Here is a 57671-nt window from a genome sequence, read left to right on the forward strand (position 1 = left end):
TCGACCAAGATCGATTTGCCAAACTCGTCGGATTCGTCCAACTCGGCTCTGGCCAACAGCTTGACGCCGGTCTTGCTAGGGCTGGCTTGCGGCTTGGGCATCCGAACCGCCAAAGCCTCGATCGCCACACCAGCGGCATCCGACGTCGATCCGAGGGCCGCAGCGATGGAACCACCGATTGCCGCGGGCTGCACAACATCGCCGATCACAGCATCGCCGATTACCGGTGAATCGACAAACGCGGCCACGTGGCCAACCCATTCGTCCAACAAACAGTCCGGCGACGACCGAACCCAGGCTGCCAAAGAATCGACGAGCCCGGATTTCAGCAGATTCGAATCGGCCAACCCCGATCCGATCGATTCCACTTGGGCCACCGGAGCGTCCGCTGCATCCAGATCGACCACTTCGACGTCATTCGATCCGTTTTCGATTGCGTCCCACATGATCGCATCAGCCATCAAGTCGCTGGGGCTTCGGACGCAGAACGGGCGAGACGAATAGGCGAATGACGTCCACACCTTTTGATCGCGAGGGGCCAAATCGTAAGCCATGTAGGGCTCGTCCTGGATCGTGGCGATCAACCCGGATCCACCCACCAACGGATTGATTGGCGAGACCTGGATCGACGGGGCCGCAGCGGCAATGCTAGTCGGATCAGGAGACCGCTTCGCCAACGTCGACGTCGACGTCGACGTCGACGTCGATTCCGACTCCGTCTCCTGCGGCTGCGACACAGCCACCTTGGCATCGACCACACTGGCATCGATGGGTTCTTCCAATGCGACCTTCGAAATGGCTACCGCAATTGCCTTCTCGTAGGAACGTTGCTCGGATTCCGCGTGCGCCACCAAACCTGAATACAGCGACTGCAGCTGGTCGATGCTGGCTAGCGAGCTTTGCCAATAGGGGCCGACCAACGCAAACGGCTCGGCAAACTGCTGCACGCGGACACCCGTCGCCGCGACCACGGTGGATGCTAGAGCCGACGTCGAAAACCCGGACTGGGCCTGGACGTTTCGTGCTGCTGCATGCTGGTCTGCCTGAACCATCTTGGCGGGCCGCGGTGCCACTTCACCCAACAACACGGTGCCAGCCGAATCATTCGCCGACGACCCGCCGGCCGCCCCCGCGATCTGATCAGGAACCAATCGCCACTGGATGGGGCCGGAATCATGCGTCCCCCAACCACCTGCAAAGGCCGGCACCTGTACCGGTGAATTCAACGCCTGCTGGGGTCTGACCGTCTGGGCCTGTTCCACCCATCCACACAATTCCTCGTCCTGCTGCAGCGGCTCTGTCGTGCGAGCCAGCGATGCAGATTCCACCAGCCGCTTGGCAGTTGCGGGCGAGTTGACTAGGGGCGACGTTGGCGCTTCGATCTCGACAGCAATCGGGACGAAGTCGCTTCCGCAGTCAAACTGACCGGCATGCGTTGGGGCGGCGAAAACAGTAGTGCCAGCAATGATCGTGGCGAGGGCAGCGCGACGAAGACGACGACAAATTTGAGGAAACATGGTCGGGTAACTCCTGATTATTCCAACGCATATCTTCCATGAAATGCGGTGATAGCCGAGCTCGATCGTGAGCGTTGCGAGACGGCATTGATTGGTGAAGGCGGGAATCCTCCGCGAACCAAACAGCGACGGTCAGACCCATTCCTTTGGGCAACTGTTTCGATTGCGGGGACACTTTGCGTATCGGCGAGTTTGACGGCCGCGTCCGCAATACCACCTTGGAAAACCTTGACGATCACCAGGAATGGTTGGGGTTATGTCGACTGCGAAAGTAATTCGATCCCCCCACAAACGCCTCGTGTTCGCACACCAACGATTCGCACGCCCCCAACCCTATTGGCGGCGGTTACTCGAAACGGATTTGGCCCGCATCGTCATCCGTTTCGTCGTCGTCCGAATCGTCGTCGTCACGACGTTGGCCGCCCATCACATCACTGTTCCCACCTTCGTGTGGAACGCTGATGTCTTCGTCCAACCACCGCCCTAGGTCGATCAGCTGGCAGCGTTCGCTACAGAATGGCGGCGTCGGAGACTCGTCGATCATGAACCGACGTCCGCAGGTACTGCAGGAAACGGATCCCGGATGACGGGCAGATCGAGCAGCCAGGTTGCGATCGTTGGATTGCATGGACATCACAGAGTCTGAATGGATGGTGGTTGGAGGTTGGCAGGTCACTATAACGAATTGCCCCCAAAAGGCTCGCAGCCCACAACGGAACCGAACCAAGAGTCACCGCTGGCTACCTCACTCGCCGCGTAGCGACCCCAGATTGGTGATCCCAGTTCGGTGATCCCAGATCGGCGACCGGGCGCCAGCCGTGCCACGCATTGTTCGAAAACTTTTCGTCAGTGAACACCCGACACACCAAGAATCAGCGCCCCGGTACGAATCACACTGCTGCGGAAATTTCGTTCACCGCCATGTTGATCGCGACGACGATCTGCGGTTGATCACAGGGCGGCAACGCCACGCAGTCAGATCGGCCCCGTTCGCCAAATCACTGACGGAACCTTGAAGTGCTGGGATGCGTCTAGGAAAGGAAGACTCACCAGCGACGAAGCCGGACAGCAACGTTCCCACGGAAACCTGCTGACCCCACGCCCATACAAAACGACAGATCGGTTTCAAAATAAGACAGCAAAGACTGGGGCATTTTGGGACTGCGAGTACCGGTGCCCCGCCGTCGAAGGACGGATTTGGGCACAAAACGTGCAAATGGCGACTAGAACGCCCCTAAAACGGTTTTAACGCTAGTCCGGGCATGCTATTTGCAACAGATGTTGTGACAGACCGAAACACGCTGCCACCCGAATATGCCAAGGCGATTTTCACCCCCTGCAAAGAGGGAAATCGCCTGAAACACGGGTCAGCACTGTTTTCGGTCAAATCAGGCCGCATCTCACAAAGGTGTCGGCTTGATGGCTGGATTGAACATTCTACAAGCGGTTGCGATCGCTATTCCGATAATCGAGGAGCAGGACGGATATGGTTTCCCTCTACTCACCTGAGCTTACTACCCCACGCAAGCCTAGAGCTGACGAAGTCAACCTTTCGATTCGTGGAGGCAAACGAGAACCGTCTCGGACCGCCTATGCGGACGATCAGGCGGATGCTCTCGGGTTGTACCTGGAAGAGATCGCTCGCACCTCGCTGTTATCGCCCCGGGACGAACTGTTCCTGGCGATGAAGATGGATGCGGCCCGACGGATCTTCCGACGCGAAATGCTGCGCATCGGTTATGTCGCCGACGTGGCGATTGCAGAACTGCAACAAGTTGCACAGGGCGAAAAGCGAGCCGATCGGGCGCTCGACTATTCGGTTGCCGACGACAAAGCCAAGCAGGCAATGATCAACCGATTGCCACAAAACCTGTCGACCATCGACGGCGTTCGCGCCGACATGCATGAACATTTCGCGTTGTCGTCGCGCCGATCGGTCTCTGCACGCAAACGGCGTCAATCGTTACGCATGTTCGTGCGACGTCGTGACCATTCGATCGCGTTGATCGAAGAGTTCGCGGTCCGGCTTCCCGTGATCGAGGACATGTACCACGACCTGAAGCGACGCGTGCTGCAGATCGAACGATTGGCCAAAGAAGCGGAATCGTCGAATTCGCCCGACATCAAACGTCAATACGTCCAGTCCCTGCGACCGACGCTTCATTCGCGTGCCGGACTGCAGCGGCGGATGAAACGGATCGACGAAGCTTACAATGGCTACCTGGACATCAAGAGCACGTTGGTCGAAGCCAACCTGCGGCTTGTCGTTTCGGTCGCCAAGAAATACCGCGGACGTGGTGTGTCGTTCCTGGACCTGATCCAAGAAGGCAACGCCGGTTTGATGCGAGCGGTTGAGAAGTTCGAATATCGACGTGGTTTCAAACTGTCGACCTACGCAACCTGGTGGATTCGCCAAGCGATCGGCCGTGGCGTCGCGGAACAGGGACGAGCTGTCCGCGTTCCCGCACAGGTCATCAGCGAACTGAACGAACTGTCGCGAGTGAAGACAAAGTTCTTCCAACAAACCGGACGACGCGCATCGAAAAACGAACTGGCTCAGCTGACCAACACGTCGACCGATCGTTTGGCCGTGCTAGAACGAGTCGCCGAGACACCGATCAGCCTGAACCAAAGTGTGCATGGCGGGACCCAACAGGAGTTCGGCAACTTGCTGCCCGACCGCAGCGACGAGTCCCCGCCGGAAAGCGCCGATGCGAACGACCTGAAGGACCGATGTTCACAGCTGCTGTCTGTATTGGGAGATCGCGAACGGCAAATTTTGTTGATGCGTTACGGATTCGGAACTCACTTCCCGCACACGCTGGCCGAAGTGGCCAATGTATTTCGGCTCAGCCGTGAACGGGTTCGGCAGATCGAACGTGCCGCGATCATCAAACTGAAAGGGTCCGAAGTGTCCGAGCACTTGGCAGAGTTCTTGAACTAGTTGGTCCAACGGTTGCCGGTCGCGATCATGGCGACAACCGCCCCGGCAGCCGCGCCGATCCATACGTCTTTACTGTCCACGCCCAGCCAGCACCGAATCGCTGCTTACCAGCAGGCGCTCAGAAGTGTCGCCCAGAGTACGGCAGATGACCGAGGCGTGCCGGGCCCCGGCGTGATTCGTTCTCGCAGACGCTGCGAGGGGCGAAGTGGGACCTAGAGTCCGAAGTCGGCGAACCCGCCGTCCTGCAATCGCACCATCAATTTGATCAGGTCAACAGGATTGCCAAGGTGCAGCGCCTTCATTGTTGAGTTACGCGAATTTTCGATCGTCTTTTCGGAGACATGAAAATTCTCGGCGATCGCTTTGATGCGTTCGCCACGCGCCACCCATACAGCAATCTCTTGATCGCGTTGCTTTAGAGTCTCGTAGATCGCCCAAGATCGTCCCAGCGGAAGCAGACGCTCGCGACGTTCACTGACGTTGACGCCAATCAAACGGCTGATCCCGATGATCGCATGCCGCGGGTGCCCAAGTCCAAGTAGCGATCCCTTGAAGGTTCGCAGACTAAGCGAATGGCCTTTGGTGTCGTGATAGGGGTGGATGAACATCACGTCATCGGCACCAGAGAGCACTAGCAGGTCCGAACTGCGGGCCGCGGTGACTAGATCTTCGTTCAGATACGCCGCTGTCGATCGACCGGTGGGGTCGGTCCCTGGGGCGAACAGATTGATGTAGCCACGGTTGCACACCAACATCGTGCCATCCGCAGCCTTGATGTAGACCGAATCGCTGTTGGTTTCCAACAGTGGAAGCAGCGGGGCGTTGGCCGTGATTGCTTTGCGAACCCGATTGGTCAGGTCCATGCAAGACGAATAGAACGCGACCGCATCGTCGTCTTGCGGTATCAGAGAATGGATGACTGCGGGCAAGTGATGCCCCCTGGATTCAGGGTGAATTGCATCGTTGGCCGCAAGCGTCCCTTTTTGCCTAACGACGTTCGAAAAATGTAGTGACTCGGCAAGCCGAAAGGGGCAGTTCCGAACTTGCCGAGCACTACAAAGGACTTCACTGGGGCACTAGCGAAGTCCTCCATAGGCAGCGGAATGAACCGCCACCTAATGGAAGTATCGCACAAACTTACGGCATACCGCAACCGAACTTGCGACTTTCCGAATCTTGTTTCGGCTGTTTCTGCCCCCCAACCCTTCCAACGGGCCACACACGGCGGTGGACGGCTCACCTGAGGGTCCTGCAACCCCGCTAACAGCCACTAAGGAGAATATCGATCCCATACAACAGTCAGGCCTGCGCACAAATCCCAATAACCCGCACACTCGCGCTGGTCCCACCTGACTTCTCTTATGTTCACCCATTTTGACTCACTGGGCGGACATCGTTGCCCGGATAGGTCGGCAGGATCGTGTTAACAACGACGACGGAGTCACTTGCTGGGTGATACGGGGGACCAAATCCTCCTCCACGAGACGACTTGCCGGGTGACGGAAATATTTGCTATCTCCAACAAACAGCCGGCGGCCCCGCTTTGCCGTCTGCTAGCCCAGCGGACTTCCAGACGGCGTTGATCGCTGCGTCGGCTGCGTACCGTCACGCGATCGAGAACCTGCCATGCTACGCCCCCAACCGCCGCTGAGACGTCTCCTGATGTCCACCGTCCTGGCATGTGGCGTCGTTTCCGAAGCGGCTAGCCAGACGCCTGAATACCGTCTGCCTCTCGGCCCCCCGATCAATCAAGGCCAAGCCGTCGTGCTGGATCCCGGGACTTCCACGGACCAACTGCCGCTGCGTTACGGCGTGTCAGGGCAAAGTCTGTTTGCACCATCGACGGACCCGTTGATTGTCCCCGGCCCCCCCAGCCCACCGTCCGAGTTTGGGCCGCTGATCGATTCATCCCTGCTAGGTCGCCCCGGTCTAGATCCCGAGCTACCCATCGAGCGTTTTCGCCGCAGTTTCTACCAGGGCAGTGAAGTCCTGGGCGGATACCTGTGGGACACCGGCGGTGGCCCTTCGGGGTTGAACCAGACTTTTGAAGAGGCTCGCGTCAGCTTTGGACTTCCGCTGGGATCGATGGATAACATCCTAGGGATGCAGCCCTTTTTTCGCGTGGATCACTTCGACGGTCCGGAAACAATCGATCTGCCGGGACAGGTCTACAACACCGGGGTGAACTTTCTGAATCAAAAGCAGTGGTCCGACGCTTTCTCCACCACGCTGATCCTGTCGCCATCGGCAAGAACCGATTTCGAGTCATCCGACAGTGCGTTTCGGCTGTTTGGATTGTTCCTGCTGAATTGGCAGGTACGCCGCGATCTGAAGGTGTCCGTTGGCGCCGTCTACTTTGATCGAGACGACTTTAATTGGTTGCCCGCGATCGGGCTTATCTACCGCCCGACGCCATGGTGGAAACTGGATCTAACGATGCCACGCCCGCGTCTGGCCCGCCGGCTTTGGCGAGACGGGCAAAACGGCGAAGGATGGGCCTACATCGGCGGCGGTATCGGCGGGAACACCTGGGCCGTCCAGCGATCCGACGGGACCCAAGATGAACTGACCGTCCGTGCCTTCGAATTGTTAGCCGGTTACGAGTCGATTGTTGTCGGCAACCGAGGGATCACGCTGGAAGCCGGTTACGCGATGGGACGCAGCATCGAATACGAACGCCAAGACATCGAGATCGACCTGGGCGACGGCGTGATCGTCCGAGCAAACTGGCGATTCTGACTCGGGTTACCCTCCCCGTCGTTCAGCCGCGCGCCCACCGGACCGCGCGTTGCAGCCGCACAAGCGCGCTGGGCGTTGCCCAAGTGGTTAAACGAACCAACCGCGCTGGGCGTTGCCCATGCGGTGCGCACGATCCAACGCGCACGCCCACCGTCGTTTAACCGCGTGCCCAGCGGGCCGCGCGTCTCAGCCGCACCAAGCGCGCTGGGCGTTGCCCAAGCGGTGCGGGCGATCCAACGCGTACACCCACCATCGTTTAACCGCGTGCCCAGCGGGCCGCGCGTCTCAGCCGCACAAACGCGCTGGGCGTTGCCCAAGCGGTTAAACGAACCAACGCGTACACCCACCATCGTTTAACCGCGTGCCCAGCGGGCCGCGCGTTGCAGCCGCACAGGCGCGCTGGGCGTTGCCCAAGCGGTTAAACGAACCAAGCGCGCTGGGCGTTGCCCAAGCGGTGCGGGCGATCCAACGCGTACACCCACCGTCGTTTAACCGCGTGCCCAGCGAGACTGTGAATAATTGGCCGGTTGTGGCTTGACGCCGTGTTTTTGAAGTGGTTTTTCAAAAATTTTGGATTGCCGGTCGTCGTCAAAGTTTCAGGTTGAAGCTTCGGTGGTTCTTTTGTCTTGGTGGATCGCTTTGAAGCTTCGTTGGACGCGATGCGTCCAACGATTGGAGACCGGAGGCCAACCTCAAGGCGTCGCAGTACAGGATTGCCTCATCAGTGTTTGTAAAAATCCTAGGTTGTTCAATCGATTGAAGTTGTTCACCAGCACGTGCCAAAGCGTTTGGGCCATTGCTTTCTTCTGGCCACGAACCCGGAACTGATGAAGACCGCGATTACGACATTCCGCGTTGGGAAATTCAGCTATCGATGGACGTCGTCTCAACATCTCCTGCGCCTCGGGTGTCCCCATCCTCTTTCGATACCTCGCCATCGCGTCGCTATCGCCCGGCTTGCTCGCATGGGGATCCTTGCCGTTAGCGACTTGTCTTTTGATGTCCTTCAGTGGACCGTAAACCTCCGTCCCCGCAGCGTCCATCGCTTCGATATCGCTCGCTTTGGTGAACCCGCCGTCGACCAAGTAGTGTGCCGGCGTCACCCCATAGGTGCGGCAGATCGACTCGTACATCGGAAGCATCTCACCTTGATCGCTGCCCTGATTGTCAACGCTCACGCCGACGACAATTCGAGAGTCGCCGTCGCTGGCGAATTGGACGTTATAGGCGGGGCGAAAACCGCCGTCTCCCATCTTCATCCGCGCCGCTTCGGGGTCCGTTGTGGAGGCTCGTGGGGTCGACTTGCTTTTGCGTGATCGTTTCTCTTTACGACGTCGCTCAAGTTCTTTGAGGTTCTCTTGAGCCGCCTTGATACGCTCGAGTCGTTCGTCGGCAGCACGCTTGCGGGCGGCCTGTTCGGCCCGAGTTGCCGCGGCAGCTTCCTCGTCGGATCGCTCGGCGAGTTCCTTTACATAGTCTTCGGCAACCTCTTGCATCTGTTGGAGCGTCGATTCGGACCGAAACGAACTGCTGCCGGCCGAGGCACGCACCCGCATGCCATCCTGCCCGATGGTATCCAACGTGATCAGTTTTTCGCTCAGCAGCACGGCGATCGAGTCGCTAAGCAACTTCTCGAGATACTCGGCGTTGCCGCTGCGAAAGTCGCTCAGGGTGTGATGATTAACCGTGACATCGCCGCAGATCCACAGGTAGTGGAAGTCGCGGGTGGTCAAATCGCTCAAACGGCGGGCGCTACTGATCCCTTCGAGCGTTGCGTAGAACCACAGGGCGAAGAGGATTCGCGGATCGATCGGGGTGCGACCACGACCATCTACTTTCGATTTAATCTTCTCGTAAAGCGGTCCGAGGTCGAGCGATTCGCAGTACTGCCATACCAAACGAACGCGGTGCTCGCGGGCCACCATCTGGTCAAGCGAATAGAACCGCATCTCAACTTGGCTGCGTTCGGGGCGGTGGGTGCGAGCGGAACCACGCTGCTGAGCATCGGTTGGAATTTTCATGCAAATAATTTAGCCCCATGCAGAAATCCAACAAGCCAAAACTCAATTATTCACAGCCTCAGCGGGCCGCGCGTTGCAGCCGCACCGGCGCGCTGGGCGTTGCCCAAGCGGTTAAACGAACGAAACGCGCTGGGCGTTGCCCGAGCGGTGCGGGCGATCCAACGCGCACGCCCACCGTCGTTTAACCGCGTGCCCAGCGGGCCGCGCGTTGCAGCCGCACAGGCGCGCTGGGCGTTGCCCAAGCGGTGCGCGTGATCCAACGCGCACGCCCACCGTTGTTTAACCGCGTGCCCAGCGGGCCGCGCGTCTCAGCCGCACCGGCGCGCTGGGCGTTGCCCAAGCGGTTAAACGAACGAAACGCGCTGGGCGTTGCCCAAGCGGTGCGGGCGATCCAACGCGCACGCCCACCATCGTTTAACCGCGTGCCCAGCGGGCCGCGCGTTGCAGCCGCACAGGCGCGCTGGGCGTTGCCCAAGCGGTTAAACGATCCAAACGCGCTGGGCGTTGCCCAAGCGGTGCGGGCGAACCAAGCGCGCTGGGCGTTGCCCATGCGGTGCGGGCGATCCAACGCGTACACTCGTCGTCGATTATCCGCGCGGCTCAGCCGCACCTACGGCAGGCTCGACGATGCGACGCGACGTTGCGGATCGCTTCATGCTACCAACCGTCAGGTCCGATCAGGGCGTGAAGACTTACGTTTCCACGCTGCTGATTGAACCGACGTCCCTAGCGGATCCCGTGCATCATTCGTTTGATGATCGGTGAAATCAGCAATGCGATCGCGGCGACGACAAACGAGATGATCGCAATCTGAGCGAACACGCTGGTGTAGTTCAACAGGTTGGCGGCGCTGGCGGTGGCAGCCTCATCCGCACTCGCCCCGGTGATCCATCGAGCTAGGCTGGCCATCACGCTTGGCTCTGCGACGACTTCGGCCACCGCTTCGCTAGCTTCCCCCTCCCCATGTCCGCCGCCGGTCGTCAATTTGGCAATCAAGCCGGCGATATAGTGAGCGAAGGAGGACGATAGGAACCAGACGCCCATCATGAACGCGACCAACTTGGCAGGCGACAACTCCGTCACCTTGGAAAGCCCAATCGGCGATAGGAACAATTCGCCCGACGTGATCAACAGGTAGCCCACCAACAAAAAGATCATGCCGACTTTGCCCTCGTCGTCCATGAAGCGGGCGCTCAACGCGAACACCAGGAACCCTACCCCAAGCTGGCCAATCCCCAACCCGAACTTGATCATCGTGTTGGGATTCATCTTTTTGGATTCCAGCTTGTTCCACATCATGGAAAAGGGAATCGCGAGGGCGACGATATAGAAAGGGTTGATCGCATTGGTCTGCGAAGCGTTCAGCCCTACCAATCGAACCTGTTCTTCGGCGAACAGTGTCAGCGAACTACCGGCCTGTTCAAAGAACGCCCAAAACACGGTCACGAAGAACGTCAAAACGACGACCACGATCAATCGATCGCGAGTGATTTTGTCGCTGACGACGCAAACGTACGTCAGATAGACCAGCACCAAAATCAGCAGCGAAATCAACAGGAACTGCAACAACCCGGTGCTGCCAAACACCGTCAACTCACTCTTGCTGACCAACATCGCAAACAGCGGCACGCTTAGGAACGACAAGGCGTAGACCAGGTAGCGAACATTGATTCCACCCAAATTTTTGCTGGCGTAGGCAAGCGGCTGTTCCCCCTGTTCGCCATAGATCCCTTTGACCCGCCCATACCAAAACACAAGCAACCCGATGAACATCCCAATCCCGGCCGCACTGAACCCGTAGTGCCAACCGTAGTTTTCACCGAGGTACCCACAGGCCAGTGGTGCCATGAAGGCCCCCAGATTGATGCCCAGATAAAAGATCGTGAACCCGCCATCGCGACGCGTGTCACCTTCGCGGTAGAGCCCGCCGACCAACGACGAGATATTTGGCTTGAAGAACCCGTTGCCGATAATCAGCAGGCCCAACGACAGATAGAAGATCGATTCGCTTTCGAACGCCATCGTGAAGTGACCGATGGTCATCAACAGAGCGCCCAACATGATCGAATTTTTGTGACCGATCACACGGTCAGCAATCATGCCGCCCAAGGCAGGCGTGAAATAGACCAGCGATCCATACGCCGCATAGATCTCGTAGGCGATCGTCTTTCCGTCCGCCACATCCTTGAACAACTCGGTCGCCAGGTACAACGTCAGCAGCGCCCGCATCCCGTAAAAACTGAACCGTTCCCACAACTCGGCAAAGAACAAGAAGAACAGACCGGTGGGATGCCCCATGATCTCACCGCCCGGTGCAAACGCGCCCTCACCGGCGGCGGAGTCCAATTCGGCGGGAACATCGTCTTGTCGATCTGTCATGCTGTCGGTACTCGTGTCGAGACAAAAGGGGCGAGACTAAGGACTGAGCGGAAAATTAGTGCACGTTCCCCATTGGTGCTAAGTAACCGATGGGCCGGTTCCCAGCAGAAGGGGGCGGACACTTTTTTCTCGCACGATACAAAGGTGGATCGTCACAGCGATACCATCGCCAACCAGATTCCATTGGCACAGATTCGAATGTTCAGTAGCACGGCAGCGCAGCCGAGTCGGGCAATTTCTAGTCGTCTACTCGTCTGATCGTCTACTCGTCTGATCGTCTACTCGTCTACTCGTCTGATCGGGCGGTCTCAGGTGCCCCGACCAAAATGGCGTCGCGGCCATCATGATAGTAGACTCGATTTCGCCCGATATTTTTAGCCGCGTACAATGCCTCGTCCGCGCGCCGCAGCACCGGCGCGACAATCACATCTTCACGGGGCTCGCTTAGCCCCACGCTGATCGTCACTTTGATCTGTTTTGTGCCCGCTTGCATGGGATGGTCTGCGACGTGCTTTCGAAGCTCGTTCATGGTGGCCGCGGCAACACGCAACGGGCCGTCCATGATCGCCGCAAACTCCTCGCCACCGAATCGCGCGACCATCAACGAACCGTCCAACTGTGTACGCAGGACGGACGCCAACTGCTTCAGCACCTGGTCACCCGCTTGGTGCCCGTAGTTGTCGTTGATCAATTTGAACTTATCGATGTCAATCAAGGCGATCACGAAAGTCCGGCCGCCGGAACGATACGCGGTGAAGACTTCTTCCATCCGGGTATCCAGAGCCCGCCGGTTGAACAACCCCGTCAATCCATCGGTACGAGCTTCGGTCAGGTACGACGCGATTTGGCGAGTCTGTTTTTCCAACTGTTTCTCGGCTTCATCCAGCCTGGTCTGAAGATCGCCGTTGGTCTGCATGATCTGTTGCAGCAGAGTCATCACACGCAGGTCCGTGGACGACGAATTCCCGCCCTTTTCGACCGCGTCGCTTAGCCGCCCCAACTGGTCCTGATAATCGCTGACGTTGCCGGAGTACTCGTTGGTCCAGGACCCAAGCTCGGCTAACAATTGGACCAATCGCTCGCGATCCCCCTCGCTAAGCTGATTCTCGCTAAGCCGCGCGTACTTTCGCTGGCCGATTCGGAATCCGATCAATCCCCCCACCAGCAACACGAACATCGCCAAAACGACTCCAGCGATTAACGGCGTGACAGTCGTGGCGATCGGCATGTTGCAGAACCGGAAATGATCGAACGATCGATTCACCAGCGGTCAATGGCGGTGAACCGGTACGGGGGAAGAATGAAGCGTGCGAAACGCACTGTCAGCCCAGATCGACTGGCACGCCAACGCTTGGTCGCGGCGTGCCTCTGATCGGGAACTGGAACGGCAAAACGGATCAGGCGATGATCTGGTCAGGCGAGAACGACAATTCTTCACCACGGGCAATCACCACCAACCCACTTTCGGTCACGGTAAATCCGCGCGCCCGGTCCGCATCGGGATCGTAACCAATTTCGGTCTCCGGCGGGATCCGCACCCCCTTATCGACGATCACGCGGCGAAGCCGACAACGGCGGCCCACCTCGACCTCGTCAAACAGGATGCAATCTTCGACCGTCGCGTAAGAATTGATTCGGACGTTCGGCCCCAACACGCTGCGAGCGACACTGCCACCGGAAACGATTGCACCCTGACAGACGATTGAATCCAGAGCTTCGCCGCGGCGGGTCGTCGGACCACCCTCGCTACCGAAAACGAACTTCGGCGGTGGCAACATCGGTTGATGAGCCCGGATCGGCCACTGATTGTCGTACAGATTCAATTGCGGATCGACGTCGATCAAATCCATCGTGGCTTCGAAATACGCTTCGATCGTACCGACGTCACGCCAATAAGCATCGCCCTTGCGATTTTCGTCCATGAACGGGAACGAGAAGACTTTGTACTTGTTGATCGCATCGGGAATGATGTTCTTGCCAAAGTCATGGTCACTGTCTTCGAACGTCGCGTCATCGCAAAGTTGCTCGTACAGGAACCGGGCGTTGAACACATAGATCCCCATCGATGCCATGTAGGCATCGGGGTCTTCGGGGGTCGAAATCGGATTCTCTGGTTTCTCTTGGAACCCGACGACACGGTGGTCGACGTCCGCTTGGATGACACCAAACTGCTTGGCCTCTTCCCGACTGACTCGCAATGTTCCGATCGTGATGTCCGCATCCATCTTGCGATGAAACTCGATCATCGGCTGATAGTTCATCTTGTAGATATGGTCGCCACCTAAGATGACGACATCGCGCGGCTTTTCGCGTTCAATCGCGTAGATGTTCTGGTACACCGCGTCGGCAGTGCCCTGATACCAATTGTCCGCAAACCGCTGTTGCGGTGGCACGACGTCGATGAACTCGCCCAGTTCGCGGCAAAAATAGTTGCGCCAGGCCAGGTTGATGTGCCGGTCTAGCGACTGAGCCTTGTACTGGGTCAACAACAGGATCTTTCGCATCCCGCTGTTGAGACAATTGCTGAGGACGAAGTCAACGATGCGATAGAGTCCACCGAAAGGGACTGCCGGCTTCGCTCGATCGCGTGTCAACGGCTCTAACCGAGAGCCACGTCCACCTGCCAAAATCACCGTTAATGTTTCTCGCATCCAATCCTTGCTCCGTGCGTACTCAATGCCATCAAATAAGTTACCACATCGCGTGACAACGGTGCGATAGCGAAGAAAAGAATTGGTCTATCGTTTGCTAGCGCTACAATGCAGGTGACGGTGCTGTCGCGATGGCAGCGGGTGCCGTTGCCGATGACTCAATTGCTTGTCCGAGTAGGAGAAACCTTCGATGCAGAACTTGTGGAAAAGTACAACCTTTGCACTGGCCGCCATGCTGGTCGGATCTCTGGTCACCGGCGTGGTGATGTCGCTACCGCATAATTTGCAAAATGAAGCGATTGGGCAAGGTACAGTGACTACCCCGCGTTCAGCGGCGGACGCTGGCCGAGCTGTCCAGAAACAAAACCTGACCACCGCCGACAATTTGTCCAGCGCCTTTCGAAACGTCGCCGAGGCGTTGAAACCGAGCGTTGTCAGCATCAGCACCAAGCAAGTTCAAATGGTCCGCACCCGCGGCGGCCGCGTCCCCCAAGGCGTGCCACCTGGATTCGAAGAACTCTTCGGCGGCGGACAACCACAGATCCAGGAACGCGAAGCCAGCGGAATGGGCAGCGGCGTGATCGTCCGCCCCGATGGCTATATTCTGACCAACAACCACGTCATCGAGGGCGCCGACGAATTGACGGTCGAATTTTCCGATGGACGAATCGAAAAGGGCACGGTCGTCGGCACCGATCCGCAAACCGATTTGGCGGTCGTGAAGGTCGAACTGGTGGGCCTGCGTCCAGCGATATTCGGGAGCAGCGACGAAATCCAAGTCGGCGATTGGGTGCTGGCAATCGGCAGCCCGTTCGGACTGGACCAAACGGTGACCGCCGGGATCATCAGCGGCAAAAACCGAGTCCAACGGATCATTGCCGACGGAAACGGGTTCGAGGACTTTCTGCAGACCGACGCGGCCATCAACCCCGGCAATTCGGGCGGACCGCTGGTGAACCTGCGTGGTGAATTGGTCGGCATCAACACGGCCATCCTGTCACGCAGCGGTGCCAGTGCAGGGATCGGCTTCGCCATCCCTGTCTCGTTGGCCCGTCCGGTCTTGGAACAGATCGTCGAAACAGGCCAGGTCCGGCGCGGGTTCCTCGGTGCGGCCGTCGTCGACGTCACTCCCGAAGCGGTCGACAACTACGCCCTGGACGTTCGCATTGGCGGATTCATCGGCAGCGTGCTGGAGAATCAACCGGCTGCCAAGTCCGGCCTACAACCGGGGGACGTGGTCACCAAACTGGACGGCCGCAAATGCACCGGTGGCACCCAGCTTCGCAACTACGTCGCCAGCCGAGCACCGGGCACTCTGGTCAAGATGGAGGTCAATCGCGGCGGCAAGATCCTGAACCTGGCAGTCACCCTAGGGGAACGGACCGAGGAAACGATGGCGATGTTCAGCGGTTTCGCGGAACGATTTGGTGCCGATCTGATTCCGGTGACCCCCGAATCGGCCCAGCAATACGGTTACCCGGGACTCCGCAGCGGACTGATCGTCAGCAGTGTCCAAGACGAAGGGATCGCAGCGGACGCTGATCTGCAAGTCGGTGACGTGATCGAATCCGCCTCCGGCACCCAACTGACCAGCCCGGATCAACTGGAGAAAGCCTTCGGCCAATCCCAGAAGTCCGGTCAACCGCTGCGGCTGATCGTTCGCCGTGGAAACCAACGGGTGATGCTGGTCCTGCGCTAGATTCGCTGGCCAGCAGGCTCGCCGGTGTCCGGGGGTGTCCCACCACAGACGCCCCCGTCTGCGGCGATCGCGGTGCGAGTGCAGCAAAAATCGCCGGATGGCTTTTGCCACCGGCAATCTCCCCATCTTTGCTGCCACCGGCAATCGCGGCACGTTCCCGCATCGCGACCAGTCCCCGGGGCGTCGCCAGCGGCATTTGCGGTTGTCGGCCGATTCCAGTCCGGTACATTCGACTGGATGAGCACTTCGACCCAACGCCCGCTGCCGACGATCCGCCAACTGCCCCCGAACCTGGTCAACCAGATCGCTGCGGGGGAGGTCATCGAACGGCCCGCTTCGGTGGTCAAAGAACTGGTCGAAAACAGCATCGATGCAGGTTCCCATCGGATCGAAGTCACGATCGCTGGCGGGGGAACGGAGTTGATCCGGATTTCGGACGATGGCTGCGGGATGACGCCGGAACAGTTGCCGCTTGCGATCGCGTCCCACGCCACCAGCAAACTGCCCGACGACGATTCGCTGTTCAGTGTTCGGACACTGGGGTTTCGCGGGGAAGCCTTGGCTTCGATCGGCAGCGTTTCGCACATGACAATCCGCAGCCGAACCGTCGGGGACGATAGCGGCAGCGAAGTGCAGGTCCGTGGTGGAGTGATCGAACCGCCGGCCCCCTGTGGTTGCCCAGTCGGCACGGTGATTGAAATCAAGAATCTGTTTTTCAACACGCCGGTGCGTCACCGTTTTTTAAAAACAGCCACCACCGAACGAGGGCACATCGTCGAAGCCTTCACGCGATTGGCACTGGCCAATCCCCAAGTCCACTTTGTTTTGATCAACAACGACAAGGTGGTCTACGACCTGCCGACGTCGACAAGATGGTCCGATCGTATCGGCGCATTTTTTGGCGACGAGATCGCCAGCGTCTTGATCCCGATCCGTGACGTCGACGACCAAGTTCGAATCAGCGGCTATGTCTGTGATCCGTCGGTCAGCCGCGGAAACAACCGGATGCAGTACCTGTTCCTGAACGGGCGGCATATCCGTGACCGTTCGCTGCAACACGCTTTGGGCGAAGCCTATCGCGGCTTGCTGATGGTCGGTCGCTTTCCCGTCTGCTTTCTGCGGATGGACATGCCACCGGAACTGATCGACGTCAACGTTCACCCGACCAAGCTAGAAGTTCGTTTCACCGATGGCGGCAAAGTCTATGCACGATTGTTGCAGACGCTGCGTCATCAGTTCCTGCGGACCGACATGACGCAGCGTGTCGGCCCGGGATCGCCGTCGGACGATGCGCCGCAGTCTTCCATCGCGTCGGCCATCCAACCACCGGCTGGATCCGCCGAACAATCCGAACAACTGCAGCGACAATCGGTGATTGATTGGGCCCGCACCGGCACACAGACGCCAACAACCACGACCAATGCTTTGCCGGCGACCGGCACACCCGCATTCCAACCGTTCAGCAATGGCACCGCTTCCCTGCCAAACCATGCGTCGATGCCCAGCACCGGCCAAGCCGGCGGCGAGATCGCGCACGGACCGATGCCTACCGCCATGCCGTCGCCGTCCGGCCAACCGGCATCGGACCTAGCGCCATGGGAAATTGCCGGCAAGCAAGAATCGGAATCGGGACTGCCGGAATCGCCCAGCGTTTGCTATTTGGGTTTTCAAGTCCACAACCGATACCTGGTGACCCAAGACGAAACCGGAATGGTCGTGATCGACCAACACGCGTTGCACGAACGCGTGCTGTATGAACGGGTCTGCAACAAGGTGTTGGGGGAAGGCAAGTCCCTAGAAGCACAGCGTTTGCTGGTGCCGGAACCGGTTTCGCTAACACCGGCTGAACGGACCGCCGCCTTGGACGCCAAAGAAACGCTGGCCAAAGTGGGGCTGGAGATCGACGACTTTGGCGGCGAGACCATCGTCATCCAGTCGTATCCGGCCATGCTGCGAAACGGTTCACCAGCCGACATGTTGCGGACGGTGTTGGAAGCCTTGATTTCGGCAGGGAAACAGCCCGACGCCAAAGACTTGCTGAACCACCTGTTGTCGACGATCGCCTGCAAAGCGGCCGTGAAAGCGGGCGACCCACTGGCGCCGGAAGAGATCGTCAGCTTGTTGGAACAGAAGGATCTGTATCACGACACGCACCATTGCCCGCACGGACGTCCCACGGCTCTGTTTTTCAGCCGCGACGAATTGGACCGCATGTTCGGGCGGCTAGGGCCTCGCGGACGAAGCTAGAACTTCGTTGCCGCAGACAGGCTCCCGCACACTGGCTGCCGTACACCTGGCTCCCGTACACCCGACTGCCGTACACCCGACTGCCGTACACAGGCTGCCGCAGAGCCGCGTTGCAGAGCCGCGTTGCAGAGCGCTGGGCCAGGCCGGGCTACCGCAGAGTCTGGGGCGAAGCGACGTCGCCCAGCAGCGATCTGTGATGGGTTGTCGCATGCGCAACGGGGCAAATCCGGGGGCACGCCTCTTCGGCGGTGGGGACGGGGCCCTGCACAATCGTACTATTCGGCCTGACTGACACCGTTTATGTAATCGAATCAGTTTATAGAGGAACTTGCTAACTTCGCAGAGATGCAGGTTGAGAGAACGAAGGGCGCAACTAGCCTTCCCTTGTCCACCAACTACAGCCGTCCACGATTCACTCGTCTGCGGCATTCTCTCCGATTGAATTCGAGGATCCCCTGTGAAGAAGATTTCTTTCGCTCTTGCCGCCCTGGCAATGACGACGTTCGGCGGCAGCCAAGCATTCGCACAATGCTGTGGCGACGCTCCTGCCTCCTCCCAAGCCGCTCCCTGCTCGTCATGCGGCGGCACCGTCGTCGACGGCGCAACCGTTGCCGATGGCTCGGATGGTTCGGCTTGCGGCCCTACCTACACCACGCAAACACGCATGGTTCCGCAAACCGTGACAGAGACCCAAACGGTCACCGTCACGGAAATGCGTCAAGAGACTCGCGAACGCGAAGTCACTGTGATGAAGAGCGTGCCACGCGAAGAAACTCGCACTCGCACCATCACCAAGTCGGTTCCACGTCAAGTCACCAAGACTCAGACCTACACCGAAATGGTCCCTACGACCAAGACCGAAGAATACTCGGTTCAAGTTCCTGTGACGACGGAAGTCGCCCAAGAATACACCGTCAACGTTCCGACAATGGAATCGGTTGAAGTTCCTTACACCGTGCAAGTTCCTGTGACGACACAGGTCGAAGTTGCTTACTCGGTCTGCGTTCCTTACACCGAAACAGCAACGCGAACCTACATGGTCAGCGTTCCTTACACCGAAACGATCGAACAAAGCTACACGGTCAACGTTCCCTACACCGAGCAAGTCGAACAGACTTACACGGTCAACGTTCCTTACACCGAAACAGTCACCGGCACCAAGACAGAATGTCGCCGCGTTCCTGTGACAGCTTTCCGCAACGTGACCCGCGACATGGGCAGCTATCAATGCCAAAGCGTTGAAGTTCCTGTTTCATCCTTGGCCGGCAACCGAGCCTTCGGCAGCCGCCGCGGGTTGGTTCGCGGTCTGCTAGGCGGATTGTTCGCACATCACCACGGCTGTGGCTGTGGCAAGGGCTGTGCTGATCACAGCGGCTGCAACGCTGCACCAGCATGTGGCTGCGAAGCTGCACCTAGCTGTGGCTGCAATGCTGCACCAGCATGTGGCTGCGAAGCTGCCCCTGCTTGTGGCTGCGACGCAGCTCCTGCTTGTGGTTGCGATGGCGGTTGCGGATCGTCGGCTTCCAACGCCTGCACCAAGATCGTTCAACGTCAAGTTTGGGTTCCTAACTTGATCACCGAACAAGTCGAGTACACCACGTACAAGACCGAACGCGTTCAAGTTCCTCACACCTACAACGTGACCAAGTACCGCAGCGAAACACGAACTCGCACCGTGCCTGTCTGCAAGACTCGCAGCGAAACTCGCACCCGTCAGGTTGCAGTTCGCAAGTGCCGTCAAGAAGAGCGTACGCAAGAGTACCTGGTCAACAAGACTCGTACCGAACAACGCACTCGCACCGTCAACCGTGTCAGCTGCACGACCGAACAACGCACCCGCACTCAGCAGGTTTGCAAGATGGTCGCTGAAACTCGCACTCGCATGGTGCCACAAACGAACATGACCACCGAATCGCGTACTCGCGAAATCACCGTCATGGTTCCTCAAGAAAAGACCCGTGAATACACCGTCACCGAGTGTGATACGGTCACCGAAGAAGTTCCTTACACCGTCACCGTCATCGACCAAGTGCCGGAAACCAAGACCGAAACCTACACCGTTTGCGTGCCGGTTGAAGTTCAAAAGGAAGTTCAAGTTTCGAAGACCGTGATGGTCGCCGAAGAAGTTCAAGTTCCTGTCAGCAACGGCTGTGGCGCTGCTGCAGGCAACGGTTGTGGCGGATCAGCTGGCAACGGCTGCAATGGCGGATGCGGATCAGTCGCTAGCGACTGTGGCTGCGGCTGCTAAATCCTTCTGTCACCCCTTGGGTGGCGAAGCGATTCAATAATGCGAAAGGGCCGGCGTTCCAAGTGGAACACCGGCCCTTTTTTTGTTTGGACAGGCCGCCTACCGACCGCCGTCAAAACCTTAGCGACGTCGGACTCGCTTTTGCCAATAATCGACGCCCATTTCGTTCATCACGTCGCCGTCCAAGCAAACGCGAATGCTCTGTGCGCCATCGGCAACCGATTTCAGTTGCTTGGCAGCCGATTCACCACTGTCAGCTTCGATCGTGACAGTCTGAAGCAGCGCGCCACTGTCGCTGATCTGTTCAATCTCGTACGTCTTCAATCCCGCGTGTTCAGCCCATTCCATGATTCATCTCCTTCAAATCGAGTAAGTCGTGCACTATCCGTAGATGCGGGAGCGATCTCTTCGCTCGACCACATCATTTTTCTGCTGCCGTCGGCATCGTGTCTTGCCGCCCAGTCGAATGGTACTCTTGCCGACAACCACCACAGGTGGCAGGGCGTCCAAAACGCCGGGTCGCCTTCGAAAAAGCGTCGAAAGAGCACGTAAATCGTCCTTCAGACGAATTGCCACTTCGGCAACGCGACGGACCGACCAAAGTTTCTTTGGATACCTGGCCTCAAGCCATTCGCACCTACCATTAACAGCAAGCACCATTCGGATGCAATGGTCACTTGGCGTCTGGAACGTTCAATCGGCTCCCCCAACATGGTCAACACCAGCGCCGGACCTTCGGGCACCCAGTCCCATTTGGTACGGTGTGGCGTTGTCCAAACGCTTCAGCCGGGGCTCGCACCGCCCCCCTGAATGACGGTGATTCTTGGCTCCGAAAAAAAATCGAAACTTGACTCGCGGCGACCCTCCCCCCCACAGTCCATTCATTGATAGCTACCAGCGGAGCCCCAGTCCCCGTGGATCCCATCCATCGGCGATCGGCCACTGGACTGTGGAATTGGTTTCAGCGATCTGGCGTCTAATTTTTCCGGCGCTTCAAAATTTCCGATCCATCGAACGCGACGATCGCTACTGTGCATTCCGCTCGCTTGCCTGCGGACGGTCTGGACTGGCCGGCAATCGCGACACCTGTTCGATCCATGACCAAACTTGATCCCGAGCCGTGCTGGGGACCATCAGCCACCGATCGGTATGCCCGGCCACCGCGATCTCGTTGGGCAACGGGCCAAGAATTTTGCCAACGTCAATGTCCAAGAACCTGACCGTGCTGATCGCGGTGCGTGATTGCAGGTACTGGCGAATCGCATCGGTGCCACCATTTTGACAGACCAACAACGGCAAACTTCCGCGGCGGGCCAATCGCGCAGTCGCTTGTTCCCGATATTGGTCCAACGGAGATCCCCAATCGGTGCCCCGCCACTCGCGAAGCCCGTCGTAATGATCGTGAGTGATCAGCCCGCACCACAGGTCGGCGATCTGGTCGTCATGAAGCCCGATGAAGTTGACGCCGATCGCGCCTCTCGAGAAACCACACAGGAACACTCGATCGGGATCACCACCATACGTTTCACAAACCTCGGGAATGCAATCCTTGGCGTACTGGACTGTTGCTTGAACGTCGCCCCACCACCGAACCGCATTGGTTTGACCATCGCCGGAAACAAACGGCAGGGTCACCCAAATGAACCGACCGCCGCTGATCCCGAACCCAAGCCCTGCGTCCTCGACCAAACCAGTTGATCCCGTTGCTGGATATTCGTTGCCGGTGTATTCGACCACCACGGGAATCTTCTGCCCCGCATCAAACTGCTGGGCAACCAGCGTCGGCGGCAAATAAACCATGTGGTGCACATCGGTGCCCGCATACTTGTCCATCGTCACCGCAACACGCCTGCCAGGCGACGGGGGCCCGGACGATGTCTCAATCAACCGCAACACAACGTCGCGACTCGGTGACTCCCCCGCGGTCTGGGCATGTACCTTGCCGCCTCCACACCACATCACCATCAGCGTCACGACGCCGCATCGGAAACCTGATTCGTATCGACAGGGTCGCATGGCATGATCTTTCGTAGTGGCTTAGCACTGAATGGGGAATAAGCGTCCGTGCGATTTTGTGCGAAGCACCCGAAGGGCCGATATCCCGACAAAAGCGTCCGCAGACGGCTAAATCGCACGGTCCGAAGTCGCTTGAAATGGCAACTGACTTCGACGCAAAACGGTCGTCTGCGCACGCAGTGACAGCACGGCTTAGAACAGTTCTAGCAATAGCCGGGTCACGACTTCGTGACCTTCGCGATTGGGATGATTGGGTTGCGAAAGATAGTCGTTGACATCGTTTCCATCGATCACTAGCTGCTGGAATGCCGCATAGGAATCAACCACGGGCACGTCCCACTCGGTTCCAATTTGGCGGATCTGTTTCGCATGCAACGACAGCGGCGTGTGGTCGTCGGTGATCTCTTCGTGCGAATCCGGTGTAGGCGTCAGCAGCACAACTTGCACTCCGGCCGCTTGGCCAGCGCGAATCATCTGACGCCAAGCGTTCCCCGCGGCATCCAACCCCACGCGTCGATCGTTCAATCCATAGTCGATGAACACCAGATCGGGCCGCCGCGCTAAAACATCCTCGGCAAACCGCTTTGCACCTTGCACCGAATGCTCGCCGCCAATCGCCGTCACCCCCACGTCGATCAGCGCCAATGGGTACTGCTGGCAAAGTTGTTGATGGTACAGAGTCGGATACGCATCGAAGGTGTGAACGCGCCCATCGCGAAAATATCCCGCGGGCACTGAATGCCCGTGAAAGACAATATTCATCGTGCGATTCTTCGGCCACTTGGTTGTCAGTTCACTTTCGAACCGATCAAAGAACTGTTGGGATGAAGCAGGCAGCCGACGAACGACAGCTGACGAATCCCCCCCCGCCTGGTCAGCGTCCGCCGCCTGGATCTGGGCCACCATCACCACCGCCAGACAGGTCACCAACCCCCACTGACGAACTGCACACGCCACCATCATCGTTCCGACCTTCGCACGCGTTCAAAATCATTCGTTGTCATTTCCCATCGTACACCAGCCCGAATCGCAGCGGCACGATCGCTGGAATCAATGCAGCCGTCAAAATCGCGGGCCCCGTTTTCCAATGGCCGAACCTGACGGAAAATCGACGTCGCACCGATGTGGTTCATGCAAGACTTGCCAATAGTCGGACTGCTTGCGACGTCGGTCAACGACGAGCAGCCAGACGAGCACTTCTCCATTGATCTTGGAACTTCTCTGATGCAGCGATACCTCAATCCTCTTCTCCAAGCTCAATTGGGCGTCGAGCAATTGATTGACCCCGCCACGACGTCTGCCCCAGTCAGTGCTGATCGCCAATTCATCGATTCAACCAAACAGGTTTCCTTTCGCTTGCTGTTGGTCGAAGACGACCATATGGATGCCGAAATTTTGCAGCGAGCCTTGCGTGGCCAATATCGATATTCATTCGAAGTCGATCAGGCGGCCACCCTGGCCGACGCCATCACCAAGCTTCAATCCACCGATTACGATGTGTGTCTGGTCGACCTGAACCTTCCCGATGCAAGCGGATCCGAGTCGTTCGAACGGCTTCGAAGTTTCGATTCACGACTTCCGATCATCGTGCTGACCGGTTGCGAAGACGAAGATCTGGCCATCCGCGCCATTCAGTGCGGGGCCCAAGATTACATCGCCAAGGGAGTCTTCACGCCCCAATCATTGGTCCGCGTGATCCGATTCGCGATCGTTCGTCATGAAATGTTGCAAGGATTCAAAGAGGCGGCCGATAGCGATCCGCTGACAGGCATGCCCAATCGCCGGAATCTAAGCCAACGCTACGGCGACTTCATCCACACATCGGCAGAATCCGGTTTCGATCTATGGGTTGCCTTGATCGACATCGACCATTTCAAACACATCAATGATCAACATGGACATTGCGTCGGGGACCGGGTGCTGAAGAACGTCGCCACAACCTTGATGCGGTCATGCCCAGCGGATTTTTGGTGCGGCCGCTTCGGCGGCGAAGAGTTCGCTGTCCTGATGCTGTGCCAGTCTGAAAGCGAAGCGTTTCAACACGCCCAGCGGATGTTGGACGAACTCTCGTCACGAACGATACCGCTGGGGGATCAAGACCTACGCGTCACAGCTAGCGCTGGCATGGTCCGTGCATCGGGCACCAACCAAGATGACACAGCCGCTTTTGAATGCTGTGACAGGGCTCTGTACGCAGCCAAGGCAGCGGGCCGAAACCAAGTCAAAATCGCACAGTGGCCTCAACCGGCCTAGCGACCGTCTGCCAGCCAGGCACGGTTTCCGCGAGCATACCCCCCGCGGAACAAGACGGGCACAGAATCCCCGCGTGTCATATTGCAACCGCTACTTGGCTGCCGCTTTCAGCTCGGCAAACCGAGCACGCATTTCAGCCAATCGATCGGCTTGGGACGGATCATCGACGCGATCATTTTCTTCACGCGGGTCCGATGTCAGGTCGAACAATTGTTCGGTATCGAAATCGGGCCAATAGAAATATTTCCAATCGTTCCGAACCAATGCTTCGGATGCCGGGATGAAGTTCTTGTCACGAATGATTGCATGTTCGTAAAAGAATTCATCACGCCACTGCGGTGACGAATCGCCTAAATACAGCGGACTGATATCGCGGCCCTGCATCGTCTCGGGTGCATCCTGGTGCGTCGCCGCCAAAATCGTTGGCGCCAGGTCGACGTTCAAAGTCATCGCATCATCGGTCTCCCCACGCTTCGACGCGGGCATCCGCGGATCACGAACGATCAATGGCACGCGGATACTTTCCTGGTGTGGGTACCACTTGTCCGCCAATCCGTGCTCGGCGTGGTAATACCCATTGTCCGTCGTGAAGATGACCAGCGTATTGTCTAGCACGCCTTGGCTTTTCAGTTCGTCCACAACCTTTCCACACACCGAGTCGACTTCGGTTGCCAAACGAAAGTAGTTCTTCATCATCGTTTGGTACTTTTCCGGAGTATCAAACCGCCAATGCCATCGGTTACGGCCCTCGTTTTTCTCGTTCGCAATGAACGGGGGCAAGCGGTGAAAGGATTCATCGTTGGCGTTCGGTGCAACGGGAACCGTGACGTCTTCGTACAGCGACATGCTTTCCGGTTGAGGCAAAAATTGCAGTGGATTTCGGTCTTCGGCATGCGTCGCGAAAAAGGCGACGGTCAACACGAACGGCTTGTCATCCGGACGCGTCTTCAAAAACTCCATCGCGTCGACTTCGTTGCGTTTGGTCACGTGAATTTTGGTCCCATCGGGTTGATCGAACCAATGCGTACCAAAATACGATCGCCCGAAGTCGTACTTGTCCTGAGGAAACTTGCCGTTGTGCCATTTCCCAACGTGTCCCACGTAAAAATTGTGGTTTCGCAGGATGCCTGGATAGGTTTCGGACCACGGTGTGTCGAAGGCGCGAAAGCCTTCGTTGCCGTGCCGTGACATCCATTGTCCGGTGTACAACGAAGCGCGACTGACGCCGCAAATCGATGTCGTGACGTAGTTGTTAGTGAAACGGATGCCATCGGCAGCCAACTGGTCCAAGTGAGGCGTTTTGACCACCGGGTGACCGGCCACACCCAACGTGTCGTGTCGCCAATCGTCGGCATATAGAATCACGACATTCATCGGTGCGGCGCCGGAAGCATTTGCAGCGGCATCATCCTGAGTAGCGCTGTCCTGGGCAGCCATCGCCGGGGCGACCATCGCAATACCAACGATGACGAAAAACGCGAAAAGGATCGACTGGTAGCGTTGCATCAGAGACTCGGTGGGAATCAGGGACTCGGTGGACATCAGGTTAGGTCTGTTGACAAATCGCAGTGGATCAACCGGCTTCGTTTCAAAGCAGCATCGCCTTTGCAACCACGCGCTGGGACTTCTCGAGTCCTTCGCTGGCGACGGCCAACGCGTCGCGTTTCCAGTATTCGGGATTGAACAATTCTAGCGAAAACGTTCCCGTGAAGCCGCGATCAATCAGCCCGCGGATAATGACGGGCAATTCGCAAACGCCGTCGCCAGGAAAGACCCGGTCTTTGTCGCTGATTTTGTCGATTCCTGGCGTGCCGGGGTAATCATTGATGTGAAAGCAGTGCATCCGTGACGCTTCGATCATCTTCAAACCCTCGAAATCATTGCCGCCCTTGTAGACGTGATAGAAGTCGGGAAGCACACAAGCATCGGGGTGCGATGCCGCGGTTGCGACGTAAGCCAATTCGGCCAACTTGGAAATCGTCGGCGAGAATCCCCACAATTCCAGTTGTGGAATCACGCCCACCGATGCACCGACGTCCAACAGTGCACGATAGCGATTGCCGATGACATCCAACGGTGGCGAAACCGATTCGCCACTGTGCAGGCCTACCGGCGGGGCGGCGATATGGGTACCGCCGATCGATCGGACCAATTCCATCTCTCGCTTTGCTTCTTCCAAAGCCTGTGCCCGCGCTGCATCATCGTCGACAATCCAATTGGCGAAACCAATCGCACTGCAAACGAACATGCCGGCGTCCTCGATCTGCTTTTTGACGTCCGCTAGCTTGCCGCCTTCGGATTGAAACTTTTGCAGATCCCGAACCCAGGGCTCAACCGCGTTGTAGCCAGCCTTCGCCGCAACATCGATCTGATCGGGAACCGACAGCCCCTGTCCTCGCAACGTGCTCATGTTCAACCCGAACGTGACGGGCAACAACGACGATTCGTCGTCGGCAGCGGCGGCCTGCGTGAAAGGAATCGCGGTAGCGGCCGCGGCTGCGGTGGCGGCCAGAATCAAATCACGACGGTCTAGCATGGTGGCGCAGTGGTTGGGCAAAGAGGAAGAAATTCGTGCAGCACCTAGGATAGCACGAACGATTTAGAAAAAATGGGGGCTTGGCCACGCCATCATTTTGCTGCCGTGGCGAACCGAAACCGATCGTACTCGGCCTTGGCAAGGGTCTTCAGTGGCCCCGATAAAGCCTGGATCGCCATCTGGTAGCTTGCGTTCGCCGCCGCATAGTTGCCAGACCGGTACATGACGCGACCGTGGCGAACAAGCGACTTGCCCTCTTCGGTACGATCGGGGACACGCGGGGCTGTTTCGAACCCAGGCCCCAGCAGCTGACGATCGATCTGTTGATGGTCGGTGATCGTCGCGGTGACCACCGCGTTTCCTAGCGATGTGCTGCGGCCGGCCCCAGCACGAAGCCCGCTACGATTCCGGCTAGACGCGGTCCGCCCGACAGAACCCAGCGACGCTGTCCCACGGTCGGGAACCAAGACGCTGCCCGAATACGAAAATGTCCGCACCGAGGGCAGTTGAACGGTTTGCGCATCCACCGCACTGGCACACACGCCGGCAAACACCAGCGTGATCCGAAGTGCAAACGACAGGGGATGCGCTTGAACCAACATCGTTCCTACTTCACGGAAGCCTTTCGCTTGTCGGCAAATTCGCGGTCAAACTTTTCGACCTTGCTACGAACCACCGCTTGGCAATAACCCGCGTTTGGATTCAGCCGATAGTAGTCCTGGTGGTACTCTTCGGCCACGTAGAACTTGGTCGCCTCTTCCAACTTCGTCACGATCGGGCCTGGAAATTTGCCCGAGGCGTCTAGTTGGGCGATGTAAGATTCGGCGATCTGTTTTTGATCATCGTTGTGAAAGAAGATCGAACTGCGGTACTGCGGCCCCGCGTCGGCACCTTGCCGATTCAGTGTCGTCGGATCGTGAGTTTTGAAGAACACTTGCAACAGTTCTTCGAACTTGACTTTGGCCGGGTCATAGTGAATTTCGACAGCCTCGGCATGGCCGGTCATCTTGCTGCACACCATTTCGTAGGTTGGGTTCGGTTCCCGGCCGCCGATGTATCCCGAGACGACATCGTGGACGCCTTCCATCCGTTCAAAAACAGCTTCGGTGCACCAGAAGCATCCGCCCGCCAGCGTGGCAACGGCTTCATCAGGTTTAGGTTTCTCTGACACAGATTCGTCTCCGGGATAGGCAGTGGCAACACTGCAAAGCAACGCGATACCGCCAACGATTGCTGTCGCGGCTCGACGATTCATTTGTGGTTGGATTCCGGCAGCGTACCGGAGGAAATCGTTCATCTTCAGCATTACAAAACCAATGGTTCGGGGTTCCAGCCGGTCAATCGACCGGCCGATTCGGAATCCAGATTTGCGGCGTTGGGTTTGAATCCCATCACACGCAAAGTCCCAGCCAGGGGGGGGCGACTCGCCAGACCGCCACATCATTGTATGCTGGCGTCCGAAGAAGTGCTGGGGCAGGCGCCATTGTACTCGCGCCAGCACCTCGGCTTGCAAGCTCATCTGGGACAAGTCCACTGTTACGCCATGTCAACATTTTATGATCTTTTGCACACCGTTCCCGCCGAAGAGATCGATGCGCAGGGGCATGTGCACAATTTGCGGTATCTGCAGTGGACGTTATGGGCGGCGCGGGACCATACCAAGGCGATCGGTTTCGACTCGAAAACGGCGTTAGACGATGGTTTTGGGTGGGTCGTCCGCGACCACAACGTCACCTACAAAGCGGCTGCGATGGCGGGCGACCAGTTGGTGATCCGAACCTGGGTCAGCGAAATCGATCGCATTTCATCGCGTCGGAAGTACGTCATTGCCCGACCGGCCGACCGCCGCGTCCTGGCTCGCGTGGAAACACGTTGGGTTTTCGTCGATTTGCGTGTACACAAAGTGGTCCGAATCCCGGACGAAGCGACTCGCGGCATGACACTTTGCCCCACCTCGCCGGGCCTGCCCTGGGAATGATCGCTGTCCAGCGGCTTTTCGCGGCTTGATGGCTGCCGATTGCCAATGATGTCGCCCCATCGTGGCGGGCAACCATTTTCCTCGGCAGACGAGTATCACTTGATTTTGGAAAGGGATCGCATGTCGGAACCGACACCCCCCAGGGATCGTCAGCGACTTCTTCGACTGCTAATGCAGTTTGTCGGCGGCGTTTCGCTGCTGGCTTTTGGTGCCGCGGTGATGCCTGAACGTTGGATCATCGAAATCAGCCAGGAACTGGGGTTCGACCCGTTTCCTGATTCGCCGCTGACGTTCTATCTGGCGCGGCACCTGTCGCTGCTGTACGGTTTTGTTGGCGTCTTCTTTTTGATCCTGGCCAATGATCTGGACCGATACCTCCCGTTGGTCCGCCTGTTGGCGATTGCCACGACCATTTTTGGCGTCGGCCAGGCATGTGTGGACGCATTGGCGGGCGTGCCGGCATGGTGGACGTGGGGCGAATCATTGTCGACCGTTTTTGGCGGCCTGTTGCTGGGTTGGTTCGTACGGCGAAGTCGATAGGATGAAGGGTTGTTTCGTCCGCGCCCTCTCGATGAACCTGAACGCCAATGAACTCGCCTTCCGAATCTGATCGCCCGGCTGCTGCTGGTCGCCCCGCTGCTGCTGATCGCCCGGCTGCTGCTGGTCGCCCCGCTGCACCTGGTCGACCTCCCGCCTACGGTCGCCCCGCAGCACCTTTGCCAGAACCATCGGTGATCCCTGAAAGCGGGTGGCACGTCGGCCACTTCATGTATCGGTTTCGGCGAGAGATGTTGGACGGACCGCTGTCGGCCGATCTGCAGGCGCAGTTCCACGACGCGGTGCACCCGCCGGAAGACCGTCAACCCGAACGCTTGGCGGCCTACTGGACCTCCGGCCATCGTGCCGACTTTGCTCTGATGATGCTGGATCCGGATCCGGCCAAAGTGGATGCCGTTCATCAATCGCTGATGGCACCGGGAATCGGCCGATACATCGAAGCAACTTGGTCGTTCGTTTCGATGAGCGAAGTCAGCGAATACGTGCCGACGATCGAAGAGTTCAAACGACGTTTGGTGGCCGGTGGCGAAGACTTTAATTCGCCCGCCGTGGCCGCGAAAGTGGCTGCCTATGAACGCCGGTTGCCGATGATGAACCAACAACGCCTGCAGCCCGATTTCCCCGACTGGCCCACCGCCTGTTTCTATCCCATGAACAAGAGCCGTGTGGTGGGTGCCAACTGGTTCACCGAACCATTCAGCCGCCGCAATGCGATGATGGCCGAACACGCCCAAAGCGGGATGGCGTTTGCGGGCAAAGTCAGCCAGTTGATCTCGGTTGGCGTTGGCTTCGATGACTGGGAATGGATGGTCACCCTGTGGGGTCGCAATCCACAGTACCTCAAGGAAATCGTCTACAAGATGCGTTTCGACATTGCCAGTGCGAAGTACGCCGAGTTTGGTCCGTTCTATGTCGGATACAAAGCGACGGCCAATGAAATCTTGAAGCACTGCAAACTGGCTTAACCACAGCCTGTTTCCCCACGCCAAGCCCTCGTGCTAGTCGAAGCGATGAATCGAAACCAAGGATATCGCTATCGACACGTGGTCAGTGGCGATGTGGTCGAACAATCGGCGGCGTCGTTCATGGCGTCGACGTTCGACCATTCATCGAAGCAACAATGGCAGCTACGGCTGGACCAGGGCGAAGTCACTCGCAACGACGTCGCGATCGGCCCCGACGATCCCGTGTCGCCCGGCGATGTCATCGTTTGGGAACGACCGGGCTGGATCGAAGACGACGTGCCGATGTCGTATTCGATTCTGTACCAGGACGAAGACCTGTTGGCGGTCGATAAACCCAGTGGCTTGCCGACTCTGCCAGGCGGTGGTTTTTATCGTCACACGCTGCTCAGCCTGGTTCGCGGCGACTTTCCGGCGGCGATTCCGCTGCACCGGCTGGGACGCTGCACGTCTGGCATTCTGCTGTTTGCACGCAACCGACCAACGGCCGCGACCGTGTCCAAAGACTGGCCCAACGTCCAGAAACAGTACCGCGCCGTCGCCCAGCATCTTGCCGCACAGGACAGCTACGACATCCAAACCCCCATTGGCCCCTGCGATCACCCCCGATTGGGATCCGTGCACGCCGCCACTGTCGACGGCAAACCGTCGCGAAGCGTTGCCAGGGTGGTCCAGCGACGATCGCAGTCGACCATTTTCGACGTCGACCTACACACCGGCCGGCCGCATCAGATCCGCATCCACTTGGCGTCGATCGGGCATCCCTTGGTGGGCGACCCCCTGTACGACGTCGGCGGAAAGCCCAAACAAGAAAACCCCGGTTTGCCGGGCGATGGCGGATACCAGTTGCGAGCCACGCGATTGATTTTCAACCATCCCACAACCGGTCGCCCAGTCGTCATCAAAGCGTAGGTTCGGACTGCGTCAAACGCTTTTTCGCTTCTTCGTACTTGGCCTTGGTTCGCTGGATAATTTCAGGCGGCAGCGCGGGCGGGTCTGATTTTTTATCCCATCCGCAAGTCGACAACCATTCGCGGACAAACTGTTTGTCAAACGATGGCTGTGCTTGACCGGGCTGGTAATCATCGGCGGCCCAAAACCGACTGCTGTCCGGGGTCAGCACTTCGTCGATCAAAACGACCTCGTCCCCCACCTTTCCAAACTCGAATTTCGTGTCCGCGATCAAGATGCCTCGGCTTTCCGCGTACTGGCAAGCCTTGCGATAGATATCCAAGCTTCTCTTTCGAAGCCCCAGTGCCAAGTCACTGCCCAAATCGGCGATCATCCGTCCGATCGAAACATTTTCGTCGTGGTCGCCTTCCTCGGCTTTGGTCGCCGGCGTAAAGATCGCTTCGGGCAATCGATCACACTGTTTCAGCCCCGGGGGCAGACGGTTGCCACAGATTTCGCCGGTTTGCTGGTACTCGATCAGCCCACTTCCTTCCAAGTAGCCGCGAACGACGCATTCGAACGGGATCACAGAGGCTTTCTCGGTCACCATCACTCGTCCGACCAATGGCTCCGTGTCAAACTGAGCCGACAAGGCCTCGGGCACCTCGGTCGACAACAGGTGGTGTCGCACGTCCAGATGATCAAACCAGAACGCACTGGTCTGCGTCAAAATGCGGCCTTTGTCGGGGATACCGGACGGCAGGATAAAATCAAAGGCACTGATTCGATCGGTGCTGACGATCAATAGGTTGTCGCCCAAGTCGTAGACGTCACGCACTTTGCCACTGCGACGGGGAAAGGGCAAATCGGTCCGCAGCAGGGCTCCGTTGTCGTCATGTTGGTACAGCATCGTGGTCACGCTTTCGGGCGATGGCGTCATGAAAAAAATCGATCCAGTGGTCGACCGTAATGTGGCAAACCGGAACGACTGCGACAAGCGTCGGACGGTCACAGGCGGCGTGAAAGTTAGCCGATCGGATCCCGCATGGCGGCTGCGCGGATCATGTTTGGCGGTTGCACAGATCCAGTTTGCAAGTCGCACTGGGCCCGATTGTCAGGGCAGTCTGGTCGCCATCGCCCGGGCCAGCGATTATGTTAGCCATTCGGGCCGGCGGTTTTCCATTCGCCGTCAAACGAGTCCGTTTTTCCTCCAGACTCTTTTCCTTCATTCCTTCGGCAAGCCGGCATGGGGCAGTTCCATTATGACGTCCCCGACGCGGCGAGCGATTTCATCGGTCAATCGCTGTGGCAAGACGCGTACATATGCGGCATCGAAGGAGTGCCATTTCAGTCGCAGAACAGGTTCGATGGCAACCGGCTAACGATCACGCGGCACGGCATCGATTCCTCTGGGAAACTGTACCTGGCGTGTTTGATCCCGGGTCTTGGCTATCGCACGCTAAGCACCTGTAGTTTGCGGCCGATGCCCGACGAAGGGTACCTGCTGCCGCTGGAACTGGCACGCAGCAGTTGTTATCGGGCTCGCGTCCAATCCGATGGATGGCAACGGGCTGGTTTGAACCTCAGTCGCGAATTTATTGACGGGTTGGCCGAGGGCACCGAAGCGTTCCTCGAATCGGCTGGTCGCCGCGCCGACCCCTCTAGCAGTGCTGCGTCGGCGATCCGGGCCATCCAGATACTTGAACGGTCGATGGCCGACTTGGGTGAATCGTATGCGGTCCAGTCGATCGCGTTCCGCAAACAACGTGAACCTCATATCGGGACTCTGTTGGCTGGCACCGTGATCCCGCCGTCTCCCACACCCGGGGAGGACGCGAATCGGTTCAGTGAAGCTTTCAATGCTGCTGCGGTCCGATTGAACTGGGCGGACATTGAAACCGACTCGGGGCGGTTCGATTTCGAGGCGGCCGACAACACCATCCAACTGCTGAACAACAAAGGCATGCGAATCATCGGCGGTCCGCTGATCGATTTCCGCGAACGCTTGCTGCCCCATTGGTTGTATCTGTTGGAAGAGAACTTCGAATCGTTCTTGCAAGCGGTCACGCATTACGTCGAAACCACGGTGACTCATTTTCGCGGCCAGGTCCAACTTTGGAATTGTGCTTGCGGGTTGAACACGCAAGGGCCGTTGGAACTAGACGATGAACAGGCGATGCGGTTGGCGCTGGAAATCCTGAGCACGGTGCGGCGCACCGATCCGAACACGCCTGCCATCATGTCGTTCGATCAACCGTTTGGCGAATACTTGGGCAAACACCGAGACGCGATCTCGCCGCTTCACTTTGCGGACGCATTGGTGCGAACCGGACTGCAGATGGCGGGCATCGGACTTGAATTCCGAGTCAACTACAAAAACGCCAGCACGCTTCCGCGGTCGGCGGTCGACTTTGGATTGATGATCGACCGATGGGCAACCCTGGGGATGCCGATGTTGGTCCAAATCAGTGTGCCGGGCGGGATCGGCGGTGACCCCAGCGCGCAGGCACCATCCGAAGTGCTGACCTACGATGCCCAGACCGCCGATGCGGCGGCAGAGCAGCTTCGAATTGCGGGGCCAATGATCCGAACTCTACTGGCCAAACACATCGTTCATGGGATCGTTTGGGACGGCTGGAACGATTCCGATCCGCATGTGATGAGTCACTCGGGGGTGATCGATCAACAAGGGCATCCACGGCCGCTGTTTGAATACTTCAAGCGGCTAAGAAAAGAGTTCTTGGCGTAGCCTGGCTAGCGTTACCATCGGTCGGGAACATCGGGTTGTTGCCATGCACTCATCCCGCCGTCGACCAGCATCGTTTGTCCGTGAACGTGTTGGGCTGCATCGGAAAGCAGGAACACAGCCGCACCGCCGCAAACTTCTGGACCGGGCACATTCCCGTTGGGCGTATGCAACTCCATCCAAGATTCCATCGCCGAACTGTGGTTCACGACGTCGGTCAGCGGTGTGCGCACCAACCCGGGCGCCATGGAATTGACACGAATCCCATGCGGCGCCAACGAAACGCACAGGGATCGGACGAGTGCCGCGACGGCACCTTTGCTGGCGTCATAGGCCGTATGGTCGGGTTCTGCCAAGAAACCATTGATCGAACCGGTAAACAGCACTCGACCAGAAACGTTGCCCGATACCCAGCGACGAGCGAAGGCCTGAGTCAAAAAATATCCGGCAGCGACATTCAGATTCATGGTCATCTGATACGTCGCAAAATCCATCTCCAAGAAGGGGACATCCATAAACGTTCCGACATTGTTGACCAACAGATCGATGTCCGGCATCACGGCATCGGCGTCACGGATCAACGTATCCAGCCAAGTCGACGGTTCGCCCGACAGATCTGCGGTCACCAGTTCGGCCTGAACACCGTGCGTACGGCACGCCTGCAGCGTCTGGTCAGCGGAATCATCGCGGCGCAGCCCGACCAACAACACATCGGCCCCGGCCGCAGCAACCGCCTGCGCGATCGCGGCACCGACGCCTTGTGTACCGCCAGTCACCAACGCCCGACGCCCACTCAAATCGAACGGATTCTTAGAAGTCATATCTCGATTGGTCCCATCGTTTCGTTAACCTTCGATTCAAATTCCCAGGATCTCGCAACGCCCCCTCAAAAAACAAGGGGCCAAACGACAAGGGGCCATCCACCTTTAGATGCCCGGGACGATACCGCAATGATCCCCCGTGCAATCACCGCAAACAAGGAGACATGGGGCCCAAGCGACATGAGACATGGGGCTGAGACATGCAGGGACTCCATGGCTGCTGTTTCGATACAGTGATGCGCACTCCGGTCAGCTAGACGCTCGCCCGCAACGGGTTCTCTGGAGCACACAGCCAATTTTGCCGCCGACGTACAGCTTCCTGAGCCAACGCGTCGGGCGTTCCCGCGGCGCGTTTGAAGATACATGCGAACCACTTGACCACATCGCACCAGCCCTGATTGTCCAACCCAATTCGAGTCAGAATGGGGGCCAAGTGATCAGGGATACTTCCAACCTTGTCCGAACGAATTTGTCGGCCTGTCCAATCCAACAACTCCAGGTAGCTCGCCATCGAAATAGCCAAGAACCCCTTCGTGCTAGCACGCCGCCCCGACGATTCAACACAGACACCGATCGGATCGTCCTTCTCGTTGATCTCAACCGGACTCATCCAGCCGCTACGCCTCCGTTTGCGCCTCCGTTTGCGACTCCGCTCCCAATCATGTATACAGGGACGAAGTCGATCCTGCCGATCACGCAAATCATCCATGCGATCTTTTGCTCCGGTGTACTCACTTGTTTCCGGCGACAGGGAAACAATCGCAGCCACCTGCAAGCGACCTCTTCGTCACTCCAGGATGCCACCACATCAGGACGGCTACGCAAAACGAGGTGCAGATGATTCGGCATCACGGTGTTCATCATCGATACGTCCGCATCCCGTCGAAAACAAGCCAAACGGCCAGAGAGCTGAACCGCTTGAATTGCTGTCATATCGTTGAGCGTGGCAGCAGTGGATGAAACACCGATTGCGCTCAAACTTGCGACGCAGAAGGTGGGTGGCACCTAGTGCTTGGATCAGAAGGCCGGTGTTATTCGAGGTTGGGGCGTGGGGTGTTTTCGAATTGCTTTTGGTCGGCTGCTGCTTGCTGGGCGTCGAGGGGGCCGTCGTGGAGGACGACGCGGTAGTGCAGCTGCATTTCAGAGCCCTTCTTTAAGATGACTCCGGGCGTTTTTTCACCGCCGACGAAGTGGTACTTCCCGAATGGATTGGCAGCGAACAGCCCGTACGTGCGAACGTGCCATCGGCAGGGGAACCCAAAACTGCCCGGATGATCGTGAATCGTCACGCCCGCGGTTTCAGTTTGCCCCGATGGCAGTGCGACTGGACCGGAGTAATCGACCCATGCGGACGTCTTGCCCCATGCGTCGGAGTTGATTTTGCCCTCGGCACTGGTCACAAGCCCGCCCAACTTGGCATCCACCTTCATCGTTCCTGCCAACCGCATTCCGAACGATCCTTCTTTGGTGTCGCCGAAATTCACATCTCCGTCGGTCGCTTTGAGCAGCACGTCACAGTCAATGAAACGACGTCCTTGATCCGAGAAGAATGCAAATCGACGGACATCGGACAGAACTCGATCACCGTCCGGCGATATCCAATCGTTATGTGTCACGATCACGGCTGTTCCGTCGTCTAGCACCGAAGCATGCCCAGAACGCTGAACAATGTCACCCTGATTTTTTTCATCCGCCCAAAAATCGAATCCGTTGACCTCGCCGTGAGTCATCCACATCGAGCGATGATGCTGGTGGTCCTCTCTCTCGTTCTTGCCGGTCGATTCGATTGGAAACCGCCGCGTCATGGCTTGTCCGCTAGGGCCAACCACCGGATAGATAACCGGCTTTCCGTTACTTTCCACCAAGTATCCGGCAACCAACTCGTCGCCGTCGAAAATCTTCCATCCGGCGGGTTCAGTCGTCTCTTCGACGCGCAGCGTTTGGCTAGTCGCCACAGGGGCTGCCGCAGGCGACGCCGCGGGGCCGTCCGCGTTCACAACGATTGCACCGACAAACAACGTCGCAATCCCAGCAACAACGGGACGCAGGAAACCGATCAAGGTGTTCAAACCATGCGAACCAGTGTGGCACAGCGTTCGGACAGAAGCATTCACAGCGGATACTCTTGGGGGAAGGGGGCAGGGAGGTGGGCTCAGTGGGGATCCATGCGGGGCCGCCACAGCAGTATCGATCGTAACAGCTGCGACAATCTTAGCGGTAACCACGAATCGAATTGGAAGCCCGCAAGGTTGCCAGTATCTGAGATGTGCTTTGTAGCATCCACTAGGGCTTGTCGACTATCATAGACAGAGCGCAACGGTGTGCCTCATCCCTTTCCACACCGTCGACGCTCTTTTCTTATCGAGGTTGCCCGAGATGTGTCGTTACCCGAGTGCTCACTCGCGATCCTTTCCGTCCATCGCGTTTCCCACGCTTCGGCTGTGCGGAACCGCAGTACTGGTTCTGCTGCTTGCCAACCTGGCCTGCCCCCCCGGATGGACGCAGAGCAAAAACCAGGGCAAAAAAGGCAAAGCTCAGCAGCCTAAAATCAATCTGCCCGAAAGCGTTCGCAAGGACGTCCCGGTGAAAATGGATGTTGCGCCGGTCAACGCAAGCTCGCGAGGCTCCATTGCCTCCGCCGCCGATCGCCTCGATTCGCTGGTCGAGGACAAACTGCGAAGCAAGGGCATCGCGCCCAATCCGATCGCGGACGACGAGGTGTTCTTGCGACGTGTCTATTTGGATGTTGCCGGCCGAATTCCGAACTTGGAAGAAGCCACCGCGTTTTTGGAATCCGAAGACGCGTCCCGACGCGAAGACTTGATCGACCACCTGCTTAGCAGCCCCGATTACGTCAGCAACATGTACAACTTTTGGGCGGAAGTCTTGCGTTTGGTGGATCGACCGCAGCCCAACATCGTTGCGGACCCGTACCTGGGATACGTGAAAGATTCGATCCGCGAGAACAAGAACTACAACGCGTGGGTCTACGAAATGCTGACCGCCGATGGGAAACTCTGGGAGAATCCCGCCACCGGTTTTCAATTGCGTGACGATGGCATGCCGCTTCCCTACGTCGACAACACGGTTCGAGTGTTCCTAGGCACGCAGGTTGGTTGCGCCCAGTGCCACGACCACCCCTTTGACCAGTGGACCCAGTATCAGTTCTATCAACTTGCAGCTTTCACCGCGGGCACACGAACTCGCATGATCAAAGGCGACCCGGGGTTCGAAAAAACCAACCCTGCATCGGCGATGATCAACGACGCGAAGACCAAGTTCGACAAAGGTCGCGTGCCCGGGGCGTTCCAAAGATTGGCACGCGCGAACAACTACACCGTTCGTGAAACGAAAGCAAAACTGCGTCTGCCACACGACTACGCCTACGAAGACGCCAAGCCGAAACAAGTGATTGAACCGGAGGTGCTATGGGGAAAGATCCCGACTTCGGCCGTCAACAGCAGCCCTCGTGAACAGTTCGCCGCCTGGGTCACCAGCGCCGACAATCCGCAATTTTCGAAAACCATCACCAATCGGCTATGGAAACGTTTCCTGGGAGTCGGGCTGGTCGAACCCATCGACGATTTTCGTGACGAGCACCCGTGCAGCAACGAACCTTTGCTGGAATACCTGAGCCAAGAGATCAAGCGATCGGACTTTGATCTGAAAGAGTTCATCCGCATGGTGCTGTACAGCAAGACGTATCAACGCCAAGCGTCGGACTACGACGTCACCAGCGGCGAGGAGTACGATTTCCCCGGCCCGACAGTGCGACGAATGACGGCGGAACAAGTCTGGGATTCCATCTTGACCCTTGCCGTCGTAAACCCGTGGCCGATCCAACGACCGACGGCCGCCGACATGGCCCCGATCATGGACGTTGACTTTTCCAAAGCCGATTTCGCATCGTTCAAAAGGCAGAGCGAAAAGTTTGGAGAGACTTATTTCCGGTCCGCCTACAACAAGATGCTGCGAGAACATTCCTACAAAGGCAACGTCCTTGCACGTGCCAGCGAACTTCCGTCGCCCGTTCCTGCGGACCATTTCCTACGGCAATTCGGGCAAGGCGACCGCGAGACCATCAATGGCTCCGACACGGACGCGACCGTGCCACAGATCTTAGCGATGTTCAACGGCCCCATCACTCACGTCATGCTGGAAGCCGGTTCGTCCATCGTCGATGACGTTTTGGCGATCCCATCCACTCGCGATCGCATTGATGCAATCTTCATCAGCGTGCTGTCACGACAGCCCAACGCAACCGACCGACGCGCCGCTGCGATGGAAATCAGTCGCTCGCGTGGCGATGGAGTCGGATACGGCAACATCATTTGGGCGCTTCTAAACACACGCGAATTTTTGTTCATCCAGTAACACCGATCCTCGCTCGGCACTCCACGACCTTCCCAGCCAATCGCCCTGTCGATCGCTCTCCTCCACTTCTTAGCATCAAACCATGTCACGACCTGAATTCAGCACCGAAGCGCGTCGCGATTTCATGAAAGCGGTGGCCAAACAGACGCTGGGCGTTTCGTTCGCCGGTGCAGTCGGATCGGGTGCTCTGTTCGGGCAAGCCGAAGCGGCCTCTGCCAAATCCGGCAAAGCCAAGCACGTCATCTATCTGTTCATGAACGGAGCGATGAGCCACCTGGATTCCTTTGACCCCAAAGTCGGTGTGGAAGAGGCGGGCGAGACCAAGCCGATCCAAACGCGAGTCCCCGGGATGATGTTCGGTGACCAGTTCCCCAAACTGTCCTACTTGGCCGGTGCGATTGCGGTCCTCCGTTCCCTGACCACCGAAACGGGTGCTCATGAACAGGGTTGTTACTTGATGCGAACGGCCTACAAAAAGATCAACAGCATCCAGCACCCCGGCATGGGCGCCTGGATGGTGGCCGAACAGGGACGAATGAACCAAGCCCTGCCCGGCAATTACATCATCGGCGGCAGCGACCGACATCCCGGTGCCGGTTTCTTAGAGGCTGAACATTCTCCGGTTCCGATCCCCAACCCATCTGCGGGACTCCAAAATACGCAACTGCCCAGCTACTTGCCGCCCGAAATGTTTGGACGGCGGTTGGCTTTGGCCACTCGCTTTGACGAAGCGTTCCAAAAGAGTCGGTCCAACCAAGATGTCGATGCCTACAACAAGCTGTATGTCGAAGCCAGGCGATTGATGGGCAGCGAGCACTTGAAGGTGTTCGACATCAAAGAAGAACCCGAGAAAGTCAAAGAGGCGTACGGCAAGAATGCCACCGGACAAGCCTGTCTGCTGGCACGTCGATTGGTCCAAAGCGGAGCCAGGTTCGTCGAAATCAACTCGGGCGGGTGGGACATGCACCAGAACCTTTACGATTCCTTTCGCACCAAAGCGTCTCAGCTGGACAACGCATTGGGATCCCTGTTGCGAGACCTCCACTCCAAAGGTCTGCTAGACGAAACGCTGGTCGTGCTGACCACCGAATTCGGCCGCACGCCCAAAATGAATGCCAACGCCGGCCGCGACCACCATCCCGGTGCATTCAGCAGCCTCTTGATCGGAGCCGGAATCAAGGGCGGCCAGGTTTACGGCGCGTCCGACAAACAGGGTTTTTCGGTCGTCAAAGATCAGGTTTCGGTGTCTGAATTCAACAAAACAATCGCGGCCGCGGCGGGCATGCCGTTGACCGAAGAACGCTTTGCCCCCAATGGACGCCCGTTCAAAATCGGCGGTGACGGAGACCCGATCGCTGATTTATTGGCTTAGCGGCCAGCTTTGCTGGCGATCGCCCCAACGGTCGCTCGGAGCTGATAAAATGCAAAGCTGAAATTTTTGCATTTGCATCCACTCGACGCTGGTTCGTTCCCATTGAATCAACGCAGGGCAGGCTCGATTCGAATTTGCCCGGCGTCAACCACTCTGCTTGAAAGACCTATTTGTGACGCCCCCCTACGCTGTCTGTCGGCTAACGTTCCTGGCTGCCGCTACCCTGGCGCCGGTTGTTTTGGCTGACTCCCCCCAACCGATGAAACCCTATACCGAGGCGATCGAACATACCGAAGTCGAGCTGGAAATGGTCCCCATCCCTGGCGGAACGTTTCGGATGGGATCACCGGCCGACGAAGAAGAACGTAAGGACGACGAAGGCCCGCAAGCAGATGTCACCATTTCGCCATTCTGGATGGGCAAGTTCGAAGTGACCTGGGATCAGTATGACGTTTGGAGCGAGCAGTTGGATCAAATGCGGCGGCAGATGCTGTCCATCAAACCCACCGACCGAGATGCCTTGGTCGACGGAGTTTCTAAGCCGACCGAACCGTACACCGACATGAGTTTTGGGATGGGGAAAGGCGAGTACCCGGCGATCTGCATGACCCAACATGCCGCTCGCACGTTCTGTGAATGGCTATCGGCCAAGACCGGACATTACTACCGCCTGCCCACCGAAGCCGAATGGGAATACGCCGCACGCGCCGGCACCACGACGGCCTATTCGTTTGGCGAAGATCCTTCCGACCTGGATGACTATGCCTGGTACTTCGACAACAGCGATGACGCTTACCACGAAGTCGGCCAGAAGAAACCGAACCCGTGGGGCCTTCACGATATGCACGGGAACGTTGCCGAGTGGGTGCTGGATCAATACGACCCGGCCTTTTACGCCGATCACGCCAAATCCACCGATCCGCTGAATGTCCCCAAGACGCTGTATCCGCGAGTCGTTCGCGGCGGCGGATGGGACGATGATCCCGATATGCTGCGAAGCGCCGCTCGCGAAGGATCCAGCGGCGAATGGAAAGACCAAGACCCTCAATTGCCCCGCAGCATTTGGTACCACACCGACGCGTTGGGCGTCGGATTTCGGGTCGTCCGCCCCATGACCGAACCCACCGCCGAACAACGTTCCACCAAATGGGACAAATGCGAACCGAAACAGGTCGACGAGTGATCCCGACCTAGCCGATTCGGTTGACTGACAAAACGTTTCCCCCCCCTGAAACCTCCATCCGTTCCCTCCCCATCTTCCTACCTACAGACGAGCTGATTTGCATGACCACTCCGAATACTCGACGCGATTTCCTGAAGACGTCCGGGAAAGTTGCTGCCGCCACGACTCTAATTTCAACCGCTGCGCCCAAGAACGTTCACGCGGCCGAAGACAACACGATCCGCATTGCCCTGGTGGGATGCGGTGGACGTGGGACGGGCGCCGCACTGAACGCCCTGTCGGTCGACAACGGCCCGATCCAACTGGTCGCGATCGCGGACGTTTTCGAAAAGAATCTCAACAGCACTCACGCCGCCCTTTCCGGGCACAACAAAGTCGGATCCAAAGTGGACTGTCCGGCCGAACGTCAGTTCATCGGATTTGACGCTTACCGAAAAGCGATGGATGTGTTGAAGCCTGGCGACGTCGTTATCCTGGCGACCCCACCTGGATTCCGCTGGGTCCACTACAGCTATGCGATCGAGCGTGGGCTGAACGTGTTCATGGAAAAACCGGTCACGATTGACGCTCCCACTTCGAAGCGGATGCTGGACATCAACAAGCAGGCGGTCGACAAGAATTTGAAGGTTGGCGTCGGCCTGATGTGCCGACACTGCCGAGGCCGCCAAGAGCTATTTGATCGTATCCAAAGCGGCGAAATTGGCGACCTGACGATGCTTCGCGCTTACCGAATGGCCGGCCCCACCGCCTCGGCCGCAGTGATGCCTAACGACGGATCGATGTCACCGCTGTTCCATCAGATCAAAAACTTCCACGGCTTCCTGTGGCTCAGCGGCGGAGCGGTCAGCGACTTCTTGATTCACAACATCGACGAATCCTGCTGGATGAAAAACGCTTGGCCCGAAAAGGCAATCGCAATCGGCGGACGCCATTACCGGGGCGACCACATCGACCAAAACTTTGACACCTATGCGATCGAGTACACGTTTGCCGACGGTGCCAAACTATTCGTCGACGGACGCACGATCCCAGGCTGCAAAAACGAGTTCGCCAGTTTCGCACATGGAACGAAAGGATCCGCGGTCATTTCGGCTGCTTCCCACACCCCGGCCAAGAGCAAACTGTTCACCGACCAAGCGATGAGCAAGGACAAGATGACCTGGGCGTTCCCGCAGCCCGAACCGAACCCGTACGACCTTGAATGGGTCGACCTGATCGACGCGATCCGCCAAGACCGACCTTACAACGAGGTTGAACGCGGCGTGATGGCCAGTGCCGTCACATCGATGGGACGCATGGCCGCCCACACCGGACAGGAGATCACGTTGGCGAACTTCATGGAACACAAACATGAATTCGCACCGGAGATCGACAAGCTGACCATGGACAGCGATTCACCGCTGATGCCGAACGCCGAGGGCAAGCACAGCGTCCCGATGCCCGGCTTGGTCAAGAAACGCGAATACCTGTAGTCGGCCCGGCCGACTGGGCAGGTCGACGGTCGTTTAGCCGTGTGGGCAATGTCCCACGTGATCGGTAGAACGAGGTGGGATGGGTTGAACCGAATGGGTCCGCGACTTGGTTCTCGTTTAGCCGTGTGGGCAACGCCCCACGTGACCGCTAAAAACGCGCGGCCCGATGAGGCTGTGAATAATTGAGTTTTGGCTTGTTGGATTTCTACATGGGGCTAAATTATTTGCATGAAAATTCCAACCGATGCTCAGCAGCGTGGTTCCGCTCGCACCCACCGCCCCGAACGCAGCCAAGTTGAGATGCGGTTCTATTCGCTCGACCAGATGGTGGCCCGCGAGCACCGCGTTCGTTTGGTATGGCAGTACTGCGAATCGCTCGACCTCGGACCGCTTTACGAGAAGATCAAATCGAAAGTAGATGGTCGTGGTCGTACCCCGATCGATCCGCGAATCCTCTTCGCCCTGTGGTTCTACGCAACGCTCGAAGGGATCAGTAGCGCCCGCCGTTTGAGCGATTTGACCACCCGCGACTTCCACTACCTGTGGATCTGCGGCGATGTCACGGTTAATCATCACACCCTGAGCGACTTTCGCAGCGGCAACGCCGAGTATCTCGAGAAGTTGCTTAGCGACTCGATCGCCGTGCTGCTGAGCGAAAAACTGATCACGTTGGATACCATCGGGCAGGATGGCATGCGGGTGCGTGCCTCGGCCGGCAGCAGTTCGTTTCGGTCCGAATCGACGCTCCAACAGATGCAAGAGGTTGCCGAAGACTATGTAAAGGAACTCGCCGAGCGATCCGACGAGGAAGCTGCCGCGGCAACTCGGGCCGAACAGGCCGCCCGCAAGCGTGCTGCCGACGAACGACTCGAGCGTATCAAGGCGGCTCAAGAGAACCTCAAAGAACTTGAGCGACGTCGTAAAGAGAAACGATCACGCAAAAGCAAGTCGACCCCACGAGCCTCCACAACGGACCCCGAAGCGGCGCGGATGAAGATGGGAGACGGCGGTTTTCGCCCCGCCTATAACGTCCAATTCGCCAGCGACGGCGACTCTCGAATTGTCGTCGGCGTGAGCGTTGACAATCAGGGCAGCGATCAAGGTGAGATGCTTCCGATGTACGAGTCGATCTGCCGCACCTATGGGGTGACGCCGGCACACTACTTGGTCGACGGCGGGTTCACCAAAGCGAGCGATATCGAAGCGATGGACGCTGCGGGGACGGAGGTTTACGGTCCACTGAAGGACATCAAAAGACAAGTCGCTAACGGCAAGGATCCCCATGCGAGCAAGCCGGGCGATAGCGACGCGATGGCGAGGTATCGAAAGAGGATGGGGACACCCGAGGCGCAGGAGATGTTGAGACGACGTCCATCGATAGCTGAATTTCCCAACGCGGAATGTCGTAATCGCGGTCTTCATCAGTTCCGGGTTCGTGGCCAGAAGAAAGCAATGGCCCAAACGCTTTGGCACGTGCTGGTGAACAACTTCAATCGATTGAACAACCTAGGATTTTTACAAACACTGATGAGGCAATCCTGTACTGCGACGCCTTGAGGTTGGCCTCCGGCCTCCAATCGTTGGACGCATCGCGTCCAACGAAGCTTCAAAGCGATCCACCAAGACAAAAGAACCACCGAAGCTTCAACCTGAAACTTTGACGACGACCGGCAATCCAAAATTTTTGAAAAACCACTTCAAAAACACGGCGTCAAGCCACAACCGGCCAATTATTCACAGTCTCGATGGGCACGCGGTTAAACGAGGTGCAGCGATGCGGATCGAATGGGGCCGCGGCTTGGCTCTCGTTTAGCCGTGTGGGCAACGCCCCACGTGATCGCTGGAAACGCGCGGCCCGGTGGGCACGCGGTTAAACGAGGTGCAGTGGGGCGGATCGAATGGGTCTGCGGCTTGGCTCTCGTTTAGCCGTGTGGGCAACGCCCCACGTGATCGCTTAAAACGCGCGGCCCGATGGGCACGCGGTTAAACGATGGTGCAGTGGGGCGGATCGAATGGGTCCGCGGCTTGGCTCTCGTTTAGCCGTGTGGGCAACGCCCCACGTGATCGCTGAAAACGCACGGCCCGGTGGGCACGCGGTTAAACGATGGTGCAGTGGGGCGGATCGAATGGGTCTGCGACTTGGCTCTCGTTTAGCCGTGTGGGCAACGCCCCACGTGACCGCTGAAAACGCGCGGCCCGGTGGGCACGCGGTTAAACGGGGTGCAGTGGGGCGGATCGAATGGGTCCGCGACTTGGCTCTCGTTTAGCCGTGTGGGCAACGCCCCACGTGACCGCTGAAAACGCGCGGCCCGATGAGGCTGTGAATAATTGAGTTTTGGCTTGTTGGATTTCTGCATGGGGCTAAATTATTTGCATGAAAATTCCAACCGATGCTCAGCAGCGTGGTTCCGCTCGCACCCACCGCCCCGAACGCAGCCAAGTTGAGATGCGGTTCTATTCGCTTGACCAGATGGTGGCCCGCGAGCACCGCGTTCGTTTGGTATGGCAGTACTGCGAATCGCTCGACCTCGGACCGCTTTACGAGAAGATTAAATCGAAAGTAGATGGTCGTGGTCGCACCCCGATCGATCCGCGAATCCTCTTCGCCCTGTGGTTCTACGCAACGCTCGAAGGGATCAGTAGCGCCCGCCGTTTGAGCGATTTGACCACCCGCGACTTCCACTACCTGTGGATCTGCGGCGATGTCACGGTTAATCATCACACCCTGAGCGACTTTCGCAGCGGCAACGCCGAGTATCTCGAGAAGTTGCTTAGCGACTCGATCGCCGTGCTGCTGAGCGAAAAACTGATCACGTTGGATACCATCGGGCAGGATGGCATGCGGGTGCGTGCCTCGGCCGGCAGCAGTTCGTTTCGGTCCGAATCGACGCTCCAACAGATGCAAGAGGTTGCCGAAGACTATGTAAAGGAACTCGCCGAGCGATCCGACGAGGAAGCTGCCGCGGCAACTCGGGCCGAACAGGCCGCCCGCAAGCGTGCTGCCGACGAACGACTCGAGCGTATCAAGGCGGCTCAAGAGAACCTCAAAGAACTTGAGCGACGTCGTAAAGAGAAACGATCACGCAAAAGCAAGTCGACCCCACGAGCCTCCACAACGGACCCCGAAGCGGCGCGGATGAAGATGGGAGACGGCGGTTTTCGCCCCGCCTATAACGTCCAATTCGCCAGCGACGGCGACTCTCGAATTGTCGTCGGCGTGAGCGTTGACAATCAGGGCAGCGATCAAGGTGAGATGCTTCCGATGTACGAGTCGATCTGCCGCACCTATGGGGTGACGCCGGCACACTACTTGGTCGACGGCGGGTTCACCAAAGCGAGCGATATCGAAGCGATGGACGCTGCGGGGACGGAGGTTTACGGTCCACTGAAGGACATCAAAAGACAAGTCGCTAACGGCAAGGATCCCCATGCGAGCAAGCCGGGCGATAGCGACGCGATGGCGAGGTATCGAAAGAGGATGGGGACACCCGAGGCGCAGGAGATGTTGAGACGACGTCCATCGATAGCTGAATTTCCCAACGCGGAATGTCGTAATCGCGGTCTTCATCAGTTCCGGGTTCGTGGCCAGAAGAAAGCAATGGCCCAAACGCTTTGGCACGTGCTGGTGAACAACTTCAATCGATTGAACAACCTAGGATTTTTACAAACACTGATGAGGCAATCCTGTACTGCGACGCCTTGAGGTTGGCCTCCGGTCTCCAATCGTTGGACGCATCGCGTCCAACGAAGCTTCAAAGCGATCCACCAAGACAAAAGAACCACCGAAGCTTCAACCTGAAACTTTGACGACGACCGGCAATCCAAAATTTTTGAAAAACCACTTCAAAAACACGGCGTCAAGCCACAACCGGCCAATTATTCACAGTCTCGATGGGCACGCGGTTAAACGAGGTGCAGTGGGGCGGATCGAATGGGTCCGCGACTTGGTTCTCGTTTAGCCGTGTGGGCAACGCCCCACGTGACCGCTGAAAACGCGCGGCCCGATGGGCACGCGGTTAAACGATGGTGCAGTGAGGCGGATCGAATGGGTCCGCGACTTGGCTCTCGTTTAGCCGTGTGGGCAACGCCCTCTTTATCCTACACATCTATTTTAAGCCTTTGATTGCCAAATAGGCTTCGTGGTAGGCATGGGCTTTGAGCAGACCACGCCAGATGGTCGTCGAGCCTGGAGGTCCTTGCCCGTGTTGGTCTACGTAGCCACCTAGTTTGGCAATCACTCGACAAAAATCTTTCAGCGTCGGTGGGGTATCGCTGTGCAAAACACCGCCTTCAACGACCGTCATCACCGCTTGCCAAAACGTCGCATCGTAGATCGCCCCGCAGCTTGCCTCCGGAGTGACACGCGAAGCGCTTTTAAGTTGCTCGACTCGGAATGCCGTGATCATCAAGGCGGCCACAGCGTTCAAATATGCGTCAATACTTTGATACTTCAGCTTCTCTATCCTCATCCCGCTCTTGAGCGTCTTGAAAAAAACCTCGATGTCCCAGCGCCTGCAGTATGCTGATAAAACTAGCTCGATCTGAGCCAAACTGGTCACCGCGAGTGAAGTAAAGAGTACCCAGTGGATCGGCTCGCACCCCACCGGAGGATCAAGCTCAACCGCTTCGACAACTTGAAGCTCCACGCGAGCAACCTTTCCGCCGGGACGCTGCGGGCCATGCACTTGAACCGTCTTCGCACGAACCGAGATCGTTGCCGTGCGGCCGTCGCGGTTGCTTCGGCGTTTGCGGCTTTCACCGCTAATTAACGACTTTCGTGGCGAAACACTGACTTCAAATTCGTGCGAAAAAGGGACTTCGGCAATCGCCTCGCTCAGCACCTTGGGTTGTTCAGCAGAGCCAAGATAGACTCGCCGATCCTGACATCCGCGGATAACGAAATCATAGTTTTCGGCCAGATCATTGTTCTGGATGAGCAACTCGTAGATGTCTGATTCGCTGTCCGAGACGCCGATGTAATGAGTTTGAGGGTTTGCCAGAGCGATCTGTTCGCCGCTTTGCATCAGTTCAAGCCAACGAGCGCTTTCCTTTTCTTCAAACGCCATGGTCCTGATCTCGCGATCGCGTTGAGCTTTGCCCACGTTTTGGCGAATCGAGTCACGTGTCCAGATAAGTTGGTCAACGCAACCCAAGACGAGACCATCGAGAGTGACGGCATAAAGCGGATGCAGAAAGAATCCCCGCTTTTTTACGTCCTCCAGAGGCCCGGCACCGACGACTTGACGCGAAGGTTTAGTGAGATCGCAAACGGTGGTGTCCTGTGCCAGCACGACGACATCGTACTTGGCTGACCGCTCCATCGTGGCTTGATTATGGGGCTGCAGAATTGCCATCCAGTTCACACTGGGGGTGTTGAAAAGCCGGTAAGTGGCAGTGAGGTCTGCAACTTCTCCGCACGCCGCCGGTGTCGAGGGCGCTACCTGATCGAACTGCTCAAGAATTCGCCTGAAGCGTTTACTTCGACGCTTGTCACCCAGGTCCAAAGTCCGAGTCTCTTCCTCAATCCATCCTGGACACATCGAATCATCTCCGTCCCTTGAAGAAATGTCAGGGACGGAGTGTCTCAAGAAAGATGTGTAGGATAAAGAGGGGCAACGCCCCACGTGACCGCTGGAAACGCGCGGCCCGATGGGCACGCGGTTAAACGGGGTGGGATGGGTTGAACGTGACCGCTGAAAACGCGCGGCCCGGTGGGCACGCGGTTAAACGGGGTGCGGTGGGTTGAACGTGACCGGTGCAAACGCGCGGCCCGGTGGGCACGCGGTTAAACGGGGTGGGATGGGTTGAACGTGACCGGTTTAAACGCGCGGCCTGGGTGGGCACGCGGTTATGGTCTGCTGTCCGAACCGAAGTCTCAGGTATCGATCAGGTCGTCGGGTGACAGGATCGGCACTTCGTTCTCTTCGGTTTCTTGCTTTTCACGCCAAGGCTTTCCATCCTGGTACGTCTTCAATTCGTTTTGAAGCTGTTCCAGTTCGACATGCTCGTCTTCGGTCGCCAACTCGACTGCTTTCTTGCTCCATTTCTTGGCCGCTTCGAAATCGCCGATTTCCGCGTAGGCTGCTGCCAGGGTGCTCAAGATGTGAGCCTCTTTGTACTCGGTCAATTCGGCTGACATCTCCGCCAACTCGACCGCTCGCTTGCCGTTTCGGACCGATTCGTTGGGCGATGTCGCCATCACCCATGCCAGGTTGTTGTAGATCCCGGATGCCTCGGCTTTGACTTGGTCACCGACTTCGGCGACGTCGATGTTTCCGATCGATTCAATTGATTTTTCGTAGTCATCGATCGCGCTGGAGTGATCCCCGACGCTTAGCAAGGCGTCGCCACGCGTCCGCAGCACAGCGACGTTGGTCGGATCATCTTGCAGGATGCTGCTAAGGATGTCGATTGCCTTGCGAGGCCGTTTATCCATCGTGTACAGGCTTGCCAAGCGCAGTCGACGGAACAGATTTGATGGATCCTTGTCGACCAACAACTGGGCATCGTTGATCGCGTCCGCCATCCGATTTTCGAACGCAGCAATTTGCAACCGAAGTTCAATCGCCTCGTCCGCCATGGTGATTCGTGGTTCGATTTGCAGCGCGGCTGCAAAGTCGGCTTTGGCCGATTTGACGTCTTTACGATCCAGCGCCAGGGCGGCTCGCTGCAACAGCGTCAATGGATCGCGGGGAGCGAGCGCGACGGCCTTGTTTAGATCCGCCATCGCTTCGTCACTATCGTCGTTCGCCCGATGCAAGATCGCTCGCATCCGGTACATCCCTTCGCTCGGTTTGGCCGCCAACATTTTGGTGATCAGTTTCATCGCTTCGTCCAGCCGTTCCAATTCGACCAGCTTTTGGACAGCGGCTCCGGCGATCGCTTGGTTGGTCGGATCCTTGGTCAGGATGCTTTCCAAATCTTCCATCGCGCCTTCGACGTCGCCGGTCTGCAGATTCATCGCCGCGCGTGCTTGGCGAGCCTCGTTGTTGTCCGAATCCGCTTCCACAGCAGCGTCCAGGTCAGCCAACTTGTCTTCGTTCGACTGCTGGGTCAGGGCTCGCAGCACCAGTGCCGCACTCTTTTCGCGTGGATTGTCGTCCAACAGCTCGATCGCCTTGGACGTGGCCTCGGTGATCTCTTCGCGACTTCCGCCGGGCAACAGGTTCAGGCGAGCGATCAGCAGGTAGGCTTCGACCAAAGTCGGGTCATAGTCAACGGCTTGCTTCAGCACCAAAATCGCTTCCTCGCGGACTTCCATCCGACGGCGACCGTTGTTCTGGACGATCAGCTGGGCTAGCCCTTGGGCACGCTGGAACAGAACCGAACCGAGCATCTGTTTGGCGAACGAGGAATTTTCTTCGTCCAGGCCTTTCTTGAGGGCCGATTCCAGCAGAGCTCCCACAGCTTCCAGTTCGTCGTTCGACTCGGCGTCGATCCGTTTGATGATCGCTTCGTCCAATTCACTTTGACCAGCGGTCGACTTGTCCGGCGACGCGGTCGTGGCAGGTGTCGACTTGGCACTCGCGTCCTGTTTCTCTGCGGCCGCTGTCTGGTCGCCGCTCGCGTCCGATTCCTCTGCGGGCGTCGAATCCTGAGCGGTCGTGACCGATTCTTCGATCACAACCTCTTGGGCGTGCCCAACGGATGCAAACGTGGATATCGCTGCCGCCAATACCAGCGAAGTGAAACGTGTCACGGGGTGACGCAGCGGATGGAAATCGCAAAAGCACACTGTCATGGGGTTAAGCTCGTCGCGTGAATGGGCATATCACCGTCATTATGACGCTTTAGCGAGCGCAGGCGTAGACCGGAATCGCGGAAAGTCGGTCGGCGAGTGAAAAGTTTCCCAAGTTGATCGACTAGCGTTCACACGTCGGACCGCTCACATTCCATTGTCGGAACCCGTAAAACGGGCCCCGTGCCGGGGTGTGACGGCCCGCAAATAGTCCGAACTGGATATGATCGAGCAACGTATGGACCCGACGTCCGGCACATGCACCCACCTCCGGCACGTGCATCAGGCGCATCCGATGCCGCCGCAGTGGCCGGCGACGAATTCGTCTGCTTGGTCGGCGAAGTCCTGCGGGCACCTTCTCTTTACGTCTTTTCGGAACGAAGTTCACGCATGCTTGTCGTCGAGTCGCTGACCAAATCGTTCTCGCTAGACGACAGTGAGCTGCGAGCGGTCGATCATTTGTCGTTCCAAATTCGTCCTGGCGAGGTGTTTGGTTTGCTGGGGCCCAACGGGGCTGGGAAGACGACGACCCTGCGAATGATCCTGGGGCTGCTGCAACCCGACGAAGGGTATGCAGAGGTCGACGGCGTGCGAACGGCCGACGATCCGATCGGGGTGAAAGCCCGGTTGGGATTCGTTTCGGCCAGCGACGGTGTGTACCCCTGGCTTTCGGTTCGCGAGATGCTGTTGTACTTTGCCGACCTGTACGCGGTGGAGCCCGACGTCGCGGCCGACCGCTGCGAAAAGCTTTCGCGGCTGTTGGGCATCGATTCGCTGCTGGAACGCCGCGCCGGAACCCTTAGCACCGGTCAACGCCAACGCGTCACCCTGGTTCGCGGTTTGATCCATGACCCGCCGGTCATGTTGTTGGACGAACCGACACGCGGTTTGGATGTTGTCGGCGTTCAGACGATCTTTGAATACATCGAACATCTCCGCGAAGTGGGTAAAGCAGTGATCGTTTGCACGCACCGATTGGACGAAGCAGAACGTCTTTGTGACCGCTTCGGCCTGCTTCATCGCGGCCAGATGCGGTACAGCGGCACGCTAGACGAACTGCGTCAAGCGACCGGCCAACGCCACTTGGTGGACATGTTCGTCGAATTGATGCGGAGCGTTTGATGTCGAAACCGCATTCCACCGGCACCGGCCGGCTGTGGCGTTTGTGCCAGAAAGAACTGAAAGAGACCAGCCGCGATCGACGTACCATCGTCACGCTGTGCCTGATGCCGCTGTTGGTGTATCCGCTGCTAAGCATGGCGCTGAATCGGTTTCTGTTGTCATCGGACACCGCCGCCCAAGTGCCCTACAAGATCAGTGTCGCGTCGGACGAAGCAGGCAATCGGCTCGATGCGTTGATCACCAGCCCAGCAGCGATGCCCCCCGAAGCGATTTTGAAGTCCAGTAGCGGCACGTTGGCCACGTTCCAGTATTTCAACACCAGCGATACCGTTGACGGCGTTCCGATGACGCCGATCGAAGCGCTGGAGCGGGGGATTGTCGATATCGCAGCAGATTTGTCGGTTGCCGAAGACGGCCAAGACATCATCGAACTGACCTCCTTTGCAGGCGACGCGAACAGCGAGAACGCGAGGCGTATCCTGGTTGAACGGATGCAGTGGTTCAAACTTGCCTATGCCGAACAAATCGCCGCCCCCCAAAGAGGCCCCTATCGATCACCTTTGAAACTGGTCATCGAAGAAATCGGCGAAGCCAAGCAGGCGTCGATCCTGGCTACCGTTGTGCCGTTGGTGTTGGTGTTGATGACGATCACCGGCGCCGTCTATCCAGCCATCGACCTGACCGCTGGCGAACGCGAACGCGGCACGATGGAGGCGTTGATGGCGTCGCCTGTGCCACGATTCTATGTCTTGATCGCCAAGTACGTGGCGGTCGTGACGGTGGCGCTCCTGACCGCCCTTGCCAACCTGTTGGCGATGTTCACCACGCTTTGGTTGGGTGGACTGATGCCGCTGTTGACCGGCGGTGAAGCGGGGTTCCCGTGGATATCGGTGCTACAGATCCTGGGGCTATTGATTCTGTTCAGCGGATTCTTTTCGGCCGTCCTGCTATCGCTGACTAGCTTTGCCAGGTCGTTCAAGGAAGCACAGGCCTACTTGATCCCGGTGATGCTGCTGGCGTTGACGCCGGGGATGTTGTCGCTGATGCCGGGGGTCGAGCTAGCCGGACCGCTGGCGATTACCCCGTTGGTCAACATCGTACTGCTGGCTCGCGAAGTCCTTGGCGGTACGGTCCAACCGGCCGCGGCCGCAGCAGCCGTCGCCAGCACGATCGCCTACGCAGCCGCCGCGCTCGGGATCGCCGCAAGACTGTTCGGCAGCGACGCGGTGACTCGGACCAGCGAGCAATCGATCGCGTCCCTGTTCCGCCGTCCAGCGAAATGGACCGATGTCCCGAGTCCTCAATCGGCAGCGCTCGTATTAGCGTTGTTGGTCCCGATCTACTTTGTGCTTTCCAATCTTTTGATGCAGTACTTGGGCGGCGTGAAAGCGGGCATGTTGTCAGGCGAAACGGACCTGACGGACCAGCAAGCAGCCGGATTGCAGATCCGCAGCATGCTGTTGAGCGCCGTGACGTTGATCTTGGTCTTTGGTTCGGTGCCGACGATAGCGGCTTGGTTTGGACGCAATCGATTCAAGTCAACATTCCGGTTGTTCGCGCCGTCGATCGTCGCCGTCATCGGATCGATCGTGATTGGACTCGGTGCCTGGGCCGTCGCACACGAAGCCTTTGTGGCGGCCGAGTGGTTTGGCATCGGCGGGCTAAGCGAAGAACGAATCGCACAGACACGAAAGGTTTTGAAAGCTTGGAAACTGGTGCCGCCATGGCTATTGTTGGCGACATTAGCGGCGACACCAGCGATCATCGAAGAGCTGTGTTTCCGCGGCTTCTTATTCTCGTCACTGCGAAAAGTTCTTTCGCCCTGGAAAACGATCCTGTTGACCAGCCTGCTGTTCGGACTGTTCCATGTCTTGACGGGAAATGCCCTGCTGATCGAACGGTTCATTCCGTCGACGCTGCTGGGGCTGGTGTTGGGCTGGATCGCATATCGAAGTGGCAGTGTATTGCCCGGGATGGCGATGCACTTCGTTCACAACGGGCTGCTGGAACTGGTCGGGCACTACCACGAAAGCCTGGAGTTTCTGGGCGCCGACTTTGACAACCAAACGCACCTGCCGCCAACCTGGATCGCGGTGGCCACATCGATCGCAATCGCGGGCCTGATCATCGTCTGGCTGGGCACACGCTCCAAGTCGCTGCCGTCATCACCCAAGCTTTCGTAGTGGGATTCGCCAGAATTTCCTTCCTTCACACGGGCACCGGAGAAAAGGACTTCTGGCGAAGTACGTTGCGGTTGTTGGATGGTCTAGTCGCGAAAATATTCTTGCGGGAACATTGCCTGGGGTGACTTGGCTGGATCTCGCTTTGGAAATAGCGGTCCGCGGTCTTCCAACAGCGGCATCTCGTCGCCCTGAGAACTCTGGATCATTTCCCAAAGTTGATCGTTCAACTCTTGAACTCGCTCGGCATGCTCCGGTGCATCCACCAGATTCCGCATCTCACCCGGGTCATTTTCCAAGTCGTACAGTTCATCACGATCCCACAGACCGTGGCACCGAATGTACTTCCAACGCCCACCGATGATCGCATGCAACGTTGGCGTATGCGGGTAGTTGCGTTCCCAATAATACTCGTACAACAGATGCTGGCGAACCGGCCCGGCGTCATCTGATCGACAAGCCGTCTTCCAAAAGCTTTGTCCGTCGATGTCGCTGAACTGATTGGCCCCGGCGGCTTCCAACATCGTGGGTGCGATGTCGATGTTTCCGACAACGCTTTCGACGACTGTCTGTGGCGGAATCTTGCCTGGAGCCGCCATCAGCAAGGGCACCTTGGCACTGGCTTCATAAGCGACGCGTTTGTCGATCAACCCATGGTCGCCAAACTGGAAACCGTTATCTCCCATGTAAACGAACAATGTGTTGTCGGCCAATCCATGCTCGGATAGATAGCCACGAAGTCGTCCCACGCTATCGTCGACCGCCAGCAATGATTCGCAGTATCGTCGATAGTAAACCGCGGGCGAAAATCCTTTCAGGTTGTATCCAAAGTCGACACCATGGCGGCTGTTGCGTTGGTTGCGAACCCACATCGGCAACTTACCAGCATCCATTTGCTCGACGGTGGGAACATCGATCGGCAGTGGCTGCTGGTCATAACGGCCCCGATGTCGATCGGCCGGTACAAAGTCGGCGTGGACCGCTTTGTGACTGACGTACAGAAAGAATGGCTTCGACGTGTCGGTTTGCTGCAACCAATCGATCGCATAGTCGGTCAGTTCGTCGGTCAGATACCCGTTCTGGGGCACTCGCCGACCGTTGATGTTGAGCCCGTCATAGGTGGTCTGGGGAACTTCGCGAGTCGTCCCATGTCCATCGGGCCAATACGTGCCCTGACCCTTGAACGAGATCCAATGGTCAAAGCCGCGTTGAGGGTCGTCGACTTCCCCGCCCATGTGCCATTTGCCGATGAAGGCCGTTTGATACCCGGCGGACTGCAACCGCTCGGGGAAGAACACCAAATCGGGGTCGACGGGGTGGTAGTTATCGACGACTCGATGGTTGTGAGCATACTGGCCCGTCAATATGGATGCTCGACTGGGAGAACACAGCGAAGTCGTGACGTACGCGCTGGTGAACATCGCACCATCTTTGGCGATCGAATCGATGTGGGGCGTTTCCAGAAACGGATGCCCGGCAGCACCGAAGCAATCAAACCGATGATCATCGCACAACACGAACACGATATTGGGCGGTGTATCGGCGGCCGATAGTCGGACACCGGCGGAAGACACGATCAGCGAGAAACCAACAAGGACGGTGCGTAGGAAGTTCATCAATTGCGTTCGTTTTGGAAAATGGGCGTGTCCGTTTGGACGACGCAGCAAGAAACCCAGCACTGCAAAACAGGCTGGGGCAAAATTATCGTCTCCCATCCCCCCGCGATCCTGACGCCGCAGGCCGCGCGGGGCAGCCAGTGCCCCCAAGTCCAGTGTCCAGTGCCGCACCTGCAATGTCCAGCGCGGGTATCCAGCATGGACTGCGGTGGGGGAAAGGAAAGGGAAAGTCGATCCGCCGACTTAGGGGCCAGCGGCCTAGGGGCGGGCGACTTAGGGGCCAGCGAAGATGACGGTTGCGGTCAGTTCGTCCAAGCGGGGGCGTGGACTACTTGGCCGGGTCTGCGGTTCCTTGGGCGGCTTCCTGAGAAGCCGCACGCATCTCGGCTTCTCGCTTGGCCATCGCCGCTTGCAGTTCAGCCATGTTGGCTTGCACGCGTTGGCCACCGATCTGAGCGCCTGCGGCGGCCAGCATCGGCAATTTCTCGGCTGCCTTGCGTCCCACAGGAGTCTCGTAGAAGGCGGTCAATTCCTTGATCTCGGCTTCGGTAAAGTTGTCTCGGTACAGTTTGATCAGGTCGCCCTTGATCACGGCAAAAGCCAGGTGCTTCTGCAGAAACGACTTCATCACGTCGGTAAACGCACCCATTTGAGGGTTCTGCTGAACTTGCATGGCAAGCATTTGGTCGATGGTTTTGCGGGTAGTCTCTTCCATTTTCATGACCGAAAGAAACTTCTCGATCGCAGCCGAATGCGAATCTTCGGCGACAACGGCCGAGTCATCAGCGACTTTCGTCGGTGCAGCGTCTTGGGCAAACGAAAACGTGCCCATCGCCATTGCGATGCACAGAACGGAAAGGACTCGGATCTTCATGGTGACCTTGGGGGGTTGGATCGGCACGGAAATCGAAACTGAAAGTCGATTCGATGCCCTGAAAAAATGCCGCGTACGATTCGCGGCGTGCGTCGCAGGGAGGGGGCCCCCTGGGAGACACGATTGTAGCCGCAGGACGACCCTAGAGCCAACTTTGGCACTTTCATTGACGGGTCGACATTTCTCTGGGTGACAACGAGTGCGAAACTTGACAGGTTTTACGTCGACGCCTCGCCCAGGACCGTCAAATCTGAATAATGGGTGATGATCGGCCGCGTTCGGCCTCCGCTTGTCCTTGTTTGCTTCGGAATGCCCCGTTGACGTTTCCGCCAGACACCGACGATTTTGATCGCCAAGACCCGGCCGACGTTTCGGCAGTTGCCGATGATGTGGCGGCGGAGGATCCAATTCCCGATCAAGCGGTTTGCGACGGCGGCAGCGACAACGTCCAGCTGAAAGCCAGCGTCCCGGAAAACGGTGACGCGAATGTCCGTGCGTTCGAGGAAGACGACCTGGAAGAGAGCGACCTGGAAG

General features: G+C 57.9%; 42 protein-coding genes (2 of these 42 running past the window's edge). 20 read left to right on the forward strand and 22 right to left on the reverse strand.

What is annotated here, in order from left to right; genetic code table 11:
* Both K227x_RS19360 and yacG read right to left on the reverse strand, forming a co-directional pair.
* Positions 1-1517, reverse strand: the 5' portion of a protein-coding gene (locus K227x_RS19360) for a hypothetical protein (protein WP_145172088.1). Its footprint begins 79 nt before the window's first position; the window shows 1517 of its 1596 coding nt (coding positions 1-1517); the start codon lies at positions 1515-1517; its stop codon lies beyond the left edge, outside the window.
* 346 nt (positions 1518-1863) lie between these two features.
* Positions 1864-2145, reverse strand: a complete 282-nt coding sequence (gene yacG / locus K227x_RS19365; RefSeq protein ID WP_145178133.1) for a DNA gyrase inhibitor YacG — start codon at positions 2143-2145, stop codon at positions 1864-1866.
* 858 nt (positions 2146-3003) lie between these two features.
* Here yacG and K227x_RS19370 point away from each other — a divergent pair.
* On the forward strand, positions 3004-4461 hold the full coding sequence (locus K227x_RS19370) for an RNA polymerase sigma factor RpoD/SigA (RefSeq protein ID WP_145172090.1): 1458 nt from the start codon (positions 3004-3006) through the stop codon (positions 4459-4461).
* 212 nt (positions 4462-4673) lie between these two features.
* Here K227x_RS19370 and K227x_RS19375 read toward each other — a convergent pair whose 3' ends face one another.
* Positions 4674-5390 (reverse strand): PAS and helix-turn-helix domain-containing protein, encoded by a 717-nt coding sequence (locus tag K227x_RS19375; RefSeq protein WP_145172092.1) that lies wholly within the window; start codon positions 5388-5390, stop codon positions 4674-4676.
* A gap of 697 nt (positions 5391-6087) precedes the next feature.
* Here K227x_RS19375 and K227x_RS19380 point away from each other — a divergent pair.
* Positions 6088-7200: a TonB-dependent receptor gene (locus K227x_RS19380; protein WP_145172093.1), complete on the forward strand. Its 1113-nt coding sequence runs from the start codon at positions 6088-6090 to the stop codon at positions 7198-7200.
* 692 nt (positions 7201-7892) lie between these two features.
* Here the strand turns inward: K227x_RS19380 and K227x_RS19385 are convergent.
* The 4 genes from K227x_RS19385 to glgC form a co-directional block, all read right to left on the reverse strand.
* Positions 7893-9221 carry an IS1182 family transposase gene (locus K227x_RS19385; protein ID WP_145169287.1) on the reverse strand — a complete coding sequence of 443 codons (1329 nt, stop codon included), beginning with the start codon at positions 9219-9221 and terminating at the stop codon, positions 7893-7895.
* A gap of 726 nt (positions 9222-9947) precedes the next feature.
* Positions 9948-11600: a peptide MFS transporter gene (locus K227x_RS19390; RefSeq protein WP_145172095.1), complete on the reverse strand. Its 1653-nt coding sequence runs from the start codon at positions 11598-11600 to the stop codon at positions 9948-9950.
* A 286-nt stretch (positions 11601-11886) separates the two neighbouring features.
* A complete protein-coding gene (locus tag K227x_RS19395) occupies positions 11887-12864 on the reverse strand; it encodes a GGDEF domain-containing protein (protein ID WP_246145934.1) in 978 nt (325 codons plus the stop codon).
* 133 nt (positions 12865-12997) lie between these two features.
* Complete coding sequence (gene glgC / locus K227x_RS19400) at positions 12998-14278, reverse strand: glucose-1-phosphate adenylyltransferase (RefSeq protein ID WP_261343460.1); 1281 nt, start codon at positions 14276-14278, stop codon at positions 12998-13000.
* A gap of 163 nt (positions 14279-14441) precedes the next feature.
* Between glgC and K227x_RS19405 the strand changes: the two genes are divergently transcribed.
* The 3 genes from K227x_RS19405 (at position 14442) to K227x_RS19415 (ending at position 20445) form a co-directional block, all read left to right on the forward strand.
* The gene (locus K227x_RS19405) at positions 14442-15950 is read left to right on the forward strand and encodes a Do family serine endopeptidase (protein ID WP_145172101.1); all 1509 of its coding nucleotides are present in this window, start codon (positions 14442-14444) and stop codon (positions 15948-15950) included.
* 237 nt (positions 15951-16187) lie between these two features.
* On the forward strand, positions 16188-18197 hold the full coding sequence (gene mutL / locus K227x_RS19410) for a DNA mismatch repair endonuclease MutL (protein ID WP_145172103.1): 2010 nt from the start codon (positions 16188-16190) through the stop codon (positions 18195-18197).
* Between the two features lie 457 nt (positions 18198-18654).
* Entirely contained in the window at positions 18655-20445 is a 1791-nt protein-coding gene (locus tag K227x_RS19415) for a hypothetical protein (RefSeq protein WP_145172105.1), read from the forward strand.
* 120 nt (positions 20446-20565) lie between these two features.
* Here K227x_RS19415 and K227x_RS19420 read toward each other — a convergent pair whose 3' ends face one another.
* The 3 genes from K227x_RS19420 to K227x_RS19430 form a co-directional block, all read right to left on the reverse strand.
* Positions 20566-20793 (reverse strand): hypothetical protein, encoded by a 228-nt coding sequence (locus tag K227x_RS19420; protein ID WP_145172107.1) that lies wholly within the window; start codon positions 20791-20793, stop codon positions 20566-20568.
* Between the two features lie 678 nt (positions 20794-21471).
* Positions 21472-22461, reverse strand: a complete 990-nt coding sequence (locus K227x_RS19425) for a hypothetical protein (RefSeq protein ID WP_145172109.1) — start codon at positions 22459-22461, stop codon at positions 21472-21474.
* Between the two features lie 192 nt (positions 22462-22653).
* Positions 22654-23424: an SGNH/GDSL hydrolase family protein gene (locus K227x_RS19430; protein ID WP_246145935.1), complete on the reverse strand. Its 771-nt coding sequence runs from the start codon at positions 23422-23424 to the stop codon at positions 22654-22656.
* A gap of 168 nt (positions 23425-23592) precedes the next feature.
* Here K227x_RS19430 and K227x_RS19435 point away from each other — a divergent pair, with 168 nt between their 5' ends.
* Positions 23593-24714 carry a GGDEF domain-containing response regulator gene (locus K227x_RS19435; protein WP_218933383.1) on the forward strand — a complete coding sequence of 374 codons (1122 nt, stop codon included), beginning with the start codon at positions 23593-23595 and terminating at the stop codon, positions 24712-24714.
* A 90-nt stretch (positions 24715-24804) separates the two neighbouring features.
* On the opposite strand, the gene K227x_RS19440 is transcribed toward K227x_RS19435, so the two are convergent.
* The 4 genes from K227x_RS19440 to msrA form a co-directional block, all read right to left on the reverse strand.
* Positions 24805-26151 (reverse strand): sulfatase family protein, encoded by a 1347-nt coding sequence (locus K227x_RS19440; RefSeq protein WP_145178135.1) that lies wholly within the window; start codon positions 26149-26151, stop codon positions 24805-24807.
* Between the two features lie 151 nt (positions 26152-26302).
* The gene (locus K227x_RS19445; RefSeq protein WP_315854317.1) at positions 26303-27250 is read right to left on the reverse strand and encodes a sugar phosphate isomerase/epimerase family protein; all 948 of its coding nucleotides are present in this window, start codon (positions 27248-27250) and stop codon (positions 26303-26305) included.
* Positions 27251-27342: 92 nt separating this feature from the next.
* Entirely contained in the window at positions 27343-27852 is a 510-nt protein-coding gene (locus K227x_RS19450) for a hypothetical protein (protein ID WP_145172113.1), read from the reverse strand.
* A gap of 5 nt (positions 27853-27857) precedes the next feature.
* Positions 27858-28547 (reverse strand): peptide-methionine (S)-S-oxide reductase MsrA, encoded by a 690-nt coding sequence (gene msrA / locus K227x_RS19455; RefSeq protein ID WP_246145936.1) that lies wholly within the window; start codon positions 28545-28547, stop codon positions 27858-27860.
* 246 nt (positions 28548-28793) lie between these two features.
* Between msrA and K227x_RS19460 the strand changes: the two genes are divergently transcribed.
* The 4 genes from K227x_RS19460 (at position 28794) to K227x_RS19475 (ending at position 31660) form a co-directional block, all read left to right on the forward strand.
* Positions 28794-29228: an acyl-CoA thioesterase gene (locus tag K227x_RS19460; RefSeq protein WP_145172116.1), complete on the forward strand. Its 435-nt coding sequence runs from the start codon at positions 28794-28796 to the stop codon at positions 29226-29228.
* Between the two features lie 120 nt (positions 29229-29348).
* Positions 29349-29768: a hypothetical protein gene (locus tag K227x_RS19465; RefSeq protein ID WP_246145938.1), complete on the forward strand. Its 420-nt coding sequence runs from the start codon at positions 29349-29351 to the stop codon at positions 29766-29768.
* 176 nt (positions 29769-29944) lie between these two features.
* Positions 29945-30751, forward strand: coding sequence for a hydrogen peroxide-dependent heme synthase (gene hemQ / locus K227x_RS19470; RefSeq protein ID WP_145178140.1), 807 nt, complete (start codon positions 29945-29947; stop codon positions 30749-30751).
* A 45-nt stretch (positions 30752-30796) separates the two neighbouring features.
* Positions 30797-31660: a pseudouridine synthase gene (locus tag K227x_RS19475; protein WP_145172118.1), complete on the forward strand. Its 864-nt coding sequence runs from the start codon at positions 30797-30799 to the stop codon at positions 31658-31660.
* Here the strand turns inward: K227x_RS19475 and K227x_RS19480 are convergent.
* Complete coding sequence (locus tag K227x_RS19480; RefSeq protein ID WP_246145940.1) at positions 31650-32579, reverse strand: phosphoribosylaminoimidazolesuccinocarboxamide synthase; 930 nt, start codon at positions 32577-32579, stop codon at positions 31650-31652. The genes K227x_RS19475 and K227x_RS19480 overlap by 11 nt on opposite strands.
* 306 nt (positions 32580-32885) lie before the next feature.
* Between K227x_RS19480 and K227x_RS19485 the strand changes: the two genes are divergently transcribed.
* The gene (locus K227x_RS19485; protein WP_145172120.1) at positions 32886-34388 is read left to right on the forward strand and encodes an endo-1,4-beta-xylanase; all 1503 of its coding nucleotides are present in this window, start codon (positions 32886-32888) and stop codon (positions 34386-34388) included.
* A gap of 11 nt (positions 34389-34399) precedes the next feature.
* On the opposite strand, the gene K227x_RS19490 is transcribed toward K227x_RS19485, so the two are convergent.
* The 3 genes from K227x_RS19490 to K227x_RS19500 all read right to left on the reverse strand — a co-directional run bounded on the left by K227x_RS19490 (position 34400) and on the right by K227x_RS19500 (position 37320).
* The gene (locus K227x_RS19490) at positions 34400-35206 is read right to left on the reverse strand and encodes an SDR family NAD(P)-dependent oxidoreductase (protein ID WP_145172122.1); all 807 of its coding nucleotides are present in this window, start codon (positions 35204-35206) and stop codon (positions 34400-34402) included.
* A 253-nt stretch (positions 35207-35459) separates the two neighbouring features.
* Positions 35460-35816, reverse strand: a complete 357-nt coding sequence (locus K227x_RS30710; RefSeq protein ID WP_218933385.1) for a hypothetical protein — start codon at positions 35814-35816, stop codon at positions 35460-35462.
* A gap of 421 nt (positions 35817-36237) precedes the next feature.
* The gene (locus K227x_RS19500) at positions 36238-37320 is read right to left on the reverse strand and encodes a DUF6807 domain-containing protein (protein WP_218933386.1); all 1083 of its coding nucleotides are present in this window, start codon (positions 37318-37320) and stop codon (positions 36238-36240) included.
* 262 nt (positions 37321-37582) lie between these two features.
* Between K227x_RS19500 and K227x_RS19505 the strand changes: the two genes are divergently transcribed.
* The 6 genes from K227x_RS19505 (at position 37583) to K227x_RS19530 (ending at position 47310) form a co-directional block, all read left to right on the forward strand.
* Positions 37583-39580 carry a DUF1549 and DUF1553 domain-containing protein gene (locus tag K227x_RS19505; RefSeq protein ID WP_145172127.1) on the forward strand — a complete coding sequence of 666 codons (1998 nt, stop codon included), beginning with the start codon at positions 37583-37585 and terminating at the stop codon, positions 39578-39580.
* Positions 39581-39662: 82 nt separating this feature from the next.
* On the forward strand, positions 39663-40952 hold the full coding sequence (locus tag K227x_RS19510) for a DUF1501 domain-containing protein (protein WP_145172129.1): 1290 nt from the start codon (positions 39663-39665) through the stop codon (positions 40950-40952).
* Positions 40953-41109: 157 nt separating this feature from the next.
* Positions 41110-42135 carry a formylglycine-generating enzyme family protein gene (locus K227x_RS19515; RefSeq protein WP_246145942.1) on the forward strand — a complete coding sequence of 342 codons (1026 nt, stop codon included), beginning with the start codon at positions 41110-41112 and terminating at the stop codon, positions 42133-42135.
* Between the two features lie 101 nt (positions 42136-42236).
* A complete protein-coding gene (locus K227x_RS19520) occupies positions 42237-43607 on the forward strand; it encodes a Gfo/Idh/MocA family oxidoreductase (protein WP_145172131.1) in 1371 nt (456 codons plus the stop codon).
* A gap of 228 nt (positions 43608-43835) precedes the next feature.
* A complete protein-coding gene (locus K227x_RS19525) occupies positions 43836-45164 on the forward strand; it encodes an IS1182 family transposase (protein ID WP_145169287.1) in 1329 nt (442 codons plus the stop codon).
* Positions 45165-45981: 817 nt separating this feature from the next.
* Complete coding sequence (locus K227x_RS19530) at positions 45982-47310, forward strand: IS1182 family transposase (protein ID WP_145169287.1); 1329 nt, start codon at positions 45982-45984, stop codon at positions 47308-47310.
* A 403-nt stretch (positions 47311-47713) separates the two neighbouring features.
* Here K227x_RS19530 and K227x_RS19535 read toward each other — a convergent pair whose 3' ends face one another.
* Positions 47714-49147, reverse strand: coding sequence for an IS4 family transposase (locus K227x_RS19535; RefSeq protein WP_145167733.1), 1434 nt, complete (start codon positions 49145-49147; stop codon positions 47714-47716).
* Between the two features lie 335 nt (positions 49148-49482).
* Entirely contained in the window at positions 49483-51348 is a 1866-nt protein-coding gene (locus K227x_RS19540; RefSeq protein WP_145172135.1) for a tetratricopeptide repeat protein, read from the reverse strand.
* A gap of 387 nt (positions 51349-51735) precedes the next feature.
* Here K227x_RS19540 and K227x_RS19545 point away from each other — a divergent pair, with 387 nt between their 5' ends.
* Both K227x_RS19545 and K227x_RS19550 read left to right on the forward strand, forming a co-directional pair.
* Entirely contained in the window at positions 51736-52467 is a 732-nt protein-coding gene (locus K227x_RS19545; protein ID WP_145178146.1) for an ATP-binding cassette domain-containing protein, read from the forward strand.
* Positions 52467-54650 carry an ABC transporter permease subunit/CPBP intramembrane protease gene (locus tag K227x_RS19550; protein WP_145172137.1) on the forward strand — a complete coding sequence of 728 codons (2184 nt, stop codon included), beginning with the start codon at positions 52467-52469 and terminating at the stop codon, positions 54648-54650. The genes K227x_RS19545 and K227x_RS19550 overlap by 1 nt, the downstream gene beginning before the upstream one ends.
* 83 nt (positions 54651-54733) lie before the next feature.
* On the opposite strand, the gene K227x_RS19555 is transcribed toward K227x_RS19550, so the two are convergent.
* Entirely contained in the window at positions 54734-56263 is a 1530-nt protein-coding gene (locus K227x_RS19555; protein ID WP_145172139.1) for a sulfatase family protein, read from the reverse strand.
* Positions 56264-56591: 328 nt separating this feature from the next.
* Positions 56592-57164 carry a DUF2059 domain-containing protein gene (locus K227x_RS19560; RefSeq protein ID WP_145172141.1) on the reverse strand — a complete coding sequence of 191 codons (573 nt, stop codon included), beginning with the start codon at positions 57162-57164 and terminating at the stop codon, positions 56592-56594.
* Positions 57165-57454: 290 nt separating this feature from the next.
* Between K227x_RS19560 and K227x_RS19565 the strand changes: the two genes are divergently transcribed.
* Positions 57455-57671 carry the 5' portion of a tetratricopeptide repeat protein gene (locus K227x_RS19565; protein ID WP_315854319.1) on the forward strand. It continues 1316 nt past the right edge of the window, so only the first 217 of its 1533 coding nucleotides appear in the window; it begins with the start codon at positions 57455-57457; its stop codon lies off the right edge, out of view.

This window comes from Rubripirellula lacrimiformis, assembly GCF_007741535.1.
GTDB classification, from domain to species: Bacteria; Planctomycetota; Planctomycetia; order Pirellulales; family Pirellulaceae; genus Rubripirellula; species Rubripirellula lacrimiformis.

What these genes read in the sequence shown, in the direction of transcription:
- yacG (WP_145178133.1), bottom strand. Translation starts at nt 2,145, where the DNA reads ATGCAATCCAACGATCGCAACCTGGCTGCTCGATCTGCCCGTCATCCG.
- K227x_RS19370 (WP_145172090.1), top strand. Translation starts at nt 3,004, where the DNA reads ATGGTTTCCCTCTACTCACCTGAGCTTACTACCCCACGCAAGCCTAGA.
- K227x_RS19380 (WP_145172093.1), top strand. Translation starts at nt 6,088, where the DNA reads ATGCTACGCCCCCAACCGCCGCTGAGACGTCTCCTGATGTCCACCGTC.
- K227x_RS19385 (WP_145169287.1), bottom strand. Translation starts at nt 9,221, where the DNA reads ATGAAAATTCCAACCGATGCTCAGCAGCGTGGTTCCGCTCGCACCCAC.
- K227x_RS19390 (WP_145172095.1), bottom strand. Translation starts at nt 11,600, where the DNA reads ATGACAGATCGACAAGACGATGTTCCCGCCGAATTGGACTCCGCCGCC.
- K227x_RS19405 (WP_145172101.1), top strand. Translation starts at nt 14,442, where the DNA reads ATGCAGAACTTGTGGAAAAGTACAACCTTTGCACTGGCCGCCATGCTG.
- mutL (WP_145172103.1), top strand. Translation starts at nt 16,188, where the DNA reads ATGAGCACTTCGACCCAACGCCCGCTGCCGACGATCCGCCAACTGCCC.
- K227x_RS19420 (WP_145172107.1), bottom strand. Translation starts at nt 20,793, where the DNA reads ATGGAATGGGCTGAACACGCGGGATTGAAGACGTACGAGATTGAACAG.
- K227x_RS19425 (WP_145172109.1), bottom strand. Translation starts at nt 22,461, where the DNA reads ATGCGACCCTGTCGATACGAATCAGGTTTCCGATGCGGCGTCGTGACG.
- K227x_RS19430 (WP_246145935.1), bottom strand. Translation starts at nt 23,424, where the DNA reads ATGATGGTGGCGTGTGCAGTTCGTCAGTGGGGGTTGGTGACCTGTCTG.
- K227x_RS19435 (WP_218933383.1), top strand. Translation starts at nt 23,593, where the DNA reads ATGCAAGACTTGCCAATAGTCGGACTGCTTGCGACGTCGGTCAACGAC.
- K227x_RS19440 (WP_145178135.1), bottom strand. Translation starts at nt 26,151, where the DNA reads ATGGCTGCCCAGGACAGCGCTACTCAGGATGATGCCGCTGCAAATGCT.
- K227x_RS19445 (WP_315854317.1), bottom strand. Translation starts at nt 27,250, where the DNA reads ATGCTAGACCGTCGTGATTTGATTCTGGCCGCCACCGCAGCCGCGGCC.
- K227x_RS19450 (WP_145172113.1), bottom strand. Translation starts at nt 27,852, where the DNA reads ATGTTGGTTCAAGCGCATCCCCTGTCGTTTGCACTTCGGATCACGCTG.
- msrA (WP_246145936.1), bottom strand. Translation starts at nt 28,547, where the DNA reads ATGAACGATTTCCTCCGGTACGCTGCCGGAATCCAACCACAAATGAAT.
- K227x_RS19460 (WP_145172116.1), top strand. Translation starts at nt 28,794, where the DNA reads ATGTCAACATTTTATGATCTTTTGCACACCGTTCCCGCCGAAGAGATC.
- K227x_RS19465 (WP_246145938.1), top strand. Translation starts at nt 29,349, where the DNA reads ATGTCGGAACCGACACCCCCCAGGGATCGTCAGCGACTTCTTCGACTG.
- K227x_RS19475 (WP_145172118.1), top strand. Translation starts at nt 30,797, where the DNA reads ATGAATCGAAACCAAGGATATCGCTATCGACACGTGGTCAGTGGCGAT.
- K227x_RS19480 (WP_246145940.1), bottom strand. Translation starts at nt 32,579, where the DNA reads ATGACGCCATCGCCCGAAAGCGTGACCACGATGCTGTACCAACATGAC.
- K227x_RS19485 (WP_145172120.1), top strand. Translation starts at nt 32,886, where the DNA reads ATGGGGCAGTTCCATTATGACGTCCCCGACGCGGCGAGCGATTTCATC.
- K227x_RS19490 (WP_145172122.1), bottom strand. Translation starts at nt 35,206, where the DNA reads ATGACTTCTAAGAATCCGTTCGATTTGAGTGGGCGTCGGGCGTTGGTG.
- K227x_RS30710 (WP_218933385.1), bottom strand. Translation starts at nt 35,816, where the DNA reads ATGAGTCCGGTTGAGATCAACGAGAAGGACGATCCGATCGGTGTCTGT.
- K227x_RS19505 (WP_145172127.1), top strand. Translation starts at nt 37,583, where the DNA reads ATGTGTCGTTACCCGAGTGCTCACTCGCGATCCTTTCCGTCCATCGCG.
- K227x_RS19510 (WP_145172129.1), top strand. Translation starts at nt 39,663, where the DNA reads ATGTCACGACCTGAATTCAGCACCGAAGCGCGTCGCGATTTCATGAAA.
- K227x_RS19520 (WP_145172131.1), top strand. Translation starts at nt 42,237, where the DNA reads ATGACCACTCCGAATACTCGACGCGATTTCCTGAAGACGTCCGGGAAA.
- K227x_RS19525 (WP_145169287.1), top strand. Translation starts at nt 43,836, where the DNA reads ATGAAAATTCCAACCGATGCTCAGCAGCGTGGTTCCGCTCGCACCCAC.
- K227x_RS19530 (WP_145169287.1), top strand. Translation starts at nt 45,982, where the DNA reads ATGAAAATTCCAACCGATGCTCAGCAGCGTGGTTCCGCTCGCACCCAC.
- K227x_RS19535 (WP_145167733.1), bottom strand. Translation starts at nt 49,147, where the DNA reads ATGTGTCCAGGATGGATTGAGGAAGAGACTCGGACTTTGGACCTGGGT.
- K227x_RS19540 (WP_145172135.1), bottom strand. Translation starts at nt 51,348, where the DNA reads ATGACAGTGTGCTTTTGCGATTTCCATCCGCTGCGTCACCCCGTGACA.
- K227x_RS19545 (WP_145178146.1), top strand. Translation starts at nt 51,736, where the DNA reads ATGCTTGTCGTCGAGTCGCTGACCAAATCGTTCTCGCTAGACGACAGT.
- K227x_RS19550 (WP_145172137.1), top strand. Translation starts at nt 52,467, where the DNA reads ATGTCGAAACCGCATTCCACCGGCACCGGCCGGCTGTGGCGTTTGTGC.
- K227x_RS19555 (WP_145172139.1), bottom strand. Translation starts at nt 56,263, where the DNA reads ATGAACTTCCTACGCACCGTCCTTGTTGGTTTCTCGCTGATCGTGTCT.